Annotated in this window: 55 protein-coding genes, 1 tRNA gene, 1 pseudogene and 1 riboswitch (1 of these 58 cut by a window edge); of the genes and pseudogenes, 31 read left to right on the top strand and 26 right to left on the bottom strand. The window is 40.8% G+C overall.

All coding sequences use genetic code 11. The annotated features are described in order from the left end of the window. Positions 1–23, bottom strand: partial view of an IS1 family transposase gene (locus BuS5_RS13310; protein WP_274427728.1) — the 5' portion only. It extends 997 nt beyond the left edge of the window; only the first 23 of its 1,020 coding nucleotides appear in the window; its start codon is at positions 21–23; its stop codon lies beyond the left edge, outside the window. 273 nt (positions 24–296) lie between these two features. Here BuS5_RS13310 and BuS5_RS13305 point away from each other — a divergent pair, with 273 nt between their 5' ends. The 8 genes from BuS5_RS13305 to BuS5_RS13270 all read left to right on the top strand — a co-directional run bounded on the left by BuS5_RS13305 (position 297) and on the right by BuS5_RS13270 (position 11,313). After that, positions 297–1,733 (top strand): hypothetical protein, encoded by a 1,437-nt coding sequence (locus tag BuS5_RS13305; RefSeq protein WP_274427727.1) that lies wholly within the window; start codon positions 297–299, stop codon positions 1,731–1,733. A gap of 120 nt (positions 1,734–1,853) precedes the next feature. Then, on the top strand, positions 1,854–3,170 hold the full coding sequence (locus tag BuS5_RS13300) for a transposase (RefSeq protein ID WP_274427662.1): 1,317 nt from the start codon (positions 1,854–1,856) through the stop codon (positions 3,168–3,170). Between the two features lie 332 nt (positions 3,171–3,502). Continuing rightward, on the top strand, positions 3,503–5,509 hold the full coding sequence (gene uvrB, locus BuS5_RS13295; RefSeq protein WP_027354884.1) for an excinuclease ABC subunit UvrB: 2,007 nt from the start codon (positions 3,503–3,505) through the stop codon (positions 5,507–5,509). 650 nt (positions 5,510–6,159) lie between these two features. Continuing rightward, the gene (locus tag BuS5_RS13290) at positions 6,160–7,446 is read left to right on the top strand and encodes a double-cubane-cluster-containing anaerobic reductase (RefSeq protein ID WP_027354885.1); all 1,287 of its coding nucleotides are present in this window, start codon (positions 6,160–6,162) and stop codon (positions 7,444–7,446) included. A 183-nt stretch (positions 7,447–7,629) separates the two neighbouring features. Then, a complete protein-coding gene (locus BuS5_RS13285; protein WP_027354886.1) occupies positions 7,630–8,376 on the top strand; it encodes an acyl-CoA dehydratase activase in 747 nt (248 codons plus the stop codon). Between the two features lie 445 nt (positions 8,377–8,821). Next, complete coding sequence (locus tag BuS5_RS13280; protein WP_027354887.1) at positions 8,822–9,991, top strand: ATP-binding protein; 1,170 nt, start codon at positions 8,822–8,824, stop codon at positions 9,989–9,991. A gap of 158 nt (positions 9,992–10,149) precedes the next feature. Then, complete coding sequence (radC, locus tag BuS5_RS13275; RefSeq protein WP_035266371.1) at positions 10,150–10,863, top strand: RadC family protein; 714 nt, start codon at positions 10,150–10,152, stop codon at positions 10,861–10,863. 138 nt (positions 10,864–11,001) lie between these two features. After that, complete coding sequence (locus BuS5_RS13270) at positions 11,002–11,313, top strand: type I restriction-modification system subunit M N-terminal domain-containing protein (RefSeq protein WP_027354888.1); 312 nt, start codon at positions 11,002–11,004, stop codon at positions 11,311–11,313. Between the two features lie 395 nt (positions 11,314–11,708). Here the strand turns inward: BuS5_RS13270 and BuS5_RS13265 are convergent, their stop codons facing one another. Together BuS5_RS13265 and BuS5_RS13260 are read right to left on the bottom strand one after the other, a co-directional pair. After that, on the bottom strand, positions 11,709–11,906 hold the full coding sequence (locus tag BuS5_RS13265) for a hypothetical protein (RefSeq protein WP_274427654.1): 198 nt from the start codon (positions 11,904–11,906) through the stop codon (positions 11,709–11,711). A 234-nt stretch (positions 11,907–12,140) separates the two neighbouring features. Beyond that, a protein-coding gene (locus BuS5_RS13260) for an IS3 family transposase (protein WP_245266731.1) occupies positions 12,141–13,260 on the bottom strand; the annotation gives its coding sequence in 2 pieces (ribosomal slippage) (positions 12,141–12,986 and positions 12,988–13,260; 1,119 coding nt in all). Positions 13,261–13,324: 64 nt separating this feature from the next. Between BuS5_RS13260 and BuS5_RS13255 the strand changes: the two genes are divergently transcribed. The 7 genes from BuS5_RS13255 to BuS5_RS13225 all read left to right on the top strand — a co-directional run bounded on the left by BuS5_RS13255 (position 13,325) and on the right by BuS5_RS13225 (position 19,836). Next, on the top strand, positions 13,325–13,555 hold the full coding sequence (locus BuS5_RS13255; protein ID WP_274427726.1) for a hypothetical protein: 231 nt from the start codon (positions 13,325–13,327) through the stop codon (positions 13,553–13,555). Positions 13,556–14,380: 825 nt separating this feature from the next. After that, positions 14,381–16,429, top strand: a complete 2,049-nt coding sequence (locus BuS5_RS13250; protein WP_027354970.1) for a TonB-dependent receptor — start codon at positions 14,381–14,383, stop codon at positions 16,427–16,429. Positions 16,430–16,500: 71 nt separating this feature from the next. Beyond that, on the top strand, positions 16,501–16,764 hold the full coding sequence (locus tag BuS5_RS13245) for a hypothetical protein (protein WP_027354971.1): 264 nt from the start codon (positions 16,501–16,503) through the stop codon (positions 16,762–16,764). A 204-nt stretch (positions 16,765–16,968) separates the two neighbouring features. Further along, positions 16,969–17,211, top strand: coding sequence for a crotonobetainyl-CoA--carnitine CoA-transferase (locus tag BuS5_RS13240; RefSeq protein ID WP_027354972.1), 243 nt, complete (start codon positions 16,969–16,971; stop codon positions 17,209–17,211). Continuing rightward, positions 17,198–17,563, top strand: a complete 366-nt coding sequence (locus tag BuS5_RS13235; protein WP_027354973.1) for a type II toxin-antitoxin system PemK/MazF family toxin — start codon at positions 17,198–17,200, stop codon at positions 17,561–17,563. The genes BuS5_RS13240 and BuS5_RS13235 overlap by 14 nt, the downstream gene beginning before the upstream one ends. A 29-nt stretch (positions 17,564–17,592) precedes the next feature. Then, positions 17,593–17,952 carry a hypothetical protein gene (locus tag BuS5_RS13230; RefSeq protein WP_157487478.1) on the top strand — a complete coding sequence of 120 codons (360 nt, stop codon included), beginning with the start codon at positions 17,593–17,595 and terminating at the stop codon, positions 17,950–17,952. Between the two features lie 102 nt (positions 17,953–18,054). Further along, positions 18,055–19,836, top strand: coding sequence for an AAA family ATPase (locus tag BuS5_RS13225; RefSeq protein ID WP_274427725.1), 1,782 nt, complete (start codon positions 18,055–18,057; stop codon positions 19,834–19,836). 312 nt (positions 19,837–20,148) lie between these two features. Here BuS5_RS13225 and BuS5_RS13220 read toward each other — a convergent pair whose 3' ends face one another. The 18 genes from BuS5_RS13220 to kdsA all read right to left on the bottom strand — a co-directional run bounded on the left by BuS5_RS13220 (position 20,149) and on the right by kdsA (position 35,781). After that, complete coding sequence (locus tag BuS5_RS13220) at positions 20,149–20,940, bottom strand: sirohydrochlorin cobaltochelatase (protein WP_035266670.1); 792 nt, start codon at positions 20,938–20,940, stop codon at positions 20,149–20,151. Next, the gene (locus BuS5_RS13215) at positions 20,933–21,181 is read right to left on the bottom strand and encodes a hypothetical protein (protein WP_027355092.1); all 249 of its coding nucleotides are present in this window, start codon (positions 21,179–21,181) and stop codon (positions 20,933–20,935) included. The genes BuS5_RS13220 and BuS5_RS13215 overlap by 8 nt, the downstream gene beginning before the upstream one ends. A gap of 111 nt (positions 21,182–21,292) precedes the next feature. Continuing rightward, a complete protein-coding gene (locus BuS5_RS13210) occupies positions 21,293–22,447 on the bottom strand; it encodes an IS4 family transposase (RefSeq protein ID WP_036019371.1) in 1,155 nt (384 codons plus the stop codon). 161 nt (positions 22,448–22,608) lie between these two features. Next, positions 22,609–24,609, bottom strand: a complete 2,001-nt coding sequence (locus tag BuS5_RS13205) for an adenosylcobinamide amidohydrolase (protein ID WP_274427724.1) — start codon at positions 24,607–24,609, stop codon at positions 22,609–22,611. An 81-nt stretch (positions 24,610–24,690) separates the two neighbouring features. Then, a complete protein-coding gene (locus BuS5_RS13200) occupies positions 24,691–26,694 on the bottom strand; it encodes a TonB-dependent receptor (protein WP_027354505.1) in 2,004 nt (667 codons plus the stop codon). Positions 26,695–26,836: 142 nt separating this feature from the next. Then, positions 26,837–27,025, bottom strand: a riboswitch (cobalamin riboswitch). Between the two features lie 79 nt (positions 27,026–27,104). Continuing rightward, positions 27,105–27,191 (bottom strand) — tRNA-Leu (locus BuS5_RS13195). Between the two features lie 19 nt (positions 27,192–27,210). Next, entirely contained in the window at positions 27,211–27,549 is a 339-nt protein-coding gene (gene secG, locus BuS5_RS13190) for a preprotein translocase subunit SecG (RefSeq protein WP_027354506.1), read from the bottom strand. Between the two features lie 21 nt (positions 27,550–27,570). After that, positions 27,571–28,329 carry a triose-phosphate isomerase gene (gene tpiA, locus BuS5_RS13185; protein ID WP_157487432.1) on the bottom strand — a complete coding sequence of 253 codons (759 nt, stop codon included), beginning with the start codon at positions 28,327–28,329 and terminating at the stop codon, positions 27,571–27,573. Between the two features lie 64 nt (positions 28,330–28,393). Further along, positions 28,394–29,398 carry a type I glyceraldehyde-3-phosphate dehydrogenase gene (gene gap, locus BuS5_RS13180; protein ID WP_027354508.1) on the bottom strand — a complete coding sequence of 335 codons (1,005 nt, stop codon included), beginning with the start codon at positions 29,396–29,398 and terminating at the stop codon, positions 28,394–28,396. Between the two features lie 37 nt (positions 29,399–29,435). After that, positions 29,436–29,906 (bottom strand): PTS sugar transporter subunit IIA, encoded by a 471-nt coding sequence (locus BuS5_RS13175; RefSeq protein ID WP_338000273.1) that lies wholly within the window; start codon positions 29,904–29,906, stop codon positions 29,436–29,438. Between the two features lie 9 nt (positions 29,907–29,915). After that, positions 29,916–30,374 carry a PTS sugar transporter subunit IIA gene (locus tag BuS5_RS13170; RefSeq protein WP_027354510.1) on the bottom strand — a complete coding sequence of 153 codons (459 nt, stop codon included), beginning with the start codon at positions 30,372–30,374 and terminating at the stop codon, positions 29,916–29,918. Between the two features lie 136 nt (positions 30,375–30,510). Next, positions 30,511–31,044: a ribosome hibernation-promoting factor, HPF/YfiA family gene (hpf, locus tag BuS5_RS13165; RefSeq protein WP_027354511.1), complete on the bottom strand. Its 534-nt coding sequence runs from the start codon at positions 31,042–31,044 to the stop codon at positions 30,511–30,513. Positions 31,045–31,046: 2 nt separating this feature from the next. After that, the gene (gene rpoN / locus BuS5_RS13160) at positions 31,047–32,477 is read right to left on the bottom strand and encodes an RNA polymerase factor sigma-54 (RefSeq protein ID WP_027354512.1); all 1,431 of its coding nucleotides are present in this window, start codon (positions 32,475–32,477) and stop codon (positions 31,047–31,049) included. Position 32,478: 1 nt separating this feature from the next. Next, positions 32,479–33,201, bottom strand: a complete 723-nt coding sequence (gene lptB / locus BuS5_RS13155) for an LPS export ABC transporter ATP-binding protein (RefSeq protein WP_027354513.1) — start codon at positions 33,199–33,201, stop codon at positions 32,479–32,481. 8 nt (positions 33,202–33,209) lie between these two features. Further along, positions 33,210–33,764, bottom strand: coding sequence for an LptA/OstA family protein (locus BuS5_RS13150; RefSeq protein ID WP_027354514.1), 555 nt, complete (start codon positions 33,762–33,764; stop codon positions 33,210–33,212). Next, entirely contained in the window at positions 33,745–34,329 is a 585-nt protein-coding gene (gene lptC / locus BuS5_RS13145; RefSeq protein ID WP_157487433.1) for an LPS export ABC transporter periplasmic protein LptC, read from the bottom strand. The genes BuS5_RS13150 and lptC overlap by 20 nt, the downstream gene beginning before the upstream one ends. Positions 34,330–34,367: 38 nt before the next feature. Then, on the bottom strand, positions 34,368–34,898 hold the full coding sequence (locus BuS5_RS13140; RefSeq protein WP_051374998.1) for a KdsC family phosphatase: 531 nt from the start codon (positions 34,896–34,898) through the stop codon (positions 34,368–34,370). Between the two features lie 61 nt (positions 34,899–34,959). Continuing rightward, complete coding sequence (gene kdsA, locus BuS5_RS13135; protein WP_027354517.1) at positions 34,960–35,781, bottom strand: 3-deoxy-8-phosphooctulonate synthase; 822 nt, start codon at positions 35,779–35,781, stop codon at positions 34,960–34,962. Positions 35,782–35,949: 168 nt separating this feature from the next. On the opposite strand from kdsA, the gene BuS5_RS13130 reads away from it, so the two are divergent. From BuS5_RS13130 to BuS5_RS20530, 5 genes and pseudogenes are all read left to right on the top strand, one after another. After that, complete coding sequence (locus BuS5_RS13130; protein ID WP_027354518.1) at positions 35,950–37,299, top strand: M23 family metallopeptidase; 1,350 nt, start codon at positions 35,950–35,952, stop codon at positions 37,297–37,299. A 13-nt stretch (positions 37,300–37,312) separates the two neighbouring features. Then, complete coding sequence (locus tag BuS5_RS13125) at positions 37,313–38,479, top strand: homocysteine biosynthesis protein (RefSeq protein ID WP_027354519.1); 1,167 nt, start codon at positions 37,313–37,315, stop codon at positions 38,477–38,479. Between the two features lie 17 nt (positions 38,480–38,496). Continuing rightward, the gene (gene fdhD, locus BuS5_RS13120; RefSeq protein WP_051375001.1) at positions 38,497–39,294 is read left to right on the top strand and encodes a formate dehydrogenase accessory sulfurtransferase FdhD; all 798 of its coding nucleotides are present in this window, start codon (positions 38,497–38,499) and stop codon (positions 39,292–39,294) included. Between the two features lie 160 nt (positions 39,295–39,454). Further along, positions 39,455–39,913: pseudogene (locus BuS5_RS13115) on the top strand (transposase); the annotation flags it as partial. A 171-nt stretch (positions 39,914–40,084) separates the two neighbouring features. Beyond that, positions 40,085–40,255 (top strand): integrase core domain-containing protein, encoded by a 171-nt coding sequence (locus tag BuS5_RS20530; RefSeq protein ID WP_084446153.1) that lies wholly within the window; start codon positions 40,085–40,087, stop codon positions 40,253–40,255. A gap of 256 nt (positions 40,256–40,511) precedes the next feature. Here BuS5_RS20530 and BuS5_RS13110 read toward each other — a convergent pair whose 3' ends face one another. Together BuS5_RS13110 and BuS5_RS13105 are read right to left on the bottom strand one after the other, a co-directional pair. Continuing rightward, the gene (locus BuS5_RS13110; protein ID WP_027353869.1) at positions 40,512–42,182 is read right to left on the bottom strand and encodes an NAD+ synthase; all 1,671 of its coding nucleotides are present in this window, start codon (positions 42,180–42,182) and stop codon (positions 40,512–40,514) included. Between the two features lie 9 nt (positions 42,183–42,191). After that, positions 42,192–43,124: a radical SAM protein gene (locus BuS5_RS13105; protein ID WP_027353870.1), complete on the bottom strand. Its 933-nt coding sequence runs from the start codon at positions 43,122–43,124 to the stop codon at positions 42,192–42,194. Positions 43,125–43,324: 200 nt separating this feature from the next. Between BuS5_RS13105 and BuS5_RS13100 the strand changes: the two genes are divergently transcribed. From BuS5_RS13100 to BuS5_RS13060, 9 genes are all read left to right on the top strand, one after another. Then, positions 43,325–44,248 carry a DUF4037 domain-containing protein gene (locus BuS5_RS13100; protein ID WP_027353871.1) on the top strand — a complete coding sequence of 308 codons (924 nt, stop codon included), beginning with the start codon at positions 43,325–43,327 and terminating at the stop codon, positions 44,246–44,248. Positions 44,249–44,266: 18 nt separating this feature from the next. Then, positions 44,267–45,193, top strand: coding sequence for an NAD-dependent epimerase/dehydratase family protein (locus tag BuS5_RS13095; RefSeq protein ID WP_027353872.1), 927 nt, complete (start codon positions 44,267–44,269; stop codon positions 45,191–45,193). 25 nt (positions 45,194–45,218) lie between these two features. Then, on the top strand, positions 45,219–45,512 hold the full coding sequence (locus BuS5_RS13090) for a hypothetical protein (RefSeq protein WP_027353873.1): 294 nt from the start codon (positions 45,219–45,221) through the stop codon (positions 45,510–45,512). Beyond that, positions 45,509–46,309: an alpha/beta hydrolase gene (locus BuS5_RS13085; RefSeq protein ID WP_035265347.1), complete on the top strand. Its 801-nt coding sequence runs from the start codon at positions 45,509–45,511 to the stop codon at positions 46,307–46,309. Before BuS5_RS13090 ends, BuS5_RS13085 begins: the two co-directional genes overlap by 4 nt. A gap of 30 nt (positions 46,310–46,339) precedes the next feature. After that, positions 46,340–47,761, top strand: a complete 1,422-nt coding sequence (gene lpdA, locus BuS5_RS13080; protein ID WP_027353875.1) for a dihydrolipoyl dehydrogenase — start codon at positions 46,340–46,342, stop codon at positions 47,759–47,761. Next, the gene (locus BuS5_RS13075) at positions 47,761–49,005 is read left to right on the top strand and encodes a NupC/NupG family nucleoside CNT transporter (protein ID WP_232223045.1); all 1,245 of its coding nucleotides are present in this window, start codon (positions 47,761–47,763) and stop codon (positions 49,003–49,005) included. The genes lpdA and BuS5_RS13075 overlap by 1 nt, the downstream gene beginning before the upstream one ends. 154 nt (positions 49,006–49,159) lie before the next feature. Next, positions 49,160–50,215 (top strand): histone deacetylase family protein, encoded by a 1,056-nt coding sequence (locus BuS5_RS13070; protein WP_051374763.1) that lies wholly within the window; start codon positions 49,160–49,162, stop codon positions 50,213–50,215. Positions 50,216–50,220: 5 nt separating this feature from the next. Next, entirely contained in the window at positions 50,221–51,597 is a 1,377-nt protein-coding gene (gene prsR, locus BuS5_RS13065) for a PEP-CTERM-box response regulator transcription factor (protein WP_035265358.1), read from the top strand. A 358-nt stretch (positions 51,598–51,955) separates the two neighbouring features. Further along, a complete protein-coding gene (locus tag BuS5_RS13060) occupies positions 51,956–52,159 on the top strand; it encodes a type II toxin-antitoxin system VapB family antitoxin (RefSeq protein WP_027353879.1) in 204 nt (67 codons plus the stop codon). A 117-nt stretch (positions 52,160–52,276) separates the two neighbouring features. Here the strand turns inward: BuS5_RS13060 and BuS5_RS13055 are convergent, their stop codons facing one another. Then, positions 52,277–52,678 (bottom strand): type II toxin-antitoxin system VapC family toxin, encoded by a 402-nt coding sequence (locus BuS5_RS13055; protein WP_035265350.1) that lies wholly within the window; start codon positions 52,676–52,678, stop codon positions 52,277–52,279. A 3-nt stretch (positions 52,679–52,681) separates the two neighbouring features. Next, positions 52,682–52,912, bottom strand: coding sequence for a type II toxin-antitoxin system Phd/YefM family antitoxin (locus BuS5_RS13050; protein WP_027353881.1), 231 nt, complete (start codon positions 52,910–52,912; stop codon positions 52,682–52,684). A gap of 273 nt (positions 52,913–53,185) precedes the next feature. On the opposite strand from BuS5_RS13050, the gene BuS5_RS13045 reads away from it, so the two are divergent. Next, complete coding sequence (locus BuS5_RS13045) at positions 53,186–54,388, top strand: ATP-binding protein (RefSeq protein ID WP_027353882.1); 1,203 nt, start codon at positions 53,186–53,188, stop codon at positions 54,386–54,388. Positions 54,389–54,854: 466 nt separating this feature from the next. Continuing rightward, positions 54,855–55,394, top strand: coding sequence for a PEP-CTERM sorting domain-containing protein (locus tag BuS5_RS13040; protein ID WP_027353883.1), 540 nt, complete (start codon positions 54,855–54,857; stop codon positions 55,392–55,394). A 147-nt stretch (positions 55,395–55,541) separates the two neighbouring features. Here the strand turns inward: BuS5_RS13040 and prsK are convergent, their stop codons facing one another. After that, a complete protein-coding gene (prsK, locus tag BuS5_RS13035) occupies positions 55,542–57,629 on the bottom strand; it encodes an XrtA/PEP-CTERM system histidine kinase PrsK (protein ID WP_027353884.1) in 2,088 nt (695 codons plus the stop codon). Positions 57,630–57,671: the final 42 nt, after the last annotated feature.

Raw genomic sequence — 57,671 nt, 5'->3', positions numbered from 1 at the left:
GCTGTATTTGCTGTATTTTGCATGGTTGCGATCCTTTGAATAGAGTTTTAACCATGCTTCTACAACAGACCTCGGAACGTACAAAGTGAATAGAAATGCGTAAAGCCTTATTATTCAGGTAGTTAGACTATTCTCCAGTAATTTATTGGACAAGCATAATGTTGGACATTCATATGTTTAACCTATTTTATTTTAACTATTTCTTTTATTTAATGTAAATTTATTTTGTAAAAAATATTTTTTTGTGATACCTTATTAAAAATTCACATTGCGTACACCACATTAAGGTATCAATTATGCAAAAACAACTATTTCCAGATATACCAAAGAAAAAAAACGATAACACCAAAATGATTGGCGCAAATTTGTCGTTGGTTTTTAACAGAAGAAATAAGCACATGATTACCCTTAAAAACCGCGATATCATTGTTAAAAAGGTTGATATTTCTGACAAGCCGGCAAAAAAAATATTTGTTGTTGATGCCGTTGAATTGGGTGCGAATAAATCTTTATTGGCTGGTGCCCTTAATATTAGCAGACAAACGATACACAATTACATTGAGAGCAAAAAAAAATTTGGGACAGAAGGCTTATTGGGTGGATATAATCCCAAAATGGGCAAAAATCTTGAACAACATCGCAAGAGCACGCAGCACAAACGCATACAGGGCACCAAGGCTGTCATTCTCGCTAAAGAGAGAAAAGCTAAACGATTAGAAAATCAAAAAAAACAGCAGGAGCTTGATTTTGAATTCGGCGAACAACTTGTTTCAAAAGACGAACAACCATTTAAGAGCCTTCATGATTGGAAATTCACTCGTTTTGCAGGGATATTCCCTTATCTAATTGTTTTAATTAGTACAAATCAATGGCTTAAGCTGATAATGGGTTATTTTGGTTCTGCCTATAAAATATTTTTAGTTTTCTTGTTGATGGTCGCCAATAATATCAAATCCATAGAACAACTGAAAAATATTAACCAGAAAGAAGCGGGGCTTATTTTGGGCCTCAATAAATTGCCTCCAAAAAGAGATGTTTGGCAATGGTTCTATGCAGCTTGTAATTTACGATTTTCCACATCTCTTTGTAAATTATTTTTTAAGCAACAGCTTTTTCATTATCACCCCGACTTTAAAACATTAGATAGCGATAAACAGCTTATAGCAAATCCTGCTATCAAATCCATTGAGAAAGAAATTAAGACCGTACGTAAAAAGCTTGATAAAAAGCATAAAAAAAATTCAAGGACTAAGGAAGTTTTAAACAAAGATGGCTCAAGGCGCGAAAACAGCTTGAAAGCCTGTTTAGAATCAGGAATAAGCCAGTTAGAGGCAGAGCTCACAAAGCTCCTCAATGAGAAAAAACAACTGCCTGAAAAGGTGGATGTTTCTACTCTTGAGGATTATAATTCCTTTAAGAAGATTGATAATGAAGGAAAAAATCTTTTTGATTTTGTTACAGCTTCATTATGGAATGCGCGTAAGGATATGACTGACTGGTTATTGTGTCATTACCCGAATGAAAATGAATATGTGGACTTGTTTTATGCCATCACTCAGTCTCATGGATGGATCAAATCTGAAGCAGACAGAGTGGTTGTCCGATTGGAGCCTCTTCAACAACCAAGCCGCCGAAAAGCGCAGGAACAATTTTGTAAAAGATTGAATGCATTAAGCGCCTATATTCCGATTGGAAAAATATTACAGATTGAAGTTGGTTCGTCACCTATTTAGTATCTGCTGAATTTCTTTTTTATGAAAGAAATGCTTTGCTATCCATAGCAGTATATGCCATTTTTTAAATTGCAGCTAAATGGTATTTTAAGCACTCTAAAAAGGATAGGAGGTATTCTGATGATAAAAAATACTTTTGAAGAAGTTCTTTCTGATGAATGGGTGAAAGCAAATATAACCAATCCAGTTCAGGAATTGGTTATTATCCGTGGGATAATTCCATGGCAAAAAATGATTACAAAGTTGTGTAAATTTTATAACACCAGTCAGGGTGCTTTTGGAAAATCTCTCAGGATGATGACAGCGATTTTGATTTGTATAAAATACTATCAATTAAGTGATAGGCAAATGGTTAAGCATATAAAAGAAAACCACTATATTCAATATTTTTGTAACATCACAAATGAGGAATTGCAAACATGCCTGGATCCGAGTTCTATATGTGTATTTCGAAAACGTATAGGTGAAGAAGGTGTTGAAATTATAGAAAAAGAAGTTTTTGAGGTTCTACGCAAAGCTGGGATAATACAGGGTGATAATGCTATGATAGATTCAAGCGTATTGAAAAATAACGTTATCTATCCAAATGATGTACATTTAATTTTTAAAGCTTTTGACAAAATGAAACAATTTGCCGTTTTGCATCAAATCTCCTTGTGGTGGGACAATAATGAAGTAAAAAAATTATGGCGAGAATTTTTTTTGAACAAAAAACAAAACCGTTTGGAATGGTTACTCAAATTTAATATATTATTTATTCCTGCTCTAAAAATATTTGATAAAAAAGTTGAATCATTAAAGACCACAAAGAAAAAACAAATAAAAGCTGACAATATGTTTGCTATTCTTACTATTCTTGAAGCACAAACCTTAGAAAAACTCGAAGGTAAAAAACAGATAAAAAACCGGATTGTATCCATTGATGAACCGGATGCCCGCCCGATTGTAAAAGGAAAAGAGCATCCGAAGTGTGAATTCGGCACAACAATGGAAATGACTTTCAATAGGGAAGGATTCATGATTACCATTGAAAATTTTATCGGTAATCCAAATGATAAAACGCTTTTTGCTGGAACACTCGAACAGTTCAAAAAACGGATGAAAGGCGAACCGGAAAATATTATTACCGACCTTGGTTACAGAAGCAATGGTAATTTTAAAATTGCAGACAATATCAGTAACGTTTTTTTGGGGCGTAAAAAAGATGTATCCGAAGAAAAACAGAGTTTTTGCTGTAAAGCCCGTTCAGCAACAGAAGGTTTCATAGCTATTGCAAAAAATATTAGAGGTTTTGGATGCAGTCTTTATAGAGGATTTGAAGGAGACCGTATATGGTCATTGCTTTGTCAAACCGCTTATAATCTTAAAAAGTTTATTCAGCTTCTAATGGGAGAAAAGATTGAAGAAAAAAAACTGATGAAACTCGGGCTGGCATAAGCCGAACAAGGATTTTATCAAAAATAGTTGATTTTAAAAAATATGCGGATAGGAGAGGTGCGTCTATAGGTGTTAACAATTTGCCGTTTTTTACCAAAATTCAATTAAAATACCACAAATGAGCTTAAAATTTTAGATTAAAATTCTCTATGATTAATATATGAACAATGCTGATATACTATGTTATTATCGAAATTCAGCGGATACTATTTAAAAGGAAAGTGTCCAAAAAATTATGCTTAAAATGCTATTTTTTCCCGAGGTCTGAAATTTGGACATCTGCTCCGATTTCTTTGCAATTAATTTAATATCAGTAAACATCCTTGGATATAATGTCATCCTTTAATCTTGTATCAAATTATAAACCGCGCGGTGATCAGCCTAAAGCAATAAACGCTTTATGCAAGGGACTTTTAAACGGTAAGAAACATCAGGTTCTCTTGGGGGTTACCGGATCAGGCAAGACATTTACAATAGCCAATGTTGTTGCCAGGCTTGGTAAGCCGGCTTTGATTCTGGCGCCCAATAAAACACTTGCTGCCCAGCTTTTTAATGAATTCAAAAGTCTTTTTCCTGATAATGCGGTTGAATATTTTGTCAGCTATTACGATTATTATCAGCCTGAAGCCTATATCCCTTCCAGCGATACATATATTCAGAAGGATTCCTCCATGAATGAGATGATAGACAAGCTGCGGCATTCAGCCACCAGATCCGTACTATCACGCAGGGATGCCATCGTTGTGGCAAGTGTCTCATGTATTTACGGACTCGGCGACCCGGAGGAATATCTTAATATGTGTATTAATATTAAAGAAGATATGGAGCTTGTCAGAGATAAGTTTCTTTCGGATCTTGTTGCAATGCATTATGAACGTAATGATGTTGATTTTCATAGAGGCATTTTCAGGGTCAGGGGCGACCGGGTGGAAATTTTACCTGCTTACGAGGATGATCTGGCCGTGCGGATAGATTTTTTTGGTGATCAGGTTGAAAGGATTTCCGAGATCGATCCTTTAAGGGGCGTTGTTATTAAAAGACTCAAGCAGGCTGTAATATATCCGGCCAGTCATTATGTAACCGGAAAAAGCAATCTGAAAAAAGCCGCTAAATTGATTAAAGAAGAATTAAAGCAGAGGATCGCTTATTTTAGAAAAGAAGATATGCTTATCGAAGCCCAGAGAATAGAAGAGAGAACCAATTTTGACCTTGAGATGATGCACGAGATCGGTTACTGCAACGGTATCGAAAATTACTCACGCTATTTGACCGGACGATCAATCGGAGAACCTCCTCCTACGCTTATTGATTACCTGCCCGATGATTTTTTGATATGTATCGATGAAAGCCATATTGCTGTCCCCCAGGTTAAAGCAATGTACAAAGGGGACCGGTCGCGCAAGGAGACTCTTGTTCGATATGGTTTTCGGCTTCCGTCCGCCATGGATAACAGACCGCTTAAATTTGAGGAGTTCGAGTCTGAAATCCAGCAGGCAATATATATATCGGCAACCCCGGCCGATTATGAGCTTGAAAAGGCAAATGGTTCTATCGTCGAACAGGTTGTAAGGCCCACCGGGCTTGTGGATCCTGAAATTTATGTTCGGAAGGCCGGGAATCAGGTTGACGATCTTTTTGGAGAGGTCATGGCATGCATTAAAAATAGTGAAAAAGTTCTTGTAACAACCTTGACAAAACGGATGGCTGAGGATTTGACGGAGTATTATTCCGATCTTGGCATAAGAGTCCGTTATTTGCATGCCGATATAAAGACCCTGGAACGTGTGGAAATTATCAGAGATCTCAGGGCGGATAAATTTGATGTCCTTATAGGTATAAATTTGCTGCGTGAAGGACTCGATATACCTGAAGTTGCCCTGGTTGCCATTCTGGATGCTGATAAAGAGGGCTTTTTACGCTCTGCCAGGTCGCTGATACAAACCTGCGGCAGGGCAGCCAGAAACGTTTGCGGCAGGGTTATAATGTATGCGGACAAGGTTACAAAATCAATGCGCCAGGCCATTAATGAGACGGGACGGCGTAGAAAAATTCAGGAAGCCTATAACAAACAATATGATATCGTTCCGCAGACAATTACTAAAAACCTGAATTCTGTTTTTGATTATATGTATAAATCGGATGAGTTGCCTGCAACCCAGGTTGCAGAAAGCCTGGCATCTTATGGCAAAAAGGAAAACGGCTCGACAGAAAATTTTGACGTCATAATAAAACAACTGGAAAATGAGATGGAGCAGGCTGCAAAGGAACTTGCATTTGAAAGAGCGGCAGAGATAAGGGATCAGATTAAAGAACTTAATAAATTGAACCTATATCTTTAAAACCGGGAACGATTACAATAATTTTTATAAATTCATTTTATAGTGGACCCCAAAAAGGTGCCATGGGTTTTAATTCCTCATGCCTCATTCTACATAACCTCTTCCAGACCTTCAAAAGCAATTTTTAACTCTATCCTGAGTGTTTCCTGATATTTCTTGATAAACATATGGAGTATTATAATTCTTTTCCCGATTTGCGTGCAGAAAAAACTTGAGCGAGCCCTTTTTATTATTGTAATTTCCTGTTTGACATTAAAAAATATCCTATATAAAAAGAAAGTTTATTTAGCTATTCAGATATAGATTGTCACACAAACAATTTCAATGCGTTGTCTGTCGTCGGAGTAGGGGTTCAGGATTTTGACCCCTACCCCCCCCTGGCCTTGTACCAAATTTTAAAATCGGGTAATTATCTGACAATCTATATATTGAAAAAGTGTAAACTACAAAATGAAGGATGCCTGATTTTCTGTCAAAAATGGTTGTTCTTCCCTTCAGTATTTTACCTATAGATTGTCAGATAATAAATTTCACAAGGCCAGAGGGAGGAAGGCGTATTGTAATACTCCAACGACCGATAACGCAGTGAAATTATTTATGTGACAATCTATAAACACCTGAAAAATTACAAATCCACAAAAGGAAAAAAAATGAGCGAAGATTATAAAAAAATGTGGGAAAGCCTGGAACTGGATCTTGCAGCGCATGATGAGTTGCTGGATATTCTTGGAAAAGGATACCGGGATATTTATAGTGCTCAGAAAAACCGGCCCCAAGGCATGGGGTATTTTGATTTTGTTATGAGTGAAGTGCACGGCCTGCGAATCAAGGAACTTATGGATGAAAAAGCAGCCGGCAGAAAAGTGATCGGCTCCTTCTGTGTTTTTGTGCCGGAGGAGATCGTGCTGGCAGCAGATGCAACCCTTGTGGGACTTTGCTCCGGAGCGGATTTTGCTATGGAGGAAGTGGAGAATTATCTTCCGCGAAATACTTGTGCCCTGATTAAATCGGCTTTTGGATTCAAGCTGGGGAAAGTCTGTCCCTATCTGGAATTAGCAGATATGATTGTAGGAGAAAACACCTGCGACGGCAAAAAAAAAGCCTATGAGACCTTAAATAATCTTGTTTCCAACCTCTATGTAATGGATTTACCACAGGTTAAATCGACTGAAGGAAGAAATCTTCTGAAAACCGAATATTGGCGTTTTAAAGATGCTGTTGAAGAACTTGCAGGTATAAAAATTGATAGCGAAAGGCTTTTAAAGGGAATTGAAATCGTTAATAATAAACGAAAGGCCATTCACAGATTGTCGGCTTTGCGCAAGGCTGTTCCTGCTCCTGTTTCCGGCCTTGACGCCCTTTTGGCCAATCAGGTTTTTTTCTATGATAACCCGGTCCGTTTTACTGAATCAGTAAACAGTATATGCGATGAGCTTGAAAAGCGCATACAAAACAGGGAAGGCGTATTCCCTGAAAAAACGCAGCGCATCCTGATATCGGGCTGCCCAATGGCTGTTCCAAACTGGAAGCTTCCGTGGATAATTGAAACATCCGGTGGAGTAATTGTTGGTGAGGAATCCTGCGTAGGAGAAAGAGGAACCCGCAATTTGACAGATAATACAGGCAGCACAGTGGAAGAACTCATGGAAGCTGTTATTGACCGCTATTTCAAAGTAGATTGCGCCATTTTTACGCCAAATCCCGATCGTCTTGACCATATAGTTGAAATGGTCGGAGACTATAAGCCAGACGGGGTGATTCTTTATGGTTTACAGTTTTGTCAGCCCTATCTCATGGAATCCATGCCCACGGAAAAGGCCCTTGAAGAAAAAAATATCCCTGTACTTCGTATCGATACGGATTACAGCATGGAAGACATAGGGCAGCTTAAAACAAGGGTGGAAGCGTTTATTGAATTAATAAGGATCGGAGATTAAATAAATTGGACAAAGATTATGAAGGATTTTGGTTCATCTGCAAGGCGCATTAAAGGTTGAATACTCGAAGTATTCGGCCTTTAATGCAACACAGCAGATGGGCTAAAAGACAAATAATATTGTTCAAGTTATTTAATTTGCGATCCTAAAATAGGGGCAGTAAAAACCGGGAGAATTTTTAAAATGCAATATGCAGGTATTGACATTGGTTCGCGAACCATTGAGCTGGTTGTATTGAGCGAGAACGAAATTGTTGCAAACAGGCAAATAAATACCGGTTTTGACCCCATGGCCCAGGCAAAAAAACTGCTTAAAGGGGTGGAGTATGATTTTATCATGGCGACCGGTTATGGCAGACACCTCTTTGAAACGTTGTTTGATTCTTCCACAATTACAGAGATTAAGGCATATGCAGTGGGGGCTGGATACCTGTTCCCGAAAGTTCGAACAATTCTTGACATTGGGGGGCAGGATTCAAAAGCGATTGCTCTTAATGATAATGGAAAAGTTATAAAATTTGAGATGAACGACAAGTGCGCAGCAGGAACAGGGAAATTTCTGGAAATTATGGCTCAAGCTCTGGGCTATAATCTGGATCAGTTTGGAATAGAGGCGCTTAAGGCAACTAAAGATATTCAAATCAGCAGCATGTGTACCGTGTTTGCAGAATCAGAAGTCACGTCTCTGGTGGCAATGGGAGAAAATCGCCAGAATATTGCCTTGGGATTAAACCGCTCTGTGGTTAAACGTGCGGTGGGCATGTTAAAAAAAGTCTCCTTAAAAGAACCGGTCTGTTTTGCAGGCGGGGTCGCGCGAAATCGATGCATATGTGATTTACTGGAACAGGCTGTTGGAACGGATATTCTTGTTTATGAAAATCCGCAGATGGTTGGAGCCCTGGGTGCGGCATTGCTGGCGGCTAACCGCTAAGGGTTCGCACAGATCGAAAATTATTGTGTTGGGTTGATGATTTTAAGATTTTTAAAATAAGCAATGTTTACTGCTCTTTAAAAAAAACGCCAAACAGTATCTGGATATGGAATCTAGAGCAATGACGGGAAATATTCCGGCATGAGTTTTTCCATCTTTTGCAATCTGCTATAACAAATTTTTTACTTATAATGTCCCCCATTTCCTATCCCGATGTTAAAGATCAATATCTCTTTTCCCTCTACCAGGCGTTTTTGCGGCGTGCATAATAATATGTGCGAGATATTTGTGGGGGAGTAGGGGCGATCCTTGTGATCGCCCTGCATGTTCATCAAAACAGTTTTTAAACCGTTAAAAGAAGAAAAGCATTGACATAAAATTAATATCCTTATATTTTTTTGCAAATTGAAGATTGCAACATGATATTGCAGAAAAAGGTGCCTCCTTGATAAAAAGAACCCTTTCCGATTATGCACAATATATATTCACAAAATACCCTATTATTACCGTAACCGGTCCCCGTCAATCTGGCAAAACAACCCTTGCCATGCAGGCCTTTCCGAACAAACCCTATGCTAACCTTGAAAATCCGGTTGTACGGCAATTTGCAATTGAAGATCCAATCGGTTTTTTGAACCAGTATCCTCAAGGAGCCGTGCTGGATGAGATTCAGCGCGCGCCCGAACTCTTGTCGTATCTGCAGGTAATAGTGGATGAAAAAAAGGAAAACAGCCTTTTTATCCTTACCGGCAGCAGACAGTTTGAATTAATGGAGAAGGTATCTCAATCTCTGGCAGGCCGGACAGCATTATTAAAGCTTCTACCGTTTACTATTAAAGAGCTTGAAACATATAAAGTTAAATCCCTGGATGAAATAATATTCAAAGGCTTTTACCCCAGGATATATGATCAGGATATCCCACCTCGCCAGGCCTATGGAGATTATTTTGAGACTTATATTGAGAGGGATCTGCGGCGGCTTGTAAATATAAAAAATCTGAGTCTGTTCCAGAGATTTGTGACCCTGTGTGCCGGCAGAACCGGGCAACTGCTCAACCTGAGCAACCTTGCCGATGATACCGGAATCAGCCACAGCACAGCCCGTGAATGGATTACTGTTTTGCAGGCGAGTTATATTGTCTATTTACTGCCCCCGTTTTACCGTAATATTAAAAAGCGGCTTGTAAAATCACCAAAACTTTATTTTTATGATGTGGGCCTTGCCTGCTGGCTCTGCGGAATTGAAAACATTACTCATGTCAAAAATCATCCATTAAGGGGGCATCTGTTTGAAAATATGGCGGTTATTGAGGCGTTGAAATACCGTTACAACCTGGGCAAAAGAGATAATCTTAATTTTTTCCGCGACAGCTCAGGCAATGAAATCGATCTTGTTTATACTATCTCCCATAATCTACTGCCCATTGAAATCAAATCCGGCCAGACCATTACTTCCGATTATTTTAAGGGACTAAAAAAGTTTAAAAAATTTTTCCCTGACCTGCCATACGGCCAATTAATAATTTATGCCGGATACACAACCCAGAACAGAACTGATGTCAAAGTTATTACTGTTAACCGGTTTTCAGAACTGTTGGAAACCATTGATCCGTAATATGATAAGAAAACACGAACGAACCTGTCGGCCTTTAGGCGCGGATTCTTTTATCGAAAAAATGGAACGTTTTTTGGACCGAAAACTTAAACTTAAAAAACCTGGACACAAAAAGCCCAAAAAGAAAGATAAGTAAGGTGTCCCGGGAATTACCATAAATGGATGAATCCAATAAAAATCATGGGATAAAGAATTGGCCTAAATCAGAGCGGCCAAGAGAACTATTGTTGGAGCAGGGGCCTGAATATGTATCTGACGCCGGATTGGTGGCAATATTGCTCCGTACCGGGGTAAAGGGACAAGATGCAGTTGCCTTGGGTCGAGAGCTGATCAAACAATTCAGCGGTCTCAGGGGGCTCCTCAGTGCCGGGAAAAAGGATCTGGAAAACATTAAGGGGCTGGGACCCGCCAAGATTGCCCAATTGCTTGCCGCCACCGAAATTGCCAAACGTCAGTTAAAAGAAGAGGTGGTAGGTAAAAAAGTCATAAACGGGCCGGAAGATGTTATTGAATATCTCTCTTTGTCCATGGCCAATCTTAAGGAGGAGGTATTTAAGGTTATTTATCTCGATAGCACCCATGTTGTGCTGGCTGCCGAAGTTTTATTCAAGGGGACGGTTGACCAGTCGGCTGTCTATCCACGAGAAATTATCAAAAGGGCATTTGAGCTAAATGCCACCGCCCTCATCTTTGTTCACAATCATCCCTCGGGCAGTTTAAAGCCCAGCCCGCACGATCTTCCCCTTAACCGGAAGCTGGTCAAGGCATGCCTTGCCGTGGATCTTACACCCATGGACCACTTCATAATCAGCCCCGAAGGATATATGTCCTTTAAAAATGAGGGCATATTTACAGACAACGTAATAATATAGTTTGTCATCAAATAATATGATGATAACCTGTCATTTATAAAAAAAAAGGGTTGCAGGGTGGAAGTATCCGACCCCAAAGCGCCGCCAAAATTAACCGCTTGATAGCTACTATACCATAAGGCAAGAGATTTTTTTATTATGAAAACTGAGGGATTTAAAGAACTGGAAGCAACGCTTTGGCGGTCTGCGGATAATTTACGGGCCAATTCCGATTTAAAATCAACAGAGTATTCAACTCCGGTGTTGGGGCTTATCTTTCTGAAGTTTGCCGACAACAAGTACAGTCAATATGAAAAAGAGATCCATAAAAAATATATAAAGCTCAAAGGCACACGCCGGGAAAAACCGATTAATGAGGTTGCCATTGAAAAATGCGGGCTCTACCTGCCGGACCATGCGCGCTATGATTATTTGCTGAACCTTCCGTGTCCTTCCGGTAAGCCTGCATGAATTTAAAAAATATACAGTAAGGTACTCCCCATTGTCAAGACAAAAAACAAGGTTTTTTAAGGTGCGCTTTTGAGCTATAAATAATCCTGAAAATTAAAAAAATAATAGTAAATAAAAAAAATATGTTTCTGTTTATCATAAAAATGTTCATAAACAACTTAACTAATTGATTTAATAAATAATAATACCATTCTAAAATGTTCATAACTTATTGATAAAATGTTTATAACTTTTTTGTATCTCATTAACATACTGTTAAAATTCAATATTAATATGTTTATAACTTATGCCGCACGTTGAATAGGGCATTCACCAAAATATATTATTTTTACAACCTCACATTGATCACCATTGCTGATAAATCTTGCCTGTTACTTCCTTTAATTTGTCCGATCTTAACTATCAATTTCGTAATCATCCGGCAAATTCAAAAAATCTTTTTTCGCCAATTGACTCTCAATTAAATAACCAATTTGACCATTCCTCTTGAGCTGTGAAATCATCCACTGTGGTAATCTAATTGTCACAAGCTCTCGTTTCAAATGGTCTGGTTTCTTTTTTCGACCAGCCCCTGCACGTTTTCCTCCTCTCATTTTTTTACCTCCAAAACATATAGTATGTTGAATTAAGTGCAACGCTATTCAAAAAATCATCCTAAAAATACGCTATATATTTGATTAGCGTTATGCAATATTCAAACAAACTCTACTACCAACTGATTATGTGTTGGATAGTACGCTTTTATCTTGTTTGCAGCAGGAAACATTTTTTATAATATCAATACGACTTAATGGTATTCTAATTAATTATACAAAGTGGTTCTGAAATTACCCTGGAAAAGTTTTAAAATATATCTCTGCCGGGGTCTGGTAATCCAAAGATTGATGGAGTCGTTCATTATTGTAAAAGCCAAAATATTCTCCAATGTTTTGAATAGCCTCCCTGACGGTCTCATAATTGTGAAGATAAACACGTTCATATTTCACGGTACGCCAAAGGCGCTCTACGAAAATGTTATCCAGAGCACGGCCCCGGCCGTCCATGCTGATCTTCACATCGGCTTTTTTTAAAACGCCGGTAAAGGCATCACTGGTAAACTGACTGCCTTGATCCGTGTTAAAAATCTTAGGTTTTGCAATTTTTAAGGCACCCTGTAAGGCTTTTATACAAAAATCCTTATCCAATGTGGTTGAAAATTCGTAGCTCAGGACATACCGACTAAACCAGTCTATCACTGCTACAAGATAGATAAAACCTGAATTCAAACGGATATAGGTAATATCCGTTGACCACACCTGGTCAACTTGCTCAATGGAAACGCCTCGCAGCAAGTATGGATAAATTTTATGCTCTTTTGATGCTTTGCTCAAATTTGGTTTTGGATATATAGCTTCAAGTCCCATAAGCCGCATCAAACGTCTTATTCGTTTAGGATTAACAGTGTGCCCTTGTCGCTTTAATACGGCCGTCATTTTTTCAACACCGTAGAACGGATATCGGGTATATTCTTCGTCTATCAATCGCATGAGAGCCAGGTTATAGCTCTCATCTTTGCAGGATTGATAGTAATAGGTTGATCTGTTTATTCCCAAAAGATCACACTGGCGCATTACCGGTATCAAAGAATGATTCGGCTCAATGTATTGACGCTTTATATCAATTGAGAAGGTTAGATTTTTTTTTTAGCCAGTCCAATTCGACCTTTAATTGGCCGATTTGTTGGTAAAGCTCCGCCTGGAATTCTTCAGCGTCTTTTTCTTTTTTTTGACGCTTTTTTGAAAATATATCGGGCAATTCTTCTAATAGACGCTTTCGCCATTGATTTATTTGATTTGAATGAACTCCATATTCACTAGATAGTTGAGAAATCGTCTTTTCCTTTTTAACCGTTTCAAGCGCTACTTTAGCTTTGAATGATGCACTGTAATTTTTTCGAATTTTACCCATTAATGAGCCTCCTTTTTGTTGATCAGGATATACTCATTTTACACCTTAAACAACTGTCCAGTTTTTGGGGAGTATTATACTTTTTAATCATATTAATGCATGTATTATAGAATTTTATAAAGTTTATAATTATAAAGGATTTGAACTGCCTGCGATTGAAATTGATCGGGAAGATGCCCTTTTTTCAATACAATCTCTTATTACTTCAGCCCGCATGACCCCATACCCTGTATATCTTATCATAGATGAATATGATAATTTTGCGAAGTTATTTTTGAGCGAGTCCTTACCCTGAGATTTGAATAGGATGCGATTTTTGATTTCCTTTTGCAGAAAAAATGTTAAAAGAGAACCTGGAAAAAAGATTTTATTCATTTCGGGGCGTAAATGGTGTCTACTTTTGAAACGAACCCTCTGAAAGCGATATATTTTATTAGGTCCATTACTATAATTGTCCTGTCGGCGTTTCTTTTTTCCACGACAGGGATACATGTTCTTCATCCTTTTTTACATCATCACAGTAAAGAGTCTTTACAGTGCAACGCGCCTGCTGCTTCCAAACAATCCCCGCCTTTTATTCATAATAAGCAGATCGAATACCAGGCCAATCAAAATTGCCCTATATGTTCTTTTTTAAAACATTTTTACATTTACAAAATAAAGCGCTGTACATTCGGGCCATTATTGGCATTGTTGCCGATATTCAGATTTCTGTTTAAATCTGATATTTTAAAACGGATTGATTATTTACTTATCCCGCCCCGTTCGCCTCCTTGTTTATTCCAGAAATAAAAAGCTGATTTAAAATATTTTACGAACTGTGCAACTTATCGTTATGCAATTCGCATAAGAGGGCTGTGCCTCATCCGGATGCGTGGTAATCAGTGATATTACTGAAACATGTTCGCCCTTAGGGCTCGCGCAAAAATAATTTTACATTTTAAGCGTCGATGCATCCTGCCTGGCTGCGTTACGAAAGCGTAGAAATATCTTGATATTCATACACTTTCGCGCCTTGCCAGCCAGGCGCCTTAACACTTAAAATTGCTAACTTATTTTTGTGCGAACCCTTAGCCATTAATAGATATTATATGCGGAATAAATAAGGAGATGCGGAATTATGAATTTTTTATACACAACAGGATTATTTTTTTTGCTTATTTGGACTTTTTCCTTTGTCCTGATCGGTGAGACTTTGACTTATGCAGGGGCTATAACCCTTGATACTATTGTGGTAACTGCTGCTAAAAATGATACGGATGAAAAAAATATAGAAGCTGAAACGCTTAAGACACACAAGATTGTTGATCTTGCCGAAATTCTTTCAAATGAAATGATAGAAGCGACAATGATTCGTAAAAGCGGATATGGAAATGAGGTTTCCTTGAGGGGATTTGGGAAATCCGATTTAAGAGTACTGGTGGATAACGGGATTATTGAAGGCGCTTGCGGCAGCAGAAAAGATCCATCCCTGTCACATATCAATATGTTGACTGTTGATAAAATAGAAGTCAGAGAGGGAGCGTTTGATGTTACTAAAGCAGGAGCCCTTGGCGGAAGCATTAATGTTATCACAAGAAAAACAGAAAAAGAGTTTTTGGGTGAAATCCTTACAAAAGCCGGCAGCTATGATTTTTTAAGCAGCGGATTTTACACAACCGGCGGCAACGAAAAAATTCAAGGGTTAATCGGCTATAATTATTCGGAATCAGATCAGTATGAAGACGGAGATGGAAATAAGCTTTACAAATTTGCTCCGGCAGGCCGCCCTTATAATTCCAAAGGGAAAAATATGCAGGCCTTTGAAAAAAATGACGTATGGGGCAAGCTGCAATTTACTCCAGCAGAAAATCAAACTATTCTTTTTTCGTATGCCTATGGAGAAGCCGATGATATTATGACACCAAGAGCCGGAATGGATATTGATTCCGAAAAAACTTATATGGGCAGGGCTGATTATTTCATAACCGGTCCGGGAAATTTTTCAGACGAATTGACGCTTTCTCTTTATCAAAACAGGGTAGAGCATGAACCTTTTGACAAGTATCGTGAACTTGCAGGCAATCCTCCCTTTCATCGGCATAATGAAGTAAAATCGACTATCACCGGATTAAAAATAGAGAATAAAAAGTCTGCCGGATTTGCCCGGTTTACTTATGGCATAGATGCTTACAAACACAATTGGAAAGGGAATATGTACAGGGATGATACCGGCGCAAATATGGATGATGAGCTTATTCCGAATGTTAACACCTATGATTTAGGCTTGTATATTAAGGCGGATAAAAATTATGACACCTTATCGCTGAGCGCAGGTTTTCGTTACGACCATTTTGAATCAAAAGCTGATGAGGATCTCAAGCAAAGCATTGCCGTAACATCCACCAATAGGAATAATGATGATCTATTCAGCGGATATCTGTCCGCTGAATATTATTTAGCGGATAATGCGCTTATTTTTGCAGGGATCGGCCAAAGTATCCGCACTCCCACAGCGGTTGAACGTTATTTTCAGTCCCCCAGCCCTTTTTTTCACGGAAATCCGGATTTGGATGCCACAAAGAATAGAGAGTTTGACCTCGGTTTCCAGCTATCAGGCCGGAAATTCAGTTTTAAAACAAAGGCATTTTACAGTGATCTGAAGGACTATATTTATCAACAGGGAAAGCAGACTTATGATTCGCATCAAACCTGGACAAATATTGATGCCCATATCTATGGCGCTGACGTTAAAATAATTGTAGATATTATATCAGATTTTTCCATAGAGACCGCTGCGGCATGGCAAAGGGGCAGAAAAGACTCCACTCCTGAGTATAATACTGATAATGATCTGGCCGAAGTTCCGCCGCTTAAAACCAAACTTGCATTGCACTATGATACTCCGGCACTTTTTGGAACATTAGAATGGATTCACTCGGAAAACGCTGACAATGTTGATACCGATGCCGGCGAAAAGGCTTTATCCGGCTGGGACTTGGTTAATTTCAGAGCAGGCTGGAATTACAAAATGTTTACACTGAATGTTGGTGTTGAAAATATTTTTGACAAACATTATGCTGTGGCAAATTCATATGAATGGGATGTTGTTTCCGGTTCAGGCGCTAATCCTGCGATTATATATGAGCCGGGAAGGTTTTTTTATGCTTCTCTTTCTTTTCAATTTTAAGTAGAGGGGCAAAGCAAACCAAAATATTTTCGTATGTATTAAAATCAAATCTTCGAGAATTTTCTGAGATAATGCCGTTTTTTTTGGCCATTTTACTGATCCTGTTTCATACTTTTTCCGCTTATTTTGGGCCTGGAATAGGAAAAATTATTATTGTCATTTCTCTTCTGTCATGGTCAGGTACGGCCATGGTAGTCAAGGCGCGCGTGCTTCAGGTACGCGAAGCCGCCTTTGTTGTGCGCGCAAAAAGCCTGGGCGCCGGCAATTTTTCCCGATCCGGTTGTTTGAACAAGTTTACCGGTAAAAACAAAAAACCCGAAATTGATAAGGAGTAAGTTATCTTTTTATTAGCCATGACCTGAATCTGGTCAGACTGTTCTGTGAAAAGATATACGAACTGAATAGAGAATAATTAAATCAGTTGGGCACCCTACCGTTAAAGGATTTGGCATAGTTTGTGTACCTATAAAATGTCCCCATTACTTACCCTTGACATTGGGGTGGAAGTATGGCAAAATAAATAAAAAATGGGGGATATTATGCTAATTCAAACAAAAGTACAGATTGACGCCAAAAATTATGATTTTATCAAGAAGATTTATAAGGACTTTTGTTACAAAAGCCTTAGTGAGTACATGCGAGAAGCTATCAACGCCAAAGTGAAAGAAGACCGCAAAAGGCTTCGGGAAATTAAGAGGATGGAAGCTATGGAGATGATCGGCAGGGCACAATATGATAACCTTTTTGAATCAATAGAAGGGGAAGATTTTGAAAACCGGTGAAATCTATTGGGTAGGTCTTGATCCGGCTATTGGTGATGAAATCAAAAAAAAACGACCGGTACTCGTCTTGAACGGTGGACATGACAAGCATCTCAGGCTTGCAATTATTTTACCTGTTACTGCCTGGAACCCGTATTGGAAGGAAAATCCTTTTTTCGTTTCTCTAGAACCTGATGCAAATAATGGTCTCCAGAAAAAATCAGCAGTTGACTGTTTTCAAATCAGAGCCATCAGCCACAGAAGATTTGCGGAAAAAATCGGAAACATCTCAAACGATGAAATCCGCCTTATAAAGAAGGCAATCGCACTAATTCTTGACATTGATCCGGAGCATTGTGAGTTGGATGATTAGGAATGGTGGTCATAATAACCAGTTCGAGTATGAACTCAAGTATTTCCTATAAAAGAGCAAATATTTGGTTGGCAACTTTTCTTTTTATTTTTAAATTTTCTAAATATCAAAGGATAGCTGCTAACCACAATATTGCTATAAATTTAGAGGCTCCTGACCTGAAAAGGAACTATCAAAAAGGAACATATAAGCCTAAGGTGCGAGATTTCCTTATTAATGCAGTTGATTCCGCAAATGCGCTACGCCTTGCATTGCTAAAATCCTTTCTTGCTGTAGCTATAACTCTTTGTGCTGCGTTATTAATTGCATTTTGGCAAGGCAGTGTAAATGCATCCTTGCCACTATCTTGGAAAAGCGTCATTAAGGCGCAAAGTTTGAGAAGGGTTTGAGAGGCAATCGTCTTTTTTTATTAACCTGTAAAAAATATCCGGTTTAGATTTAAGATTTTATATATTATAATGATGGAAAGAGACCTTAAAAAGGGGCCGGCAATGAAATATCCATACGGAATAGCTGATTTTAGAAGTATTATCAGGGAAAAATATTTTTATTGTGACAGAACAGACAAAATTCCCCTGCTTGAAAATACAAAATCTCAGCTCTTTATCCGTCCCAGACGCTTTGGCAAGAGTCTTGTACTTTCCATGCTGGAAAATTACTATGATGTGGCAAAAAAAGATGAATTTGAAGAAATATTTGGTGGATTGAAGATCGGAAAAAATCCCACTGATCTGCGTAATTCATACTTTATTTTGAAGCTTGATTTTTCATGTGTTGATCCCACCGGCAGTGCTGAAGATGTAAAAAAGGCTCTTTTTAATCATATTAATGCATGTATTATCGAATTTTATAAAGTTTATAATTATAAAGGATTTGAACTGCCTGCGATTGAGATTGATCGGGAAGATGCCCTTTTTTCAATGAAATCTCTTATTACTTCAGCCCGCATGACCCCATACCCTGTATATCTTCTCATAGATGAATATGATAATTTTGCAAATACAGTTATGATGGGGGTCCAAAGCTCTGAAGGCAGATATAAGGCTCTTGTGCATGAGGAGGGCCCCCTTAGAACTTTTTTTAAAGCAGTAAAAGCCTCAACTTCAAGCTCTATGTTTGATCGTGTATTTATTACAGGGGTTTCGCCTGTTGTGATGAGCGATATTACAAGCGGATATAATATTGCCGAAAATATCTATTTTGAGCCGGAGTTTAATGATCTGTGCGGATTTAAGCAGAATGAAATTGAAGATGTTCTGAAAAAAATTGTTGATGAATGTGGTTTTGAAAAAGAAAAAATCAAGGAAGCTGTAAGTTTAATGCAGACTTATTATAATGGTTATATTTTTTCCCATACAGCAGATGAACAAATTTATAATCCAACTCTTTGCTTATATTTTTTTAAACAATTTGAAAAATCATGCAACTATCCAAGGGAGATGCTGGATGATAATCTTGCGGTAGATGAGGCAAAGCTTAAATACATTGCTCAAATTCCAAAGGGAAGTGATCTGTTGATGAGCCTGATGGAAAAAGAACAGCAGGTTGTTGCAGCAAAAATCAGTAAACGATTTGGCATAGAGGAGATGCTGACGGATAAATCCCGCGACAATACATTTCTGGTCTCTTTTCTCTATTATTTCGGGGTATTGACCATTGCAGGTGATACAGAAGACTTGCAGGTAATCTTAAAAGTTCCCAATCTCGTTATGCAAAGTCTTTATGTGGAACGGGTTCAAAAGATGCTTTTGCCGGAGCCTGATGACAGGGATAATGGAAAGCTTGCCGCGGAAAAGGTCTATCAAAAAGGGGATATGGCTCCTTTGTGCAGATTTATGGAAGAAAGATATTTCAAGGTTTTTCATAACAGGGATTATAGGTGGGCCAATGAACTGACTGTAAAAACCGCTTTTCTGACTCTTCTTTATAATGATATTATTTATATCATGGATTCTGAAAAAGAGATTGACCGCCGCTATGCAGATCTCACCATGATTATCAGACCTGACAAGAGGTATGGTAAAATATTTGATGTTTTGATTGAATTTAAATTTATAAAGCTCAAAGATGCAGGAATAAGTGCTGAACAGGCAAAAAAGTTGTCTGAAGATGAGCTTTGCAGCCTCTCTGAGATTGTAAAGCAGATGAAAGATGGCAAAAAACAGGTAAAAGAGTACGGTAAAAAGCTTGAGCAAAGGCATGGGAACTTGCGGCTGCAAAAATTTGTAGTGGCGGCACTGGGGTTTGAGAGGGTATGTTTCAAAAAAATATAAGGTATAGATTGTCATATAAATAATTTCACTGCGTTATCGATCATATTATTGTATTACGAAACAATATCGATGGAGACTTTGACATGCAAACTGTAACCGTATCACCAAAATATTAAGTCGTTATACCAAAAGTAGTCCGGGAGGCATTTGGCTGACAGTATTATTCTTGCAACAGCAAAAAAAATCGAGGCTATCATCTGGACCCAAGATTCAGATTTTAAGAATATAGACGATGTGAAGTATTTCCCCAAGAAATAAATAAATGGCCAACCAGTCACCCGACCGCCGACAGCGGTGCGTTTTTTTGAAACGCTATTGCCCTGATGGAATAACATCAAGGGCATCATGAATATGTTGGCAGAATATCTCTATAATACTGTTGTTAAGGCCTAATCCATCCTGCTCCAGTGATACGGAAATATTTTTTGCTTCAAATGCTATTTTCCATGAATTTTCGTTGCCGGCCATGTCTTCCATAAAATGGACTCCGGCCACAAGCATCAAAGGCACGAGCCGCACATGCTTATATCCCGCCCGGCTGACTGCTATGACAACTTCTTCCATTGAGGCGTGTCCTTCCTCCACAACTCCGACATAGGCATTCGATTTGCCGGACTCGCGCAGCATATTCAAAAGGGCGGCATAGGCTGCCCAGGCTGAATGATCAGTGCCGTGACCGATAAATACGACTGCATCCTCTTTTACGGAAGGAATTAAATAATCGAGCGCTGCCAAGACCTTTTTGTAGTCTATGGGCGAGTAGAGCAGGGGCAGGCCTATTGATGTTCTTATCTCGCATTCTTTGGCCTCATCCACCAGGCGGTAAAATTCATGTCCGCACATCAGGTGCATGGATTGAACCGCAGCCCAGGCGAAGCCCCGGGACTTTAATTCAGACAGAACCTGATGGGGATGTTTTAACTCGGTATTATTTTTTTTCTTTATCCGGTCTTTAACCATTCTGGACGAATAAGACCATAATACTTCATGGCCTGGAAATCTTTTTTTTACAATATCGTCGATAAAAGAATATGTTTCAATGGCTTTGGAGGTGGTGCCGAAAGCTGCCAGGAGAATGGGTGTTTTTCCTGCTGTTCTATTCATAATAGTGTCTCCTAACTTCAACCCCGTGCATTGAAGTGATTGCTTCTGCGACTTCCAGAAAATTTTGTTCCTCGATCTCTTTTTGATCAAGCATCACAACCTGCTGGGGATGATTTTTTATATAATCGGATAATTTTTCAGCCGTTACTACAATGGTTCCAAGAGTTTGAACATCTTCGCCGGCCAGGGCGGTACCGGATGGGAATATCGCCTGAGTTGCCGTAGTTACAAGAATCGCCAAAAGGAATGAATAAAGGATATGCTTTTTTCTTGTTCCCCATGCAAAAATTCCAAGGCTGAAAAAAATGCCCGGAAAAAGGCTTTTTAATCACATTAAATCAGTAGTGTCCGGTTAAGTTTTTGCATATAGCATTTGCTCTTTGATAATCAGATTATTAGACCATACGTTTTTTTCGTCAGTACGTAATTCGTTCTGGATGGTATTTCTAAGCTGACGAATCCTCTTTATTGATACAGGTTCATTAAACTGTTCATGGCAGTATATGGCCATAAGCAGGTAGGTTATTAACCCCGCAAGGATTTGAACCATCAGGCCATATCTACTGTGAGCAATCAAGTGGTACACTTTTAAATGTTTCTTCCACCATTTGAAAAAAGTTTCGATATCCCATCTAAGCTTATAAACGGTTGCAACCTGCTCGGCTGTAAGATCATAACGATCAGTTGCCACAAAATATTTGACACCGGCAATTTTATAACCAACCAGTCGAACCGGCTTTCTGGTCTGGTTTACCCCAGGAGTGCCAAGAAGAACCACAGCATCATAAAAAATATAGCTGTCGGGATCAACAGGCTGCTCTTTGATAATAGTTCTTGTTGTTTTCGCTTTGATGCGGCAAACAAAATGTTTTTTTTCATCCTGAAGAAGATCAAAATCCTTATGTGATTGATACCCCCGATCCATGATTCCTGTTTGGCCTTTTGTAAGGATAGACCTGACAAAGGGGCGTTCAGCGCCATTTCCATTTGTCAGATGAATTTTTATAGGAATCTTGCGATTGACATCAAAGCCGAAATGGCCTTTTGCTTTTTTAGCGCCTTTTCTGTAATCAGCCCAGTACATGGACAGAACTGCATCAATTAAAGATCCATCAATGGAAACGAGTTCACCGAGATCTGAATAATTTGATGGTAAAGCATTTTGTGCCTGGCTGCAAAGAGCTTGAAAAACATATTCAAGCTGTTCAAGCCCTCGAGAATTGATAATTTCGGAAAAACTGCTACGACTGATCCCTCCATCTGGAGCGACACATTCTTTGGCAAAATCGTCTTCTTTAAGGTGTTGAATAAGATCACGAGCTGATTCATGTTCTTGTAGATGGAAAAATATCAGTGCGTGAAGCTGATCTTCAAAAGTCATTTTCAATGGCCTGTGACCTCGGGATTTAAGCTGTGGCGTGTCAGGAAAAATCTTTTGCAAAGGTTTGAGAAATCGAGCATGAGATTGGGGATTAAAATTCTTTTTTGGGATATTGAATATGTCCATTTTTGTCTTAACTCCTTGTTATAATTATATTTTATAACAAAACGATAAAAAATTTTTATTTGGTTTGTCAAGTAAAAAATGAACATTTTTCTAATTTTTTTATCCCATATAACATGCAAAAACCTAACCGGACACTACTGACATTAAATAAAAATACTCCTTTATTTTATTTTATAAAAGGCGCCGTTTATAATAGCATTAAGGGCTGTTTTCAGCACAAGCGGCATTGCAGCATTTCCGACAAAATCTTTATCCTCCTCGATATTCCGGCCGGCTATCTCAAAAGATATATTTTCTGCCCAGAGTTTATATGCACTCAGGTCCGACAACAGCCCTTTTTCATAATCATCGCTGATAACAAGCGCGGCCTTAAGAAAACCGGAATATTTCCGGTCAAGCAGAATTTTTTCAACCTCAGTACTCAGGTCGTTTTTTTTCATGTTGCAGTCACATTCGATTTCCGTGACTAAACCGAATATGTTTATTTTACGATCCTTGAGCCGCTGAAAAATGTTGCGGGAAGCAACAATGCCGTTCTGCTTATATATTGCTTCTTTCACTCCTTCATAAGCGCTTTTGGCGATCAGTTCCCCCATTTTTGTATGGCCTCCGGTGTTATCGATCAGAGTTCCTGCGCCCTGTACCACAATAATATTATCGGTTCCTGTTCCGGTTGCCCTGTATTCCTTGGCATTATAGCTGCTCCTGATATCAAGATCGAGCAGCGCGGCTGTTTTTGCTTCGGTGGCGGATATAATGGCCCTTGTCATGGCTCTGTCTGTCAGTTTCATGTTGGTTAAAATTGTTATATTGATAGTGCCGGGTTCATAATAATTTCCATTACTTTTCGACATGCGCACGGCATTTGACATAACTCCGGCAGTAACCAGGGCATAAACCTTCATTTCTTTAAAATTTTCCATTTTTACTGCAAGGTTATCCATATCCGCGCCTGTGAAAAGAAAACTTGCGGTGGCCTCGTTTTTTTCGATCACCTTGTAAATACGGGATCTCAAGGATGCAAGGCCGCATTGATGGCCTATTCCCCAGCACGGTGGAGGTGAATAATGGTTGCCTACCGAAGTTATCCCTGTCCGTGCACCCTCCAGGGTCGATACAACCTTCATCGGTCTCTTAAAATCTACGATAAGGGTCTTGTTGGGAAAATCATAAATATTGCTGTATGCAATTCCTGCTTTTTTTATATATTCCAAATCTATTTCAATGCTTCTATTCTCTGTAATTCTTTCAGGTTTTATCCGGTTTTTGCTCTCTGCATATTCATCTCTATAAATGCGGGCGGAGAGCCAGGAGACAAAATATCCGGTGTTGGTCGAGGCCCGGCAGGTAAGAGCGCATGGGAAGTTATATATTCGTTTGTTTTTGACCGCATCCACATCCTTCCAGCCTGGCAGTCTGAAAAATTTATCAGCCGCTCCCTTATCGCCTCCGCAGCCATAGATAACCTGGGGATTAAACGCGATCCATTCTTCTTTTGTAACAGGCACGATATTCCCTTTTTTGCCCAGAACAGGCGTAATTCCGCCGGCCGCTCTGATTATTTCATTTTGAAAGGAATCATCTCCCGGGGTCATTATTGATTTACGCCCCATCAGCCGCATGACTCTTTTTCTTTCAGAAAGAGGTATCCGGGCAACTTTTCCGGCTATCATTTTCAGTTCGTCTCTGTTCTTTTTTACGATAGCGGCGGCTTCATGTTCCTTATCGAATATCCTGCCCAGAAGCATGATATTGTCATAGCTGTCATTAATGGAATCTGTTTCCAGGTCTATAAGAATCTGTTTCCCATTACTGAAACGCTTTATTACATTTTTCTGGATCCGGGCTGCGAAAATAATATCCGGTTGAATATTTTCTATTTTAGCCAGGCTTGGTGAAAAAAAGCCCCCGATGACATCTTTTTTTGCGATTTCCGGGGGCAGCGTACTGTGCCATGTAACACCTTTAAGGACATCAGCCGCGCCTATTTTACAGATTATTTCACTCACCGACGGCACAAGTGAAACAACATTGGAAGGTCTGGCTGTAATTGTGGTTTTATTACCGGCATGATCAGTAAAGGAGAAAGGGTAGGGGAATGCCGCGCTCGCATAAAAAAAGAGTATTATAATGAGAGTTAAGAAAATTTTTCTGTATTTCATTTGATGTCCTTGCGGGATTTTTTTCGATAATCAAAAAGAGGGAGGTGTGATAAAATCGGCACCTCCCTCCTTATAACAATATTAATAATCGTATCTTAAACCGATATAAAAGCTTCTGCCGGGCATCGGATACCCCTGGACATAAGCGTAGTCTTTGTCGAAGAGATTTTCTATCTCTCCTTTTAAGGTAAGTTTGCCGTACTGGGAAAAATCATAGATTTTTTTACTTATTGTAATATTGGCAACAGTAAATCCACCCTTTTCAATTATCGGGTATGATGGCCATGATCCATACACACGATCATCAATATTCTGCTTGCCTGTATATGAAAAATTTAAATTAGCTGATAATCCGTTTAAATCGTTAAAAAGTATACCATATGAGGCTGTAATATCAGATGTATATTTAAGCTCTTTATGAGTTTCTCCGGCAGGAGCGTCGTCAGATTCATATTCATCAAGGTAAGTAATATTACAATATGGTTTTAATTCTAAATTTAAATCAAAGAATGTTCCTAAGTTAAAAGAAAATTCGCCTTCAAATCCCGAAATAGTGGCATCATTTATATTATAAAATGATTTGGTAAAATCAGGATCTCCAGGAATATAAGCTTCCTCAATTTTATCTTTGAAATCAGTATAGAAATAAGTTATAGATAAATTAAAACTGCTATAAGAAAAGTCAAAACCAGCTTCATAGGTTTTGCTTTTTTCAGGATCAAGATCCGGGTTGCCGATATAACTACCATACCAGTAAGTATACTTTCCTGCCATTTCATTGGCAGCAGGCATAACAAAGGCTTCAGCATAATTTGCTCTGATTTTTAAACAATCATTAACCAGATATGCTAATCCAATGCTTGGTGTCCAATTATCATCATTATCATCGTTTTTATCAGTTTGTTTAAACTCAAGATCATATTCATCATATCTTAGCCCACCTGAAATAATTAATTTTTTATCAAACAACTTAAGTTTGGCCAGCATAAAACCGGCAGTATTTTCGTAATTAGACTTAAGAGCTACATTAAAACTATTGGTGTCACTATTTTTATAGTCATAATTTAGCCAATCAACACCTATTGTTGTAGAAAAATTTTCTAAATCTAAAGTAACTTGCCCTTGAGCACCTTCCTGGTCATAATTATTGTTGGAAATAGATGGATAAAGAGGATCTACATATGTATATTTATAATCGTCTTCTCCATTAAAATATCTGGCTTTCCATGAAAAAAGTTCATCTGCAGTTGTGCCATCATAAATAAAATCAATAGATTTATTCACATTATCTGCATAATTATCAGGGTCAGGATTTATAAAATAATATGGAGAACCTGTTTTATCCGCATCAAATGAAGTGTATATCATTCCAATACGGTTGCCGGGCAAAAACTCATATCCGAGATTTAAACTGCAATTTGTTTTTTCATCATAACCGGTATTATCATATTTATCTCCATCGCTAATATCATAATCATCTTTGGTTGTTCTGGTGAAGCTGCCTGAAAAATCAAAATTTTCTATTTTTCCTGAAAAACCGGCGCTTCCCTCTTCATATCCATAACTTCCCAACAATCCTTCAGCAAAAAAAGTGGGTTTATCCTTACCCTGCTTAGTAATAACATTTACAAGGCCGCCCATGGCTGCCGAACCGTATTGAACGGCGGCCGGACCACGTATTATTTCGACTCTTTCGATATTTTTTGTCATAATTTTGGCAGCATTGCCAGTGCCTGCCCTGCGGCCGTTTAGCAATATTAACACATTACCTTTCAGGTCGTTACCGTGAGTTTCAGTTCTGAAACCACGTAAACCAATACTAGTCATATTACCTGGATATTTTCTAATATATACCCCGGCTTTTTCGGACAACAGATCGCCTAAATCTTTTGCTGCGGAAAGTTTAATATCATTTTCATCAATAATAGTTACATTTGTGGTAAGATCCTTTTTCTTTTCCGGAACCCGGCTGGCTGTAACCACCATTTCGTCTAAAGTTGATACCGGCTCTTCATCTTTTGCCTGGGTTAAACCAGGGAGCAGCATAACCATACAAATTAAAAATATAAAATACTTTTTTTTCATTTTTTCCTTTCTCCTTCTTCTGAAAAATTTGTATTTCCGGCCGGGCAAAAAAAAATCCCCAGACCGTTGGTTTACGATCTGGGGATTTCCCTTTTTATCCTGATAGATCTTATTTGCTTTGCCTTTTTTCCACGAAGGCATGCAATACTTACTTATTCAGGCAGGTCTTCTGACTCTCGGATCAACCTACTGACCGCGCCTTCCCATCCAATGATCGGACAGTGGCATTAAACAGCGGTGTTCGTCCCCGATTACAGCGACGGGCTCGTCTCCGAATTTAACGGAGTTCCCTCTTAAGCTCATTATGAGCACCTGAATTTATAAATAAAATAATATAATGTATGGGAAAAAGTCAACAAAAAAGCAGGGAAGAAAGGAAGGTGGCAGAAAGCGCAGAAGAACTGCATAGGTGGTGCCGAAGGCCGGACTTGAACCGGCACGGGCGTAGCCCACTACCCCCTCAAGATAGCGTGTCTACCAAATTCCACCACTTCGGCACAATATAGTATTATGATATCACTCTGTTTTGACAGGTTCAGCCGCAGGAGTCTTACTCTCGGGAACGGGAGTCTGTGCTTTCTCCTCTATGGGCGTTGTTGTGTCGAGTATTATAGATTTTTCGGTTTTGTTACTAACCATATATGCAAGCCCAACCGAGGTAATCATAAAAACAACCGCCACAATTGTTGTTGCTTTGCCCAAAAAGGTTGATGCTCCTGAACTACCGAAAAGTGTCTGGCTGGAACCACCTCCGAAAGCTGCTCCCATGTCTGCGCCTTTACCTGTCTGCAAAAGTACAATCAGTATTAGCGCGATGCATACAATAACATGAACAATGGTTAGTAGAATTCCCATTCTATACTCTTTCCCGGAATACTATAAAAAGTGAACTATTTTACTAAAGGTTTCAGCGTCAAGACTTGCGCCTCCAACAAGAGCGCCGTCTATGTCAGGCATAGACATCAGTGAAGTAATATTGTCCGGTTTGACGCTTCCGCCATATAATATCTTTATAGATTCAGCAAATTTATTTCCTAATTTTTTTTCTATCAAGGAACGTAAAAACAAGTGAACCTCCTGGGCCTGCTCATCGGTTGCGGTCTTTCCTGTTCCGATTGCCCAAACCGGTTCATATGCTATAGTCAAATGTTTAAGATTATCTGTAAACAATCCTTGTAACCCTTTTGTTATCTGTTTGTCAAGTACGGAAAACGTTTCATTTGATTCCCGTTCTTTTTCAGATTCGCCAACACAAAGAATCGGTTCTATTCCGTTTTTTACAGCAGCATTAATTTTTTTATTTACAGATTCATCTGTTTCTTCAAAAAATTGCCTGCGCTCGGAATGGCCGATAATAACATATTTGCATCCTGTAGATACAATCATATGCGGAGAAATTTCACCTGTAAAGGCTCCTTCTTTTTCCCAGAAAAGATTTTGCGCGCCAAGAGAGACCTTGCTTCCTTTGACAATATCCGCAACCTGTGCCAGTGCTATAAAAGCAGGTGCAATCATAACATCAACATCAGTAACATCATCCACACGTGTAACAAGGTGCTTCGCCGTTTCTACCGCCTCGGAACAAGTTTTAAACATCTTCCAGTTTCCGGCGATAAGAGGCCTGCGTATGTTCATTATATGCTCTCCATTAAAAAAAATTGTAAACAGTCAACAGTTCACCATGAACAGTTACAAAAATTTAAAGCTGTGCACCTATCATAGCTGCCAGATCAACCATCCTTGTTGAGTATCCTGTTTCATTATCATACCAGGAAAGAACTTTAACCATATCATCTACAACATAAGTAGTCGGCGCATCAACAATTGAAGATAATGAATTTCCGTTAAAATCTGTTGATACAAGGGGGGCCTCACTATAACCGAGTATACCGGAAAGGGCTCCTTCCGAAGCTTCTTTTAATGCATCATTAACATCTGTTACGGTGACCCCTGTTTTTTCGATACTTGCCACGAGGTCTACGATAGATACATTTGGAGTAGGTACTCGAATGGCAAGTCCGTTGAGTTTGCCGCTCAATTCGGGAAGAACCAGTGCAACCGCTTTGGCGGCGCCTGTGGTGGTTGGAATCATTGAAAGAGCGGCTGCACGGGCTCTGCGAAGATCCTTGTGCGGAAAATCAAGAAGGCGTTGATCCCCGGTGTATGAATGAATGGTTGTCATAAGGCCGCATTTTAAGCCGAATTGTTCAAGCAAGACCTTTGCAACCGGTGCAAGGCAATTAGTAGTGCATGATGCGTTGGAAATAATATTGTGCTCTCCGGGATTATATTGGTTCGAATTCACACCCATGACTATAGTGATATCCGGATCGGGTGCAGGCGCTGATATTATAACTTTACGTGCGCCGGCGGTAAGGTGTTTTGATGCATTGGCACGGTCCCTGAAGAGCCCCGTACATTCGGCAGCAATGTCAACGCCATGGTCATTCCAGGGCAGGTTTGCGGGATCTCTTTCAGATATAACAGCTATTGATCTGCCGTCAACTTCTATTGAATCATCTTTGGCAATGATTTCCATGTCGAGTTTGCCGTGTACGGAATCATAAGCCAGAAGATATGCCATAGTAGCAGAATCGGTAAGGTCATTAATGGCCACTACCTCAATTTCAGGATTTTTAAGCGCCGCCCTGAAAATTACACGACCAATTCTTCCAAAACCGTTAATGCCAATTTTTACGCTCATCATACCTCCTTAGACCAGTTTTATAAGTTTAATTCTTTTAATTTTTGTTCCTTGCTTTTAAAATTCCGCTTGCGAGGGATATACTTCTCTTGCCGAATGCCTCCAAGGTTACCGCAAGCTCCCCAAGCTTTAACCTGTTACGGGAATCTGCTGCCTTTATCAGTATAGGCAGGTTAACACCGGATAAGACTTCCACGCACCCTTCATCAAGAAAGGAATAACTTAAATTAGACGGAGTCCCACCGAACATATCCGTTAATATCAGTACGCCTTCATGCTGATCGACTTTTTTTATGCCATCCTCAATTTTTTTTCTTAGATTATCCGCGTCGTCAGTTAAATTTATGGAAATCGAGATAAGGCCATCTACCTTGGAAGCGATAATCGATTCAGCGGCATCAATCAATGTTTCACCAAAATTACCATGGGTTACAACTACTATTCCTATCATAATATGCTTGTGACAAGGGGTATAGCTTGGTAGAGACGCAAAATTTTGCGTCTCCACCAAGCCCCCTTAAAATTCTTCATCCTCCTCTTTAATTATCTTATATATTTCATCTCTATTCGATGCCTTTAAAAGGTTTTCTTTAAAAAGATCATTTTTGAGAATCCTGGAAATTCTTGCCAGCGCTTTCAAATGTAATCCGGTTGAATCTTCAGGTGTTATCAGGAGAAAAAATATATAGGAAAGTCTGCCGTCAATAGATTCAAAGTCAATACCTTTTTTACTTAAACCAAAACCGACCACCAGATTGTCAAGGCCTTTCATTTTACCATGTGGTATACCTATTCCTCCCCCGATACCGGTGCTTCCAAGCCTTTCCCTTTCCAGGAGGACTCTTATAAGATCGTCCCTGTTAAGATTGGCTATACGGGCTACAGGGGTTACTAGTTCTTCCAGAACCCCTTTTTTATCTTTGGCTTTTAAGTCGGCTAAAATAGCCTTTTTTTTTAATACATCAAGAATTTTCATATTATTTAGCAAAGTGAATCCGAAATCATAAAAAATAACAGTTCACAGTCCTCTTTTTATTTTATTGCGATGCAATCTGTTTTTTCAACCGTGAACGGTTACAAGGAACATTATGCCGAAGGCTGTATAAGAGTGTTTACCGGTTAGGCTGAATCAGTCCATAGCCGCCATCTTTACGTCGGTAAAGAACATTAACTCTATCAGTTTTTGCATTAGTAAAAACAAGAAAGTCGTTGGTCACTATATCCATCTGCATAATAGCTTCTTCCACGCCCATGGGTTTATACTCAATATTACTTACGCTTACTTGCTCTTTAGGCTCAAAAGTACCAGGAGCGGTCTCTTCTACAGGAATTGTTTGAACTTTATCATTACGCACTCCTCTATGGGCCCTTGTTTTTTGTTTATTTTTTTTTATTTGTTTTTGCAGCTTATCAAGGACATTGTCAATGGCAGAATAGATGTCTTCGGTTTCTTCTTTGCCCTTAATGTTTAATCTGTCACCGGAAATATTGATTTCCGCTATTCTTCGAAATTTTCGCATAGAAAGAACCACGGTAGCCATCGCGGGGTTATCAAGAAGTTTATCGAATTTGTCGAGTTTGCCTTGAACATAAGATTTTAGATCTTCTGAATGGTCAAGATTTTTAAACATTACATTTGTCTGCATTTTTACAACCTCCTAAATTGCTTGCGCTTATTGGATGGCAGGATTTTCAAAGCCTCACGATATTTTGCTACGGTTCTTCGTGCGATACTAATATTATGTTTTTCTAAAAGTACAGCGATTTTATCATCACTATACGGTTTTTCAGGGTATTCGGTTTTAATTATTTCCTTAATTTTTTCCCGAACACTAGTGGATGCTACCGATCCTCCTCTGACCTTATTAATAGAACTATTAAAAAAATATTTTAATTCAAATATACCCTGATCCGTATAAACATACTTATTAGTTGTCACTCTGCTGATTGTAGATTCGTGCATTCCTATATCCTGTGCGACATCTCTCAGCACCATCGGCTTAAGATAGGCAGAGCCTTTTTCAAAAAACTCCCGCTGAAAACCTAATATACTTTCCATAACCTTGAAAATTGTTTTTTGCCGCTGATGAATACTGCGTATCAACCATGCCGCGGAACGCATTTTTGTATCAATATATTCTCTTTCCTTGTCTAAAAATTTACTATTCCGTTTCATGGTGTTTTTATAATATGAATTAATGTGAAGTTTGGGCATTCCATCATCATTCAAAACGATCATAAATTCATTTTCGAGTTTATATATATAAATGTCCGGGGTTATATATTTAGGCTCATCATCGGAAAAAAGTCGTCCCGGCCTGGGCTCCAGCCCTTGAATAATATCCACTGCCGAGATAACATCATCTATACTTATCTTTAATGCTTTTGCTATGGCATTATAATTTTTGTTTTCCAAATGGGTTAGATGATGTAGAATTATTTCATTAACAATACTGTTTTCAAGACCTAACTGCTTTACCTGTATTGCCAGAGATTCTTTTAAATCTCTGGCACATACACCGGCAGGATTAAATGACTGAAGAGTAGTTAAAACCTCATTTACTTTTTCAGGGGATGATCCGCTCAAACTTGCTATATCATCAATCGATGCATCAAGATAACCATCGCTTTTTAAGTTACCGATTATAAGGCTTCCTATATGCTCTACTTCCTTTGAAGGGAAAATCATACGAAGCTGCCAAAGCATATGGTCATGTAACGACTCCTTATTCCCAATAAAATTTTCAAAGCTTGGAGTCTCTTTTTTTTCGTTTTCAAAATGGGACTTCCCGGTTGAATTATATTCATTAAGATAATTCTCCCAATCAATATCATCACGCGCTGTTTCTTCTACGTCCACCTCTTTTATTTCACTTGTTTCTTCATTTTTTTCGGTTTCCGGGTCTTTTTCAATAACCTCCTGAAGTTCCTCAAGAGTAGGATTTTCCTCGAGTTCTTGACGAATAGTATCTAAAAGCTCAAGCCTGTTTAACTGCAACAGCTTGATTGCCATTTGCAACTGTGGCGTCATTACAAGTTGCTGAGCTAATTTGAGTTGTTGTCTTAAGTCAAATGCCATTTTACAATCTAAATTCTTCCCCTAAATATATGCGGCGCGCAATTTCACTGGAAGCTATTTGATCAGGGTTACCCGATTCTATTACTTTGCCGTCATTTAGTATGTATGCTTTATCACATGCTTCCAGGGTTTCCCTTACATTATGATCGGAAATCAGGACACCTATACCACGATTTTTTAGATAATTTATAATTTTTTTTATATCTATTACTGCAAGGGGATCAATACCCGCAAAAGGTTCATCCAAAAGAATAAAAGATGGTTTAGTCGCAAGTGCACGAGCGATTTCAAGTCTGCGTCTCTCCCCGCCGGAAAGTTGACTGGCTTTATGGTCTGAAAGGTTAAGTATTCCCAGTTCATCAAGCAAAGTTTCTGCAAGATTTATTTTTTTTGGTTTTGATATTGGATTAATTTCAAGAATAGCCATTATATTCTGTTTAACGGTAAGCTTTCTAAATATTGAAGCCTCCTGGGGAAGATATCCTATCCCTTTACGTGATCTCAGATACATAGGATATTCCGTGATCTCCTCATCGTCAAGAAAGATTTGACCTTCATCAGGCTTTATAATGCCGATAGCCATATAAAAAGTTGTAGTTTTTCCCGCTCCGTTCGGACCAAGAAGCCCTGTAACGGAATTCTCTTTTATCTTTATAGTTATAGAATCGACTACCGTTCTTCCATTATAGGCCTTTATCAAATTTCGTAATAGTAATGTCGGCATATGCCAGCCTAATTTATTCCTTTGTTTCCGGGAGTAAAGACAGCTTCGACACGACTTTTGCTCCCTCCTTCCACAATAACACGCCCTTCGGTTCTGTAAAGAATGATCCTGCTTCCGGAAACAGAATCATTCCCGCTGATTACTTTTGAACCGGCACCTGTTAATATTAGAACTTTATTCTTTATAATATATTCTGCCTGTCGAGTTGTCGCAATCATGTTGTCCATAATTATTTTGACATTTCCAGAAACAATAAGCTTTTTTATAGATTCTGTGTTTGTTTCAGGTTGTTTGTCTTTCTTGTTTTTATCATAAAATATTTCCAGGCTGTCAGATGTAATTGTGGTTGCACCCTGGGTCACTCTTACATTCCCTGAAAATTCTGCAATGCCTCCTTTGCTGTCGGAGACAAGTTTGTCGGATACTATGTGAACTTTATCATTGTTTTCTATGGGCTGAAAATCTATAGCCTCATCAGCGCGTACAAGCGATTCCCCCCAGACAATTAATGCGGCGACAGTAAATAAAAAAATAATATTTTTATTAAAAGGTGATTTTGTCACTTAATACACCCGTCACCATCCCTTCAAGTGAGGCCTTGTTAGTCTTTAAATCATGGGACATGGCATCTGCTTCCAAATCAAAAGAATCTCCTGTAATATGCACATGGGTTTTTGAGAAAATTATACGTCTTTTATTATCATAAAAGATTTTTTTTGTTAAAAGCTTATAATTTTTATTAGTAATAATTACATTGCCGGAAACTTCAATATCATTGGAATCCGTCTGCAGAATACCTCGATCCGCTTTAAGTATTACTTTGTCCCCATCTTTAAAAAAAAAAGTTACGGACACATCCTTTAATTTTACATTCTTATCCTCTTCAAAATAATCTGCCGAAGACGCATTGAGACTCCATTCCTTTATTCCGTTCTTTATTGATTCCTGGTAAACTCTGCCTATTGATATGTTTGCATCATTAGGCACCAGCGCTAAAAGTTTTTCCGGATGCTCTGAAATACTACGGTACCAAAAAAAAATGGCTAAAATTCCACAAAATATAATAACAATGGCAAGAATTAAAATAAATTTTAAATTTACAAGTTTAATATTTTTTGGAAAAACCATTGTATGATAAATTTGTTTAAAATCTTTTGCAAGCAACTTTATACATAGTGATGCAAAGTCTCATCCCAAAGTTCGCCGGCTTTTAATATAGCTTCACATACTTCCCTCACGGCCCCTGCGCCGCCTTTGGCTTCAGTAACAGTATCCGCTATTTGTTTAACCTCTTCAGCCGCGTCCGCAACAGTAATAGGAAGACCGATCAGCTTCATAAGAGGGATATCAGGCAAATCATCACCAATAAATGCAATCTCTTCGACGGACACATCCAGCTTTTCAACAATCATTTTCAGAACAGCCGTCTTGTCGCTTAATGCGTCAAAAATATGTATAATATTTAAATCTTTGCATCTGTGGTGAAGAGCTTCCGAGCTTCTGCCGGTTGCTATACATACATCTATACCGGCCCGCATAAGGAGTCTGATACCGAGACCGTCTTTGACGTTAAAAATTTTAGTTTCGACAAAATCATTATTATATATGATGCTGCCGTCTGTTAAAACACCGTCAACGTCAAGAATAAGAAGTTTTATGCGTTTGAGTTTATCTGCTATTTCGGGTATTATCTTCATTTAGGGTTCTGAATATATTATCGGGTTTAATTTGCAAAAACTTTAACGACAACAAGCATTATCAGGAGCGGACAACGTTGCTTATTGTCTTCAGTCTGGAAAGCAGATCTTGAAGAGTACTGAGTTTTAATGAATTCGGTCCGTCGCAAAGAGCATTGTCGGGATCCGGATGAACCTCCAGGAAAACACCATCAACGCCTGCTGCTACGGCTGATTTTGCCAAGACAGGCGCGAATTCTCTCTGCCCGCCCGAACTTGTTCCCGCCCCTCCAGGTAACTGGATGCTGTGTGTTGCGTCAAATATTACAGGATACCCTGAATCCTGCATAATCTTTATGCCGCGAAAATCAACTACTAAATTATTATATCCGAACATAACGCCACGTTCAGTGATAATAACCCTGTCATTACCGGCTGAGGTCGCCTTCTCAACTATGTTTGTAATATCCCATGGAGCAAGAAATTGTCCTTTTTTTATATTGATTATTTTTTCAGTTTTTGCAACTTCAAGGATCAGGTCCGTCTGCCTGCATAAAAAGGCTGGTATCTGTATGATATCAAGAACGTCTGCCGCTGCTTTAACTTCGTTTATCCTGTGGACATCAGAGAGTATCTTTATGTCGAGTTCCTTTTTAATACTCCCAAGGATTTCAAGCCCTTCATTTATGCCGGGACCTCTGAATGAACTGATAGAGGTGCGGTTTGCCTTATCATATGATGCCTTGAAAACAAAAGGTATATCTAATTTCAGTGTAACCTCTTTGAGAAACAAAGCAATTTCAAAAGCAGTTTCATAATTTTCAATTACGCAGGGCCCTGCAATCAGCAATAAAGGCGCTTTGCGTCCGATTACAATATTATCTTTTTCTATTAAATCAGCCATAATTTATGCAAGTTCCGTAATTTTTTTTCACAATTTATAGTCAGGACTGCGAAAAGTCAAGGGACGAAAAACTTTGTCTTGATTAGACTCTTTCAAGCTGTTACGATTTATTATTTTATAATCATCAAAACATTAAGTGGGGCTATTCAGCATATAGATCTTCAGATTATGAAAACACGATTAATTATAATTATGTTTATTGTTATTGCAGTTTCGGCGGCATTTATAACTACCTTACGCTTGGAGAGCGAAAAACCGTCAATAAAAATAGAATCCATGCCGGACTCTATTGGGGCATCGCAGGAAATTATTTTAAATATTTCTGATATTAAAAGCGGAATTAGAAATATCCGGATAGATCTTGTGCAAAACGGTAAGGAGAGTCCCCTGTATAAAAAGGAGTTTTCCGCTTCCAACCTTACAGGAAGCGGATATGTGCTTGAAGAGTCGGTTAAAGTCATTATAGAGCCTGAACAGGCAGGCCTTACGGATGGTAAAGCCCTTTTGCGGGTTGCTGTTGCTGATTATTCATGGCATGGGTGGTGGCACGGGAACAGGGCGTATCTGGAAAAAACAATAATCATAGATACCAGGCCCCCTGAAATTGAAATCCTCAGCCGCGTTCACAACATAACCCAGGGCGGGGCAGGGCTTGTTATTTATCGGCTATTAGAGCCTTGCATCAAAAGCGGCGTCATGGCCGGAGACAACTTTTTTCCCGGACAGGCAGGATATTCAAAAGATCAAACGGTCTTTATTTCATTCTTTGCTCTTGACTATAAACAAGGTAAAGGTACCAAACTTTTTGTGCAGGCTACGGATAAGGCCGGCAACTGCGCTAAAGCAGGTTTTCCCTATTATATAAAGGCCAGGCGATTCAAACAGGACATTATTAATATTTCCGACAGCTTTCTTGGCTGGAAAATGCCTGAGTTCGAGCCTGATATACCAGTGGCGGACAGATCATCAATGAAGGATAAATTTTTGAATATAAATAATAAATTGCGTAAGGCTAATTTTGAAAAAATAGCTCAGGTTGTGAAAAAAACGGATAAAATTTTATACTGGAAAGGAGCTTTTTTAAGATTGCCGAAATCCGCCACCAGAGCCGGATTTGCAGACCGCCGTTCGTATAAATATAATGGAGAGATTATTGATCATCAGATTCACCTTGGTATTGACCTTGCCTCAGTCGCGCATTCGCCTGTGCCTGCTGCGAATAAAGGCAGGGTGGCTTTTACCGGATCAATAGGTATTTACGGAAAAACAGTGATTATAGATCATGGTTTTTATTTGTTCAGCATGTATTCCCATTTAAGCAGTATCGCGGTGCAAAAGGATCAAATTTTATTAAAAGGCGAGATTTTAGGCCGTACCGGAACTACAGGCCTTGCCGGCGGTGATCATCTTCATTTCAGCATCCTTGTTAATAATGTTTTTGTAAATCCGCTTGAATGGTGGGATAAGGCCTGGATAAAAAATAATATATCTTCAAAGTTAGGGCTCATTCAAAAATAAGGATAACACCTGCATGAAAAAATATACGGTCAATAAAACTTATCAGATGATAAATGATAAAATCAGATCGGGCGAGGCGGTTGTCGTAACGGCCGAGGAGATCATAGATATTGTAAAAAATGATGGACCGGTCGAAGCTGCCAGGAATGTTGACGTGGTAACAACCGGAACATTCGCTCCAATGTGTTCCTCCGGTCTTTTTCTTAATTTCGGACATTCCACCCCTAAAATAAAGGCATCCAAAACATGGCTGAACAATGTTTCCGCCTATGCCGGTATTGCAGCGGTGGATTGCTATATAGGGGCCACGGAGACCTGTGAAGATGATCCTTTAAATAAAGTCCCTCCTGGTGAATTCAATTATGGCGGAGGCCATGTTATTCATGACCTTGTGGCCCAAAAAAAAATTATGTTAAAGGCTGTCGGCTACGGTACGGACTGTTATCCCAACCGGTCAATAGAAAAAAAGATCGATTTGAACAGTATCTCCGATGCTACCCTGTGCAATCCCAGGAACTGTTATCAGAATTATAATTGCGCAATTAATATGACCAAAAAAACAATCTATACATATATGGGAACCCTGAAGCCTTTGGCCGGTAATGCCAACTACTGTTCAGCAGGAGCGTTGAGCCCGCTTCTGAATGACCCTTCTTTTAAAACAATAGGCCTTGGAACAAGGATTTTTCTTGGAGGAGGCACAGGATATGTTACCTGGCACGGCACTCAGCATTCACCGCCCTCTGATAGAACCGAAAAGGGCGTTCCGATAACACCTTCCGGAACATTATGGCTGATGGGTGATTTGAAACAGATGAAACCGGAATGGCTTGTGGGGGTAAGTATCCAGGGATATGGATGTTCAATGTCTGTAGGCGTGGGAATACCTATTCCTATTTTGAATGAAGAGATGGCGGCATTTACATCCGTTGCGGATGAGGATATTTTTACTCATATTGTTGATTACGGGAATGATTATCCCAATGGAATAGATAAAAGTTACGGCAAGGTCAGTTATGCGGAACTTAAAAGCGGACATATTAAGTTCAATGGTAAGCAGATTCCCACAGCCCCGCTTTCCAGTGTTGTCAAAGCCCGTGAGATTGCGAATATTTTAAAAAAATGGATTTCAGGCGGAGATTTTCTGCTTGGTGAGCCGCAATTTACTCTCCCGAGTTAATGGCGTTGGAGCTAGTCTTGAAGAGTTTTTTAGAACAAAAGATAATTTGCTGGAATACAGAGTCGGAAATTTCCACGGTTAATGATATTATTGTCGAGGAACCATTGTCTATTCGTGTGCAGGGCAGTCCTTACGCGATTGTAATGCGTACGCCCGGCGATGAGATTGAACATGCGGCCGGCTTTTGTCTTGCTGAAGGGGTTATTGATACTCTTGATGATTTTATATCCATAGCATTCTGCGATGAAGATGATACAAATGTTGTTGCAGTTACTCTCAACCAAAAAAGAAGAAAACTAATATCACAGATTCTTGAAAGACGCGGCTTTATAAGTCAGACTAGTTGCGGACTTTGCGGCAAGGAGATTGTGGAGGATCTGTATCAGGAAATTCGTCCCATTTCTGAAGATATTGTTATAAACAGGACAAAGGCGCTGAGCTGCCTGGAAGATTTATCTAAACATCAACCCCTGCGCGCCAGGACAAAAGCTTCCCATGCCGCAGCTTTTTACAGCTCTGATCTTGAATTTCTTTCTGCTGCAGAGGATGTTGGACGGCACAATGCACTTGATAAAGCAGTAGGAAAACTTTTTTTGAAAGAGATGCTTGGCAACGCTTCTGTTTTAACCCTCTCTTCCCGCATAAGCTATGAACTGGTACAAAAGGCGGCGCAGGCAAGGATACCGGTAATTTTAGCGATTTCCAGACCAACCTCTCTGGCGGTTCAACTTGCGTTTCAGCTTAATATAACACTTGCATGCCTTGCGCCGGGGAACGGTTTATATATCTTCAATCATGCTAATCGTCTGGTCTAAGGGGACACAGATGCACTTTGCGCGAACCCTTAGCCAGCCGCTTTAACATATCCTCCCGATCCCTCTCATTTATGAATATTTTTCGACGCTCAATTCTACTCATTATGATGTATAGTGGACCCCAAAAATGCGACAATATGTTATGGTGTAATTCTAAACAAAACGGATACAGCGCCTGATGCGCATAATGGGAATCCAGTCCATAGCGCCTAAACCTGATACGAGTGCTCCTCGCAAAGAGCACAAAATATACCCCTACCTGCTGAAGGGAATGAAAATAACGAAACCGGATCAGGTCTGATGTTCGGATATTACCTATATTCGTATGCCTGGCGGTTTTGTTTATCTGACGGCTGTTATGGACTAGCACAGCCGCTATGTACTTTCCTGGGAAGTGTCAACAACGATGGATGACGTTTTCTGCGTAAACGCATTGCAGAGCGCCATCCGACGTTTTGGCAAACCGGATATTTTCAATACCGATCAGGGTTCCCAATACACCGGCAATGACTTTACCGGCGTGTTAAAACAGCATCAAATCCGGATTAGCATGGATGGCAAGGGGCGTTGTATGGATAATATCTTCATAGAGCGTTTATGGCGTTCTGTAAAATATGAAGAAATATAGGCATCCTTCAAATTTAGTTTGCACTTTAGTCGAAAACCCTGGGCTGGTATGTGGCGCCCTTTCAGGGCTAAAATGCTTACTCCATCAAATTCATTATAATCAGTAAATAGTTAATATAATCAAATATCGTTTTCAAAAAGTGTAAACTACTTTTTATGGTTTATGAAGGATACCGAAATATACATCAAGGAATATTCGAATGTCAAAGATCTAATAAATGCATTGAAGCAATATTTTGAATTTTATAATTTTGAACGGCCTCATCAATCGCTGAATAGAAACACTCCCGCAGAGATATATTTTGGTGAATTAGCCATTCAGCGTGCGGCATAAGTTATGAACATATTAATATTAAATTTTAATAGTACGTTAACGATATATGGAAAAGTTATCAACATTTTATCAACAAGTTATGAACATTTTAAGCTGATATTATTATCTATTAAATCAACAAGTTAAATTACTTATGAACATTTTTATGGCGCATATAAACATATTTCATTTTTTTGTTTATTTTTTTGTTGATATCAATAATGGCACACCTTAACAAAACATAAAATCTGTCCTTGACTTTGGGTCCACTTTAACTTTATGCCTTTACTCCTGTCTCATAGTACTTTTGCGCTATGGGATATCTTCGTCCATATCCGAATGCCTTGGATGTGATTTTCAGGCCGGGCGCGGCCTGTTGTCTTTTGTATTCGCTAAGGGTTACCTTTTTAATAATCTTTTCAACTATTTTTCTGTCAAAACCGCTTTTAACAAGTTCATCCGCGCTTTTCAAATCTTCGATATACCCCTTTAGCACGGGATCTATGATTTCATACGGTGGAAGATCGTCTTGATCGGTTTGCGAATCCTTAAGTTCCGCTGAAGGGGCTTTGTCAATAATTCGTGCCGGGATATGCTCTTTATCCCTGTTAATAAATTTCGCAATATCATAAACCATTGTTTTCGGCACATCGGAAATAACTGCCAGACCTCCGTTCATATCACCGTATAGAGTGCAATATCCTAAGCCGCATTCTGATTTATTTCCGGTTGTCAGGAGAATAGAGCCATGCTTGTTGGACAATCCCATCAGGATTGTGCCGCGTATTCTGGCCTGCAGGTTCTGTTCAGTTACATCGGGATTATTCTTGTCGAAATCAGGAGAGATGTATTTTAAAAATTCCTTAAACATCCCGTTTATCGGGATTATTTTCTGTTTTATCCCCAGGTTTGCAGCCAATTCTTCCGTATCTTCATAATTATCTTTTGATGTATACTCCGAAGGCATAAAAATTAGAGATACATTTTGGCGGCCCAGCGCCTTTACCGCGACGTATGCCGTTAAGGCGGAATCAATCCCGCCGCTTAAACCGATAACCGCCTGGCTGAATCCGCATTTGCTTACATAATCTCTTGTTCCGGAGACAAGGGCTTTTAATACAGATTCTTCATCAGAGCTTGAAACCGGATGGATATTATCCCGATACGATTCAGCATCGTTCTGACTGTCAAGATCAAAAACCACAAGATCTTCAGTAAAATCACCGGCTCGCGCCGCCATCTGTCCGTATTTGTCAAAAGCTGCGCTGGATCCGTCAAAAATCAGGCTGTCATTGCCTCCGGTCTGGTTGGCGTAGATTAAAGGAATCTTATATTTAGAGGCAATTGAGCTGAGCAGATTCCATCTCAATTCTTTTTTGCTGATAACAAAAGGAGAGGCGGATATGTTGATGATTAAATCAGCGCCTTGCTCTACCAGAATGGCGACAGGATCTTTTTGATAGAATCGCTTTTGAATCAAGCTGCTGTCATTCCAAATATCTTCACAAATTGTAAGCCCTATTCTGGATCCCTTATATAAAAAAATTGAATGCTCCCGCCAGGGCTGGAAATATCTTCTTTCATCAAAAACATCATAAGTGGGTAGCAGCCTTTTATGAGCCTTGTACAAAAGCTTGCCGTTTTCAAAAAGAGCGGCTGAGTTATAGAGCGGGTTTCCGTTTTTGCAAAGACTGTAATCTGAAAAACCGCAAATAAGGCCGATACCTTTTATGGAATTTATAAGCTTGTTTAGATGTTCGATATTTGCATCGACAAATTCTTTTCTCTCAAGCAGATCCCGGGGCGGGTAGCCTGATATAACCAGTTCGGAAAATACAACCAGGTCGCAGTCAAGATCCATGGCTCTTGCTGCATACTCCTTAATTTTATGGCAATTATATTTAAAATCCCCGATTATAGGATTAATCTGTGCAATAGCTATCTTCATTTAAACTCATCATAACAGAAAATCGTATTTCTGCTCCTCCAAACGGGTAATGCCCGCCTCTTCAGCATCCTTAAGGGCTGTTTCAAACTCTTTTTTACGTATGTGAACTGCAAGCGCAGGTATTTTAAAGGATGTGCCGCAGGGCCTGTACTGGGGCATTATATTTACATAACTTTGGGGAGATATTTCGTTTGCGATGAATTTCATAATCCTGGGTGTATCTGCAAGCCCTTTCGGCAGGGCAAGATGCCTGATCAGCAGACCCCGTTCAGCCAGGCCTGCTTCATTGATAACAAGATCTCCCACCTGCCTGTGCATTTCAATAATCGCCTTGCGCGCAGCTTCAGGATAATTTTTTGCATTGCATGTCAGTTTTGCTGTTTCCGGATTCCAGAATTTAAAATCCGGCATATATATATCGATAATATCTTCAAGAAGTTTAAGCGCTTTGATGCTGTCATAGGCGCTTGTATCATAAACCAGGGGTATCTTTAAACCTTTTGCTATGGCAATTTTGAGAGCGGAAAGAATCTGCGGAACAACGTGGGACGGTGTAACAAAACTGATATTATGACAACCATTGTTTTGCAGAGAAATCATCATTTCGGCCAGCTCATTATCTGAAACTTCTTTGCCTGCTGTTTTATGGGTTATATGATAATTCTGACAAAAATTGCAGAGCAGGCTGCAAGACGCAAAAAAAATGGTGCCTGAACCTTTGGTTCCCCTTAACGGCAGCTCTTCTCCAAAGTGTGGGAGATATGTCACAACCCGTGCCCTGGCCCCTGTTTTGCAAGTGCCTTTTTCAGAAGCGTAGCGATCGACCTCGCATCCCCTGGGGCAGAGGGTGCAGTTACGCAAGGCTTCATTAGCCTCTTCTATTTTTTGGTTCAGCAATCCGCTGTTACAGGTTTTGATATAAGCCGGTTCAAAAAGAGTCATATCTGATAGCCTCGTGTAATAATATCAAACAAGTTTTATAACTTTTATCACTTTTATGGATGGGAAGCAAGGATATGTCATGGCTATGGAGCAGATTCAGTCTGTTGAATAAATCTGTAATAGATGATAATAATTTTATGAAAGACTGCTTGTTTTAATTTAATTTAATCTAATTTTTAACCTTAACCGAGGAATGCTATATGAAAGGATTAAAGCTCTCCGAAGAATATTACAAATCTTGCGGGGCTCCCATGATAAGGGAAAAATTCCCTGAATTCGAGCATATGATTGCCACAGGCCTTGTGGGGGATGGCTCCGAATGTTATGGGCTTGACGATAAAATATCAAAAGACCACGACTGGGGTCCTGGTTTTTGCATCTGGCTTAATGATGAAAATTTTCGAGCAATAGGCTCGGATCTGCAACGGGAATATGACAATCTTCCGGATAGCTTCCATGGATTCAAAAGATTAATGAGCAAGTGGGGCGGCGGCAGGGTAGGGGTGTTTACAATAGATGAGTTTTACGTAAAATTTATCGGAATCGTTCAGGCACCTGGTTCCCTTGATGACTGGCTTTATCTTCCGGAGAATAATCTTGCAAAATGCACCAACGGCAAGGTCTTTTCAGATCCGTCCGGGGAATTTTCCCGGATAAGGGAAAAGTTGCTTGAATTTTACCCGGAGGATGTCAGGCTTGTCAAGGTCGCGGCAAGGTGCATGACTGCGGCCCAGGCAGGGCAGTATAATTATATAAGATCGATCAAGCGCAAGGAATATTTCGCGGCCCTATACTCTGAAACCAAGTTCTGTGCAGATATCATTTCTCTTGTTTTCCTTTTGAACAGAAGTTATACTCCATACTATAAATGGTGCCATCGGGCAGTGCGAAAGCTTCCTGTCCTGGGGGAATTTATCTATCAAAAAATCAATGAGCTGGTGCAAAACCACGACCCGGCGCTTAAAAACAGGATTATCGAAGAGATAGGCGCGGGAGTTGTCAAAGAATTACAGAATCAAGATTTAAGTCATTCAGGGAGTAATTTTCTTCTGGATCACGGTCCGGTAATCCACGACAAGATAAGTGATGATAACCTGAGACAGCGCGATGTATGGGCGGGATAATATTATCGGGAGGCAAAAGTGAAAAATATTCTAATTATCGGGGGTAGTTATTTTGCCGGCCGGATTCTTGTGGAAGAGCTGCTCCAAAGAAAAAATTATAATATATATGTTTATAATAGAGGCAATATGCCCTTTAACAGGGGTGATGTGACGGAACTGGTCGGAGACCGTAATGATGAGCAGAGAATTAAAGAGGTCATCCCGGATCTGGACTGGGATGCCTTGATTGATTTCTGCGCCTATACACCGGATCAGATAGAAAAAATGATCAGAGCGGTTCCCGGAAATATTGGGCATTATATCTTCATCAGCACGACAACTGTAAATGAAAACGTACTCGATCTGCCCATCAAGGAGGATGCCCCAAAACTTGCAGGTATTCAGCCCGAATTGGGCCAGTATGCAGACTACGGATACAACAAATGGCTGTCCGAGTGTAAACTTAAAATAGAATGCGGGCGAAACGGGATTCCATATACCTCACTGCGGCCGGCAATAATTTTCGGGGAATATAATTATGCTCCCCGTGAGACATATTTTTTTGATCTTATAAGGGATAATAAACGTATTTTTTTACCTGATAATGAACTTGGCCTTTTCAGTTTTGTTTGGGTAGTTGATCTGGCTAAAATTATTGAGAAATCCATTGGAAATGAAAAGGTTTTTAATCAGGCCTTTAATGTTGCCGGAGAGGAACTTGTTTCTTATAAACGCCTTATGGAAGTATTTAAGGAAGTTTGCGGAAAAAATATTAAGACATCAAAGATGAGCATTGAATTGATCAATCAAAAGGGGATCCCCTTACCATTTCCCCTTGACAGTCATCTTGTATATTCAGGCAGGAAGATTGAAAAAACATTAGGCTTTGAATATACGCCTTTTGTGGCAGGCATGAAAAAGACTTACGAATATTATCAGCTTGTGCAGCAAGCCCAATCGCAATAACAGGTCGCAATAACGGAGAAATAGCGTGAACATAAATAGTGATAAAGAAAAATGGATTTTTGTTGTGATTCAGAATGCCGGCGCAGATGAACTGGTTGTAGGTATGCACGACCAGGAGTCAGGAATTGATTTCATCCCCGCTTTTAAGGAAAAGGAAGAAGCCGCAGAGTGTTTTATCAACATGCCGCGGGAAGCGGGCAACAGATATGAGGTTCAGGCGATGATCCTGGAAGACCTTGAGAATTACGCTTCCAAAAACAATTTCATGATTTTTTTTCTGGATAAACAAGGAAAGATACTGGATAGGGTCAAGCCATGAAAGATTTATCAGATATAGATTATACTTATTTTGACAGGCCGGAGATCCTTTCCCGTTTATTTTATCCCCGGGAAGAAATCCATCCATCCAAACCAGGCCGGGCTGAGGATATGCTGATACCTGTGGAAGACGGTTTTTTAATAGGAGCGCGGTTTCATCATGCCGACAAAGAGGCGCCGGTTATCCTCTATTTTCATGGTAATGGCGAGATTGTGTCGGATTATGATGATCTTGGCCCTTTATATCTTGACAGGGGGATAAATTTTCTGCCTGTCGATTACAGGGGTTACGGTCTTTCAACCGGTATGCCCACTGTAACCGGCATGATGCGCGATGCGCATATTATTTTTGAATTTGTTAAAAACCGGCTTAAAGAGAACTTCTTTACAGGACCTTTGTTCATAATGGGAAGATCGCTCGGAAGCGCATCAGCGCTTGAAATAGCCGCACATTATGAAGACCTGATAGACGGGCTGATTATAGAGAGCGGCTTTGCCTATGCCCTGCCGCTGTTGAGAATTCTGGGCGTTGACGTGGACCGCCTGGGTATTGCGGAAAAAAACGGCATGCGCAATATTGATAAGGCCGCCGGATTTAAAAAACCATTCCTTGTCATACATGCCGAATTCGATCATATAATTCCCTTTAGTGACGGCAAGGCTCTCTTTGACTCCTCTCCTTCAACAAAAAAAAATATGCTCATGATACCCGGCGCTAACCATAACTCAATCTTTGCGGCAGGCTTCGAAGATTATATGCAGGCAATACAGGAATTCACCGCTTTAGCACGTATTTGATAACCTTCCTTATTTCTAAGGATTTAATTCATGACTTCCAGAATTACAATTATAGGAGCAGGGCCCGGGGGCTATGCGGCCGCTCTTCGTGCTGCACGGCTGGGAGCAAAAGTTTCGCTGGTGGAAAGAGACCAGATTGGAGGCACATGTTTACACAGGGGCTGCATACCATCTAAAACCATGAAAACCGCAGCCGAGATATTCGAAAATTTAGGCCGGGCAAAAGAGTTCGGAATAAATTGTAAAAATTCTCCGTCGCTGGATATCAGGCGTTTGATGGGAAAAAAAGATAGAGTAATTCAAACACTGAACCATGGTATGCGCGGGCAGTTAAAGGAGCAGAATGTTACCATCCTTAAAGGTGAAGGATTTGTAAACAAACATGGACTGGTTAGTGTAAGGCACGGGGATGGTTTAACTAAAGAAGTGCAATGGGACAGGCTTATTTTGTCAACCGGCTCTGAACCTGGGGGTATCCCTTCAATCCCCTATGACGGTGAGCGGATAATTTCCAGCGATGACATCCTTAATATTTCTGAAATACCTGATTCACTAATAATAGTAGGCGGCGGAGTGATCGGATGCGAGTTTGCCTCGATTTTTTCTGCCTTTGGTTCCAGGGTAACCATTGTGGAAGCTTTATCACGTCTGCTGCCCCTTTCAGCAGTCGATGATGCCTGTTCAAAAGTACTTCAAAGGGAAATGAAAAAGCGAAAAATTGCTGTTAACCTGAACAGCACCGTTGGAAAGGTGGATATTAAAGGAGAAAGGGCTATTGTAACAATAATTCCTGTAATATCTGAAAAAAATAGTGAAAAGAAAAATTTAAAGCCTGTTGAGCTGGAAATAGACAAGATTCTGATATGCACGGGTAGAAGATCGAACATAGCCGGTATGGGTTTTGGAAATATCGGCCTTGAGCTTGACAGCGGCGGATGGGTCTTTGTGGATCAACATATGCAGACAGGTGCGGAAGGAGTTTATGCTGTCGGAGATATGCTTGGGCCTGAAAAAGTGATGCTTGCCCATATGGCGTCTGCCGAAGGCCTTGTTGCCGCTGACAACTCAATGGGAAAAAAAACGGAAATTGATTACAGTGCTGTTCCAAATGCTATTTTCACAATCCCCGAGGTAGCCTGTGTTGGATTAACAGAGGCTCAGGCATGCGAGCGCGGTCTCAATAGCCGTGCGGATAGTATATTGTTCAGGACCCTGGGCAAGGCCCAGGCAATAGGTGAAATTGCGGGAGAGGCAAAGATTGTTTCCGATGTTGAAACCGGCCTGATTATAGGTGTTCATCTGATAGGATCACATGTTACAGATCTGATTGCCGAAGGAGCTTTGGCAGTTAAAAACGGTATAACACTTAAGGAACTTGCGGAGACAATTCATGCCCATCCCACAATTGCGGAAGTTATGGCGGATGTCGCACGCAAGGCTTTGGATGAGTAGTGATTATACAGAGTATGCTTGGTCTTGGGGCTTTTCTGTTTTTTGCCTGGATTCTTAGTGAGAACAGGAGCCGGATTTCTCTAAAAACCGTGATCGCCGGTGTAATAATGCAGATGGCTCTGGGCGCGGCGCTTTTAAAACTCCCTTTTTTCAAGGATATCTTTCTTGTTTTAAACAGATTGGTTGCAGCCCTTGAAGAATCGACAATCGCCGGAACCTCATTTGTGTTTGGTTATCTTGGAGGCGGAGAACTTCCCTTTGTTGAAAAAATTCAGGGAGCAAGCTTTATATTGGCATTTAAGGCTCTCCCCCTTGTTCTTGTGATGAGCGCTCTATCCGCGCTGTTGTTTTACTGGAAGGTGCTGCCTTTGGTTGTTAAGGGCTTTAATACATTTTTACAAAAAACCATGGGGCTTGGCGGCGCCGAAGGTTTGGGTGTATCTGCCAATATATTTGTGGGCATGATAGAATCTCCTCTTTTTATACGCCCATATCTCAAGGATATGAGCAGAAGCGAAATTTTTACCCTTATGACCAGCGGTATGGCAACCATAGCCGGCACTGTTATGGTGCTTTATGCGAGTATCCTCAGCAGTATTATACCTGACATTATGGGGCATATCCTGATCGCCTCCATTATCAGCGTCCCTGCGGCAATCACTATATCAAAAATAATGATACCTGAAACCGGGGAATCGACTTCCGGTGAAATGGTTATATCGGAAAAAGCTTTAAGTTCCATGGATGCTCTTACTAAAGGAACTATCCAGGGAATACAGCTCCTTATTAATATTATAGCCATGCTCATAGTATTGGTTGCCCTGGTTCATCTTGTTAATATTATTGCAGGCCTTTTACCATCTATCGGGGGTGAGCCGGTTACTTTGCAGCGGTTGCTCGGTTATATCATGGCACCGGTGGTATGGTTGATGGGTATCCCCTGGGATGAGGCTTTTACTGCCGGAGCGCTTATGGGAAACAAGACTATTTTAAATGAATTCATTGCCTATGTTGAGATGAGCCGACTCCCCGAAGGGGTTTTGAATCATAGGAGTCTGCTTATAATGACATATGCCATGTGCGGTTTTGCAAATCCCGGAAGTTTGGGCATCATGATCGGAGGCATGGGAACCATGGTTCCTGAAAAACGGAATGAAATTGTTTCCCTCGGTTTACGGTCCATAGTAGCCGGCACACTCTCAACCTGTATGACCGGCGCTGTTGTGGGGATAATCGGGGTATAACATTTGACTCTCTTATTAATTAGTATCAACTTATATAATAGACTTTAAGATAAAGATTTTGGGAAGGCCAGAGGGAGGAAGGCGTATTATAATACTCCGACCACCGATAACGCACCCAAAATTTTTATCTTAAAGTCTATAGGAGTAAAAGATTATGAAAACAGGCATTGTTAAAGATAAGCGATATTTGGAACATAGAACCGGAGATTTCCATCCTGAAACCCATAAACGGCTTAAGGTAATCTATGAAATGCTTGAAGAAGTCGATATGGCCGGTAAGTTTGTTGAAGTGCCGGTACGAAGAGCTGAAAGGGATGAACTCCTTATGATCCATTCTGGGCGATATGTTGATCTGGTTGCGGCTACAGATGGAAAGCCGCATTGTTCGCTTGACCCTGACACTTCCACATCTCCGGGTTCATATGAAGCTGCCCTGCTGGCTGCCGGCGGGCTTTGTCAGGCTATTTCGATGGTGATATCGGGGGAACTTGATAATGCCTTTGCTCTTGTGAGACCTCCGGGACACCATGCCGAAAGAGACCGGGCAATGGGCTTTTGCCTCTTTAATAATGTGGCCATAGGCGCCAGGTATGCCAAGGAATCTCACAACCTGAAGCGTATTCTGATTGTGGACTGGGATCTTCATCACGGCAATGGAACCCAGCATTCATTCGAAGAGGACGATTCCATCCTTTATTTTTCAACCCACCAGTATCCATTTTATCCTGGTAGCGGTGCTTTTGAACAGGCAGGGAAGGGGAAGGGGGAAGGTTTTACTGTCAATGTGCCTTTGCCGGCAGGTTATGGTGACGGGGAGTATCTGGAGATTTTTGAAAAAATATTAAAACCAGTAGCCCTTGAATTCGAGCCGGAATTGATTCTTGTCTCGGCCGGTATTGATATTTATATGGATGATCCTCTTGGAGGTATGCGCGTAACCCCTGGTGGTTTTGCGGGACTGACCAGGTCGGTTATGGATATCAGTAACGAATGCTGCGATGGTAAATTTGTTATCACTCTTGAAGGCGGATACAATCTCCAGGGACTCAGTGATTCTGTAAAAGAAATTTTAAAGGAGATGGCCGGCCTTGCAACTATCGATAAAGGTTTAATACTGGGCAGGGCCGATCAAAATAGGCTGGACAGGTTAATAAAACATGTGGCGCGGGTACATGGCGGATCCTGGAAGGGTCTTATTGCCTCTCCTTGAAAATTATGAAAAAAAAGCTCCTTGTGATTGAAGATGAAAAATCGGTAGCCAAACAGCTCAGGTGGGGTCTGGGAAAGGAATATGAAATCACTATTGCATCCGGCGCTGCTAAGGCAAGGCCGCTGCTTGCTTCCGGCGTTTTTCCGGTAGCCACCCTGGACCTCGGCCTGCCGCCCTATCCGGACACCCCCCGGCAGGGTTTTGAACTACTCGGAGAAATATCTTCCCTTTCCCCCCATACCCGGGTGATTGTCATAACCGGCAATGCTGAGGAAGAAAACGCGGTGAAGGCCATTGCGCTGGGAGCTGCCGATTTTTGCGCAAAACCGATTGATTTAAAGATATTAAAGATCATTCTTTCCCGTACGTTTAAAATCTATCAACTGGAAGAGACCAATCGCCTGCTCCAGCAGCAAAGCATCCAGGGCGGATCTCTGTTCGGCATGATAGGTATTTCTCCGGCCATGGGAAAAATTTTTGAAATTATCAGATACATCAGCAAAACAGATTATCCGGTTCTGATAACCGGCAGCACGGGGACAGGCAAGGAGATGGCGGCTCATGCGGTGCATAGCCTGAGTCAGAGAGCCGAAAAACCCCTGGTCATAATTAACTGCGGTGCGATTCCGGAAAATCTGCTGGAAAGTGAGCTCTTCGGTCACGAGAAAGGGGCCTTTACCGGGGCGGTCGGCCGTAAAATCGGAAAGTTTGAACAGGCCGACCAGGGTACAATCTTTCTGGATGAGATTGGGGAGCTGCCCCTGCTCCTGCAGGTGAAGCTTCTGCGTTTTCTGCAGGAATCCACCATTGAACGGCTGGGAGGAACAAAAACAATTACCCTGGATACGCGGATTATATCTGCCACAAATATCAAACTGGAAGAGGCCTTCAAACAAGGAACTTTTCGGGAAGACCTCTTTTATCGCCTGAATGTCATGAACTTGAAACTCCCCGATCTGCATGAACGACAGGAAGATATCCTGCTGCTGGCGCATAACTTCCTGCTGGAGGAGACTCGAAAACTGCAGCGGGGGCGGACATTTTTTTCACCGGAAGCTATTGCCGCCTTGACCGCCCATGACTGGCCGGGCAATGTCCGTGAACTACAGAACCGCATCCGCCGTGCCCTTGGCACCACCATGGATCGGGTTATCACTCCCGTTGCCCTGGGACTCGAAGAGAAATCCGTAGAACAGGAAGAACAGAAACTGCCCACCTTGAAAGATGCCCGCGAGACTGCGGAGAAAAATGCTGTCCGCCGGGCACTGGCCCTTAGCGGCAACAACATCACCCGGGCCGCCAAACTCCTCGAAATAAGCCGCCCGACCTTGCACGATCTTTTGAAAAAACATGGAATAAGGGTTCGCTTAAAAATAAATTAGCAATTTTAAGTGTTGAGGCGCCTGGCTGGCAAGGCGCGAAAGCGCAGGAATATCAAGATATTTCTGCGCTTTCGGAACGTAGCCAGGCGGGATGCATCGGCGCTTAAAATGTAAAGTTATTTTTGAGCGAGCCCTAAGCATAACTAAATGAAAATTTATGGGTATCCTTCATTTGTCCGTTGAAACTTTTGAAACAACAACCATGGGACACAGATGCACAGAGATAAACACAGATAGGTTTATTTTTTAAAAAAGTGTAAAGTACTTTTGAAGTGATATGAAGGATCCGATTTTACATTGACACTTATTAAATGTGTATATTATACAATAAGCATACACACAGGTACGAGGAGGAAGTATGCGAACCAATATTGTTATAGACGACGATCTTATGAAGGAGGCAATGACACTCAGTCTCTTAAAAACAAAAAAAGATGTTGTTGAAACCAGCCTGAAATTATTAGTTCAAATAAAAAAGCAGGAACGTCTGAAAAATTTACGTGGAAAACTAAAATGGGATGATAAGGAATCAAGCGCCTTAATCTCATTGATTTCCTTTTGAAACCGGCCGGCAGCATATAACATCTCACCTTTTATATGTTGCTTTCTGCCTGGTTCCCGTTACCATGCTCCATACATGAAAACGTATACAGAACTTACATCAACGCTGCTATCGCTTTCAGCCGTCTATTATTTTAACATCGTATTGCCGGTATTGATGATCACAGGTAATTACCGTTAAATTCTCTGTAACAGCCTGGGCAATCAACAGCCTGTCGAATGGATCTTTATGGTAATCCGGCAGTTTTTCAACCTGCAGGACATGGGCAAAATGTACCGGCATAACTTCCATGTAACTTATTTCGAGACGTTTGGTTATATAAAGGGAAGGAGATAGAGGCAGTCTGAGTTTTTTTAAATTGTACTTGATGATAATCTCCCAGGCACTGACAACGGAAAAGAAAATCACGGTTTCCGCATTTTTAATCAGCTCAAGGGTCTGACCGGCAAGTCGATCGGGCTCAATATGCCACCACAGCCAACAGTGCGTATCAATCAGGTAATCCGTAGAATTATGCATAATCTATTCAAAAAATGACTGCAGTGTTTCCGGTAAGGCCGCATCAAAATCATCGGCCACCCATGCTTTACCTTTATCGATTCCCGGCTTGCGTTTGGCAAAATTTTGTTTAGCCGGAACCAGTCTGGCAACCGGTTTACCCGATTTTGCAATAACTATTTCTTCGCCATGGCTAACCCTGACTAATAAACGGGATAATTGGGTTTTGGCTTCGTGTGTATTCACTGTCAGCATATCCGTCAATCTCCTTTTTACCTTGCGATGATCATCAAGTTAAATATATTATGAACTAAGTTCGAAACTAAGTCAAGTATATATTCAGTGACCGTTCGCGGTTGTCCGTTCACAGTTAACGGTTGAAAAACATAGCAAAATTTGACTTTTAAACTGGAAATCGACTGATAACCGTGAACAGCTATGAATTAAATAAGGTGTCTTCCGGAATCAATTTATGCATATTTAAATTTTAAATTGCATTTTACATAAAAGTAAGCTACTGTAAAAACCATGGAAATTCTTGACCGTACCCTGGAATCAGTCTTTATTAACAGCGCCCGCCATTATCCGGTAGTTACTGTGACAGGCCCACGCCAGAGCGGCAAGACCACCTTGTGCCGCAAGGTTTTTGCCGAAAAAAAATATGTCAGCCTGGAAAATATGGATACCAGGATCTTTGCCAGGGAAGACCCGCGTGGTTTCCTGGCCGGCCTGCCGGACGGCGCCATCCTCGACGAAATTCAGCATGTACCGGAACTTTCTTCCTACATCCAGACATTAGTAGATGAAGATCAACGTAACGGCCTCTTTATCCTCACCGGCAGTCAGCAATTTGAGGTGGCCACTACAATCAATCAGTCTCTGGCCGGACGCACAGCTCTCCTTAAATTATTGCCGTTTTCTCTCAATGAGCTCGGTCACCATCAAGAGGGTGTCAGCCTCAACGGACTATTGCTTACCGGTTTCTACCCTCGCATCTGGCGTGAAGGGTTATCGCCGGCTCGGGCCATGGCCGACTATATCGAAACCTATGTGGAGCGGGATATTCGTCAGCTGGCAGCCGTGAAGGATTTAACTCTTTTTCAGCGTTTTACCACCCTGTGTGCCGGCCGGGTGGGGCAATTACTTAACCTTAACAGCCTGGCGGCTGACTGCGGTATCTCCCACCAGACGGCTCGTAACTGGTTAATCCTGCTGGAGGCAAGCTATATCGTCTTCCGGCTGCCGCCTTATTTTGCCAAGATCGCAAAAAGACTGGTAAAGTCGCCTAAACTTTACTTTTATGATGTCGGCCTTGCCGCCAATCTCCTCGGCCTGGAAAGCGAACTCCACGTTAGCCGGGATCCATTACGCGGAAATCTTTTTGAAAATCTGGTGGTGATGGAGGCGCTTAAGTATCGATTGCACAGCGGCCGCCGCAGTAACCTTCACTTTTATCGTGACAGTAATGGTAATGAGGTGGATTTGCTGCTCAACTATGGTCCTGATCTTTTCCCAGTGGAAATCAAGGCCGGGATGACGCTGAACAGGGATTATTTCAAGGGATTACGAGCTGTTGCCAGGCTTTTTGATCTTCCACTAGGGGCAGGCCTGCTCTATGCTGGTGAAGAACGGCAGCAACGTCAAGGCATTTTCGTTCGACCAGCCAGGGGAATTCACCTCCTGCTGGCAGAGATGGAAAATCAGTTTGACTTGAAGCAAAATACTCACTAAAAAAGGCAGAGCCTTGTGGTATGCATTCCCAGGCAGAGCCTGGGAACGAGGCGAAAAGCAACATTTTCTCGTTCCCACGCTCCAGCGTGGGAATGCATACCATATGAGATTCCCACGCTGGAGCATGGGAACCAGGCAAAACATTCCTCGCCAAACTGTAAAATATTCCGACACAATTCTGAAAAGCTTTTTCCATTCAATTTTCCATTTTTTTTATAAAAATAGTGTGAACTATTGCAATTACAAGCTTCTAAGTGATTGTATCGCAAAAAAAGGCATGGATTGCGGCTTCCTATAACTGTCGGATTTTTTTACAATGGCCGGGCCGCAGGCGGGCTAAAGATTGAAAAGATGTTGAATTTCAAACACTTATGCAAGTGGCATAATAGTTGCTATATAAACTTAAGTAAGAAACAAATGGGTTTAATAATTATTTTTTTAATCTTTTAATTAGGGAGGTAGAGAAATGAAAAAGTTTTTAATGTTTTTGTGTGCCATGATGTTGGTTTTTGGGATGGTGGGAACTGCGAGTGCTATTTCGTATACAGATACATATGATGCAGGTCACCTTTACATGAGGGGCTCCTTGTGGGGTTATAATGACAGTGTTTCGTGGACATTTGATATCACCGATGACGGTTTTAATCCAGTTACACAGGATGTCACATCTGCGTCGGTCGAACTCAACTTACAAGATGATAGTGGCTGGGACTTTTGGGAATGGGCGGCTCTTGATGTCGGGACAAATTCCTTCTCGTGGGAAGTTGACACAGGTGATGTTAGTTTCACGATTACGTCGCTAATGACATTAAGTAATACTGGCACCGTTGATGCCACTCTCACTGCGACATTTGGTGATTTCTATTTCAACAGCGCAACACTTACCGCTGAAGGAACAGAGCCCGGCGTTGCCCCCGTACCAGAACCCTCTACAATCCTGCTCATGGGCGTAGGACTTCTCGGTCTGGTGGGCTACAGCCGCAAGCGTTTCAGCAAAAAAAGTTAAACAGGTTTTAACAGTATTATAAAAATCAGATATAGTTTCATAAAAATCCTCCGGTGTTGACCGGGGGATTTTTTTTATTGCATTTTGTCTGTGTCCGTCCGTGTGGGTCTGTGGCTAATCATGCCATCCTGTAAAATGTTCCGACACCTACAAAAATAACGGAAGTCTCACCACAAACCGTGCACCACCTTCCAGCCTGTTTTCAGCCGAAACACTGCCCCCCAGCCCGGCAACCAATCTTTTGACCTGCCAAAGACCAATACCGCTGCCACCGTCCTTATCGGTCTTAAAGGGTTCAAACAGGGCATCGGGCAATAGTTCTTCCGCGATTCCAGGGCCGTTATCGATAATTACCACAACCGCCTGTCCGGTGTCATCATTACTGCCGGTACTGATCTGCGCAACAGTCCCTTCTCCCCGCGCCTCAAAAGCATTTAGCAGCAGATTTTCCAGGATGGAGAAGAGAAGCTCCGGATCGGTATTTACCTGCATTTCGCTTTTACATTCAACAGTTATTTCCATTGATGAAAGTTTTTTTTTCAGCCTGATGCGGCAATTCCGTAAAAATTGGCCAAGTTCAAGGTTCTGCAGCACCGGTGTGATCTCATCTTTCAATGTCCCCAGGCGCTGCTCCACACGGCCCATTCTTCTTAAAGCGTCGTCCAACACTTCCAGCATGTCCTGCTGGAACTCAGGCTCATGTACATGCTCCGGTGCGTTTTCTCGCACCAGGGAGAGCATGGTGGCAGCATTTTTGATATCGTGGAGTACGAAGGCTGACAATTGGTTCCAGGCCAGCTGCTCCCGGGTGTGAGCCAGTTTCTCGGCCATGCGTACGGCCAGCAGGGCCGAGGCCGTCTGGCTGCCAATGACGGTGAGCAGGTCAAAATCATCATAGCCGTATTGTCCGCCGGTAAACTCCGGCCCTAGACCGATCAGCCCGACAAGATGATTGCCGATAGAAATGGGAGCAATGAGTATCAGATTCAGGGAGGTCAGGAAGGCCTTCTTGCTTTTCATGACTTTTTGCCATTCCGGATCCGGTTCTTTCTCTTTAACGTGAAAATGGGAATGGGTTGTGATAAATCGCACCAGTGGATCATTTGAAGTGATACATTTTTTATTAGTCCGGGTTCCAGGTTTTTTAGATGAAGAAACCAATTTGTACCCTTGGGACGAATCCCCAAACCAGATAAAAATTTTAGTGGTATAAAGACTCTTCGCCAGAACCTGGCGCAGGGCATTAACAACATCGGCCTCGATCATGGCACCCTGGAGCTGCTGCGAAAGGGCCAGCCACTCATCCCGGTATTCGTATTTGTTGATATAGAAGTGGGTGCTGATAAAAAAGTGGACCCGGCGGCGTATTTTCCCGGAGAAGGCAAAAATACCGGCAGCAACAAACCCCAGAGCAACAAACAGCCACTTCAGGACAAAGGACATCTGAAGCCCGAAGGTGCGCATAATCAGGGAGACCATCCCGAAACCTAAAAGATAGGCGGCAAGAAGGGAAGGAACAACAAAGGAATAGACCACCTTTCTGGAAATAAAGATCTTGCGGTTCAGCAGCCGGTGACGGGCCACTGCATAGGACATCAAAATCCAGCCAAAAAGCAAAAGCGCCGCTAACAGCAAAAAATGTTTCGGAGCAATGGCCAGGCATGTTAGACGATAGGAGGCACTCCAGGCCAGGGCTCCACAGACCAGGTAGCTGGCGACCATCAGGAACTTGTACTCCCAGCGTCGCGCAACATTGAGGGCGCGCCAAAACTGCTCAAGACGCCAGGCAGCGTAAAGAACCGCCATCATGATAAAGGCCGTCGAAAAATAGACAGGGCTGTAAATGTGGAAAATCAGTATTGAATCGGATATTTCGACCACAGAGCGGTAGACCAGGAAGTAACCGGCCGCTGCCGTCACCACCGCCCCAAAAAGCATTTCACGCAAGAAATTAAGCCGTGACGCACGCACGGTTGCGACCGTTGCATCGCGGAAGCGCAGGGCCATGGAGAGCCATATAAGGGCAAAGACGATTTCGGAAAAAAGTACTACCTTAACTGCCTGAGTCTCCATGTGACAGGCAAGATAGAGATATTCTCCGGCAAGCAGAGGCAAAATCAGCAGGGTTTGAACCAGCGCGAGGGAAAAGCGCCGCTCACCACTATCCAGGCGAATGCCTGAAAGTCCTGAGAGTAATAGCAATAAATTCAGTGTATAGAAGAAGGGGATCAACATGAAGGGAAGTTATATAGATTTCCACATAAATAATTTCACTGC

This window comes from Desulfosarcina sp. BuS5 (assembly GCF_028752835.1).
GTDB lineage: Bacteria > Desulfobacterota > Desulfobacteria > Desulfobacterales > BuS5 > BuS5.
The sequence above is the reverse complement of the archived record's forward strand: the minus strand, read 5'-3'. Positions and strand labels throughout refer to the sequence as shown.

Bases quoted from the DNA above. Each gene is read 5' to 3' on its own strand.
- BuS5_RS13305 (WP_274427727.1), top strand. From the start codon at position 297: ATGCAAAAACAACTATTTCCAGATATACCAAAGAAAAAAAACGATAAC.
- BuS5_RS13300 (WP_274427662.1), top strand. From the start codon at position 1,854: ATGATAAAAAATACTTTTGAAGAAGTTCTTTCTGATGAATGGGTGAAA.
- uvrB (WP_027354884.1), top strand. From the start codon at position 3,503: ATGTCATCCTTTAATCTTGTATCAAATTATAAACCGCGCGGTGATCAG.
- BuS5_RS13290 (WP_027354885.1), top strand. From the start codon at position 6,160: ATGAGCGAAGATTATAAAAAAATGTGGGAAAGCCTGGAACTGGATCTT.
- BuS5_RS13285 (WP_027354886.1), top strand. From the start codon at position 7,630: ATGCAATATGCAGGTATTGACATTGGTTCGCGAACCATTGAGCTGGTT.
- radC (WP_035266371.1), top strand. From the start codon at position 10,150: ATGGATGAATCCAATAAAAATCATGGGATAAAGAATTGGCCTAAATCA.
- BuS5_RS13270 (WP_027354888.1), top strand. From the start codon at position 11,002: ATGAAAACTGAGGGATTTAAAGAACTGGAAGCAACGCTTTGGCGGTCT.
- BuS5_RS13265 (WP_274427654.1), bottom strand. From the start codon at position 11,906: ATGAGAGGAGGAAAACGTGCAGGGGCTGGTCGAAAAAAGAAACCAGAC.
- BuS5_RS13250 (WP_027354970.1), top strand. From the start codon at position 14,381: ATGAATTTTTTATACACAACAGGATTATTTTTTTTGCTTATTTGGACT.
- BuS5_RS13245 (WP_027354971.1), top strand. From the start codon at position 16,501: ATGCCGTTTTTTTTGGCCATTTTACTGATCCTGTTTCATACTTTTTCC.
- BuS5_RS13240 (WP_027354972.1), top strand. From the start codon at position 16,969: ATGCTAATTCAAACAAAAGTACAGATTGACGCCAAAAATTATGATTTT.
- BuS5_RS13230 (WP_157487478.1), top strand. From the start codon at position 17,593: ATGAACTCAAGTATTTCCTATAAAAGAGCAAATATTTGGTTGGCAACT.
- BuS5_RS13225 (WP_274427725.1), top strand. From the start codon at position 18,055: ATGAAATATCCATACGGAATAGCTGATTTTAGAAGTATTATCAGGGAA.
- BuS5_RS13220 (WP_035266670.1), bottom strand. From the start codon at position 20,940: ATGAATAGAACAGCAGGAAAAACACCCATTCTCCTGGCAGCTTTCGGC.
- BuS5_RS13210 (WP_036019371.1), bottom strand. From the start codon at position 22,447: ATGGACATATTCAATATCCCAAAAAAGAATTTTAATCCCCAATCTCAT.
- BuS5_RS13205 (WP_274427724.1), bottom strand. From the start codon at position 24,609: ATGAAATACAGAAAAATTTTCTTAACTCTCATTATAATACTCTTTTTT.
- BuS5_RS13200 (WP_027354505.1), bottom strand. From the start codon at position 26,694: ATGAAAAAAAAGTATTTTATATTTTTAATTTGTATGGTTATGCTGCTC.
- secG (WP_027354506.1), bottom strand. From the start codon at position 27,549: ATGGGAATTCTACTAACCATTGTTCATGTTATTGTATGCATCGCGCTA.
- tpiA (WP_157487432.1), bottom strand. From the start codon at position 28,329: ATGAACATACGCAGGCCTCTTATCGCCGGAAACTGGAAGATGTTTAAA.
- gap (WP_027354508.1), bottom strand. From the start codon at position 29,398: ATGAGCGTAAAAATTGGCATTAACGGTTTTGGAAGAATTGGTCGTGTA.
- BuS5_RS13170 (WP_027354510.1), bottom strand. From the start codon at position 30,374: ATGAAAATTCTTGATGTATTAAAAAAAAAGGCTATTTTAGCCGACTTA.
- hpf (WP_027354511.1), bottom strand. From the start codon at position 31,044: ATGCAGACAAATGTAATGTTTAAAAATCTTGACCATTCAGAAGATCTA.
- rpoN (WP_027354512.1), bottom strand. From the start codon at position 32,477: ATGGCATTTGACTTAAGACAACAACTCAAATTAGCTCAGCAACTTGTA.
- lptB (WP_027354513.1), bottom strand. From the start codon at position 33,201: ATGCCGACATTACTATTACGAAATTTGATAAAGGCCTATAATGGAAGA.
- lptC (WP_157487433.1), bottom strand. From the start codon at position 34,329: ATGGTTTTTCCAAAAAATATTAAACTTGTAAATTTAAAATTTATTTTA.
- BuS5_RS13140 (WP_051374998.1), bottom strand. From the start codon at position 34,898: ATGAAGATAATACCCGAAATAGCAGATAAACTCAAACGCATAAAACTT.
- kdsA (WP_027354517.1), bottom strand. From the start codon at position 35,781: ATGGCTGATTTAATAGAAAAAGATAATATTGTAATCGGACGCAAAGCG.
- BuS5_RS13130 (WP_027354518.1), top strand. From the start codon at position 35,950: ATGAAAACACGATTAATTATAATTATGTTTATTGTTATTGCAGTTTCG.
- BuS5_RS13125 (WP_027354519.1), top strand. From the start codon at position 37,313: ATGAAAAAATATACGGTCAATAAAACTTATCAGATGATAAATGATAAA.
- BuS5_RS20530 (WP_084446153.1), top strand. From the start codon at position 40,085: ATGAAGGATACCGAAATATACATCAAGGAATATTCGAATGTCAAAGAT.
- BuS5_RS13110 (WP_027353869.1), bottom strand. From the start codon at position 42,182: ATGAAGATAGCTATTGCACAGATTAATCCTATAATCGGGGATTTTAAA.
- BuS5_RS13105 (WP_027353870.1), bottom strand. From the start codon at position 43,124: ATGACTCTTTTTGAACCGGCTTATATCAAAACCTGTAACAGCGGATTG.
- BuS5_RS13100 (WP_027353871.1), top strand. From the start codon at position 43,325: ATGAAAGGATTAAAGCTCTCCGAAGAATATTACAAATCTTGCGGGGCT.
- BuS5_RS13085 (WP_035265347.1), top strand. From the start codon at position 45,509: ATGAAAGATTTATCAGATATAGATTATACTTATTTTGACAGGCCGGAG.
- lpdA (WP_027353875.1), top strand. From the start codon at position 46,340: ATGACTTCCAGAATTACAATTATAGGAGCAGGGCCCGGGGGCTATGCG.
- BuS5_RS13070 (WP_051374763.1), top strand. From the start codon at position 49,160: ATGAAAACAGGCATTGTTAAAGATAAGCGATATTTGGAACATAGAACC.
- prsR (WP_035265358.1), top strand. From the start codon at position 50,221: ATGAAAAAAAAGCTCCTTGTGATTGAAGATGAAAAATCGGTAGCCAAA.
- BuS5_RS13060 (WP_027353879.1), top strand. From the start codon at position 51,956: ATGCGAACCAATATTGTTATAGACGACGATCTTATGAAGGAGGCAATG.
- BuS5_RS13055 (WP_035265350.1), bottom strand. From the start codon at position 52,678: ATGCATAATTCTACGGATTACCTGATTGATACGCACTGTTGGCTGTGG.
- BuS5_RS13050 (WP_027353881.1), bottom strand. From the start codon at position 52,912: ATGCTGACAGTGAATACACACGAAGCCAAAACCCAATTATCCCGTTTA.
- BuS5_RS13045 (WP_027353882.1), top strand. From the start codon at position 53,186: ATGGAAATTCTTGACCGTACCCTGGAATCAGTCTTTATTAACAGCGCC.
- BuS5_RS13040 (WP_027353883.1), top strand. From the start codon at position 54,855: ATGAAAAAGTTTTTAATGTTTTTGTGTGCCATGATGTTGGTTTTTGGG.
- prsK (WP_027353884.1), bottom strand. From the start codon at position 57,629: ATGTTGATCCCCTTCTTCTATACACTGAATTTATTGCTATTACTCTCA.